We start from the raw sequence: 56369 nt of genomic DNA on the forward strand, positions 1-56369 counted from the left end.
CGAAGCATCCATGGGGATAGTGGTAAGCCCATCCCCTGCCTGTGTCATCCGCGGTCTGGGCGGATCGACCCCGCCGGATCAGTTCGCGTTGGGGCGGCCGTCATCCGTGGTGACGTCATCCCAGAACTGTTTGACCTTGTTGAAGAAGCCGGCGCTGTCGGGATTGCAGCCCTCGCCGGAGAGGTCGCAGAATTCCTTCAGCAGCTCTTTCTGGCGGTCGCACAGATTGCGCGGGGTTTCCACAAAGAGCTCGACCACCATGTCGCCGCGCGGTCCGCCGCGCAGACGGGGCATGCCCTTGCCGCGCAGACGCATGCGGCGGCCGGTCTGGGCGCCTTCGGGGATTTTCATCTCGGCCTTGCCGCCTTCGATCGTCGGCACCTGCATGGAACAGCCCAGCGCGGCCTGCACCATGGAGGCCGGGGCCCGGCAATAGAGATTGGGGCCGTCGCGCTCGAAAATCTCGTGCGGTTTGACGGAAATGAAGATGTAGAGATCGCCGCGCGGCCCGCCACGGGCCCCGGCTTCGCCCTCACCGGCCAGGCGGATACGGGTTCCGTCTTCGACACCGGCCGGCACGGTGACATTCAGGGTGCGGTTCTTGCGCACGCGGCCGACGCCGTCACAGTCCTGGCAGGGGGTTTTGACATACTGGCCCCGGCCGCCGCATTGCGGACAGGTCTGTTCCATCGTGAAAAAGCCCTGGGAGCGGCGGATCCGGCCGGCACCATGGCAGGTGCCGCAGGTTTCCAGCTCGGTGCCCGGCTCATTGCCCTGACCATCGCAGCGCTCGCAATGCATGGCCGTCGGCACGGTGATCGTCGCTTCCTTGCCGTTGAAGGCATCTTCCAGCGCGATTTCCATGTCATAGCGCAGATCGGCACCGCGGGCCGGTCCGGAGCGGGCACGGCCACCGCCGCGGCGTCCGCCGCCCATATTGAAGGCTTCGCCGAAGACCTGTTCGAAAATATCGGCAAATTCGGCTGCGCCAGCCCCGCCGCCGAACGGGCCCTGACCGCCGCCCATTCCGCCCTGTTCGAAGGCAGCATGACCCATCCGGTCATAGGCAGCGCGCTTGTCAGCGTCCGACAGCACGGCATAGGCCTCGCCGACTTCCTTGAACTTGGCTTCGGCTTCTTCATCACCCGGATTGCGGTCCGGATGGTATTGCATGGCGAGCTTGCGGTAGGCGCTTTTCAGCGCCTTTTCGTCGACACCGCGTTCGACACCCAGGACTTCGTAGAAATCACGCTTGCTCATCACACTTCACCGTCTTGCAGAACCAGAACCGCGTTCTGCCGCATTTGTTTGGCCACGCTGTAACCGTGCTTCAGGCACAGTCCGGCGGCACTGTCCTCGATCGCGGCATCGTGCCGCGTCTCGATCAAAATCATGCCCGGCCACAGGTTTCGCGGAGAGTCCGCGAAGAACGCGTTAAGCACGGGCGTCTCATAGCCTTCGATGTCGATTTTCATCACATCGACCCGGTCGATACCGTTCTCTGTCAGTACCTGTCCCAGCGGGCGCAGGGGAACGGTCACGCCGTCTCCACCTTCCTCGACATGGACCTCACCGCGATTGCGGCCGCTGACAGAGAGATGGACTTCACCCACTTCCGCGCCAAGGGCGACAGGTGCAACTGTCACATCATCCGCCGTCGAGGCTGTCAGATTGAATTCCAGCCGCCGCCGATTTTCCGGATCCGGCTCGACCGCGATCACCTTCACCGGCTTGCCCAGATTGCGGGCATCGGCCAGCACGGACAGGGTATAAAGCCCGGCATTGGCGCCGGCATCGACAAACACGAAGGGCCTGTCGCCGGAATGAGCGGCCATGCGCTGGCGGATTTCGGCCCGCTCCGCATCATCCCAGGTCCGCGAGCCTGCAAACACGCGTTTCTCGCAACGATTATCGCGCAGATGGAGGCGGGCAAACTGTCCGGGGAAGACCTCGATATCGGCGATCTCGCGTCCGCCCGACATGAGCGCACGCCGCACCACGGTCTCCGCCGCGCGGCGCAGCCCGTTCAGCGGCAGGGACATCGGAAGGCGCCGCATCCGCTCCGAAAAAGCGGGAAGGGCGAAAGCTCCAAACGGAGCAGAGATCGGATCGGGACGGTCCATTTGGACACCTCAAGGCCGGACAAGGGGCGGCTGCGCTGCAACCGCCCCGAACATCCGGACCTTAGCTGTCCTTTTTGGCTTCGTCGTCGACTTCGGAGAATTCCGCGTCGACCACGTCGTCATCGCCTTCGGCATCCGCCTTGGCGTCGGCCTCGGCCGCTTCGGTCTGCTGGGCCGCATACATGGCCTCGCCGAGCTTCATGGCCGCCTGGACCAGTGCTTGCGTCTTCTGCTGGATGGCTTCCAGATCCTCGCCATCCTTGACCTCTTTCAGCTCGTTCAGCGCGGTCTCGATGGCTTCCTTGTCGGCAGCCGGGACCTTGTCGCCGAATTCCTCGAGCTGTTTTTCGGTCTGGTGGACCATGGCTTCGGCACCATTGCGGGCCTCGACCAGTTCCTTGCGCTTCTTGTCCGCGTCGGCATTCGCCTCGGCGTCCTTGACCATGTTGTCGATCTCGTCATCCGACAGACCACCGGAGGCCTGGATGCGGATCGCCTGTTCCTTGCCGGTCGCTTTGTCCTTGGCGGACACGTTGACGATACCGTTGGCGTCGATGTCGAAGGTCACTTCGATCTGCGGCAGGCCGCGCGGGGCCGGCGGGATGCCGACCAGGTCGAACTGACCCAGCAGCTTGTTGTCGGCTGCCATTTCGCGCTCACCCTGGGAAACCCGGATGGTCACGGCGGTCTGGTTGTCGTCCGCGGTCGAGAAAGTCTGCGACTTCTTGGTCGGGATCGTGGTGTTGCGCTCGATCAGGCGGGTGAAGACACCGCCCAGCGTTTCGATACCCAGCGAGAGCGGGGTCACGTCGAGCAGCAGGACGTCTTTCACATCACCCTGCAGAACGCCGGCCTGGATGGCGGCACCCATGGCCACCACTTCGTCCGGGTTCACACCCTTGTGCGGATCTTTGCCGAAGAAGCCTTTCACGGCTTCCTGCACCTTGGGCATGCGGGTCATGCCGCCGACCAGGACGATATCGTCAATGTCGGATGCGCTCAGGCCCGCATCCTTCAGGGCCTTCTTGCACGGCTCCAGCGTCCGCTTGACCAGGTCTTCGACCAGGGCTTCCAGCTTGGCGCGGGAGAGTTTGATGTTCAGGTGTTTGGGACCCGAGGCATCGGCCGTGATGAAGGGCAGGTTCACTTCATAGGAGGTGGCCGAGGAGAGTTCCTTCTTGGCCTTCTCGGCTTCTTCCTTCAGGCGCTGGAGAGCCAGCTTGTCGGCCTTCAGGTCAATGCCGTTTTCCTTTTTGAACTCGTCCGCGAGGTATTCGACGATACGCATGTCGAAGTCTTCACCGCCGAGGAAGGTGTCACCATTGGTGGCCTTCACCTCGAACACGCCATCACCGATTTCCAGGATGGAGACGTCGAACGTACCACCGCCGAGGTCGAACACGGCGATCGTCTTGTTCTCGCCCTTGTCCAGGCCATAGGCCAGGGCTGCAGCGGTCGGTTCATTGATGATGCGCAGGACTTCCAGACCGGCAATCTTGCCGGCGTCCTTGGTGGCCTGACGCTGGGCGTCGTCGAAATAGGCCGGAACCGTGATAACGGCTTTCTCGACCGTTTCGCCCAGATAGGATTCCGCGGTTTCCTTCATCTTCTGGAGGGTGAAGGCGGAAATTTCCGACGGGGCGTATTTCTTGTCGCGGCCCTTGACCCAGGCAGCATTGTTTTCCGACGGCACGATCGAATAGGGCACCATGTCGATGTCCTTCTTGACCGTCGGGTCGTCCATATTGCGGCCGATCAGGCGCTTGATGGCAAAAAACGTGTAGTCGGGGTTGGTGACGGCCTGGCGTTTCGCCGGCTGGCCGATCAGGCGCTCGCCGTCTTCCGTGAATGCGACGACGGACGGGGTGGTCCGGGCGCCTTCAGAGTTCTCGATGACCTTGGGCTGGCCGTTTTCCATCACAGCCACACACGAGTTGGTGGTACCCAGGTCGATGCCGATAACCTTGCTCATTGATCGTCTCTCCGTTTTTCCAAGCGGGACCGGATCTGCACAGACGGGCCTTTTGACAAAGCACCGCGTCTGCCGCCTTCCGTCCCCTTCGGGATCGTCATTGATAAAACCGGCGATGCCGCCGCCGGCGTGGTTCAGTGTTTGCAGGGAATAACCCCGCGCTTGGTAGGCGATTTAGGGAGGGGTGAGGGGCAACGCAAGGGCGGGTGCATATAACATGCAGATTCAGCTGCATCAGACCCGGTTTGAACCGGTTTTGGTGCCATGGAGCACCCGTTTTGCACATATTCCGGGTGGAAGCTGATGCCGGCCTGACCCATTCTTGATGCCATGCCAGCCCCTGTTTCACCCCCGTCCGGTTTCCGTTTCCTGCCCGGCTTTTTCGATCGCGCGGCCCAGATGTCCCTGATCGAAGCTGTCATGGCGACGACGCAAAGCGCGCCCTTCTGGCGTCCCTCCATGCCCCGGACCGGCCAGCCGCTATCGGTGAAGATGACGAATTTCGGCCCGCTGGGCTGGGTCACCGACAAGGCGAAGGGTTATCGCTATGAGCCCGCCCATCCGGAAACCGGAGCGGCCTGGCCGGACATGCCGCCCGCCTTGCTGGATTTGTGGCACAAGGTGTCGGATTACCCTGCCCCGCCGGAAGCCTGTCTGGTCAATTGGTACGGGCCGGACAGCAAGATGGGCTTGCACATCGACTGGGACGAGGAAGCCACGGATGCCGCAGTGGTCTCGATCTCGCTGGGCGACAAGGCCCGCTTCCGCATCGGTGGTCCGGAACGCAAGGGGCGGACCTCATCGCTGGTCCTGTCGTCCGGCGATGTCGTGGTTCTGGGGGGCGACGCAAGGCGTTGTTATCATGGCGTTGACCGGATCTATCCCTGCACTTCCACCCTCCTGCCACCGGAGGCCTTTCCCGGCGGTGGCCGCATCAATCTGACACTGCGGCGGGTGACGATTCCGGCAATGGGCACCTAGTCATTGGCTGTGGGAAGAACCGCCTCGAAAATGGCATTCATGTCAAAGCGATGTGAGAGATAGAGCTCGCGCCAGGCTGGGTCCGTCTGGTCGAGGATTTCCGCGTCCGCAGCGCCCATCCCGTAGAATACTTCACGCTGCCAGGCGGTCATGTTCATGCTTTCCAGACTGGCGATGAGCCGGTCTTCCTGGCCCTCGGCCAGATGAGCCAGTTCCGGCTGGCCGGCGGCCACCATCCGGGCCAGTTCCAGCTCCACCCAACGGGCCACGCCCTCCTTCCAGATCTGGAAGTCATAATAGCGCGCCTCTGCCGGGCTCAGACCGGCCCGAAAAGCCTGGCGGGCCTCGGCATAGGCGCGGGCCTCGGCGGCGAAATCCGCACTTCCGCGGGCTGCGAGGGTGCGCAAGGCCTGGTCCGCCAGGGCGCGGGCGGCCGGGGCGGCTGTCTCATAGGGGAAGGGATAGTTCAGCATCCACATGCCGGACGTGTCGCCCCCATCCAGGTCAAGGGCGAGGGTGGCGTCCCACTGCCCCGGCAGGCTGTCCTGGAACTGGTGCAGATGCTCGTGCAGCAGGGTCAGCATCCAGGCGTCCGGCGAGCGGCCCGTGGCTTCCGGTGTTCCGACCACCATGGTTGGTGTGCCTTCCACAGCTGGGAAGCTGGCCAGGAAGGCCGGATTGAACTGGCGTGCGCGGGTCTGCATCCGGCAGCCGGAAACCGGTGCGTCCTGGGGGTCGGAAAATCCGCCTGCCTGACGGTGATGGCACAGGAGAAATTCCTGCTCGTCCTTGATCAGAAGGATGGTGCCAGGTGCCGTGTCATAGCCCGGCCACAGCGCCGCACCCTGGTCTGCGATGATCTGGCGAGCCTGTTCGATCAGCGCGGCTTCCGCCGCAATATCCCCGGCCGGCTCTGCCGTTTGCAGGCTGGTCGCAACCATCAGCATGGGCAACATGGTGAAATCCCTCCTCTGTCCCGGTCCCGGTGTAGCGGGGCAGAGGCATTGCTGTGTTTACAGCGGCATGAAGCTTTGGACAGGCGGTTCAGCCCCAGAACCAGCGCGCCAGGGCGGCGAAGACACCCAGCGTGAAAACCGGGACCGTGACGGGGATGACTTTCAGCGCCCAGCTTTCCGGCAGGAAGAAAACATCACGCTCCCAGCCCTCCGTGCGCCCGGTCATGCGGCAGGCCAGGGTTTGCAGGATGCAGGTGCCCTTGTTGAGCAGAATGCCGATCAGCACAGCCATCGGCGCCACCATGGCCAGGGCCGCCCACAGGCCGCCATTTCCGGTCAGGGCATAGTGATAGAGCGGGATCAGCATGCCGACACACAGGATGACGATCAGCGTGTGGACCAGGCGCAGGGTGAAGAGAGCGGCGGCCATCTCAGACACGCGCCTCTGGATTATTGGCCGGGCGCGGCGGAATGGCGGGCAGGCTGGCCATGGGTACGGACCGTCCGTCACCCAGCACGATGCGAACATGATGCGGGCGCAATTCGCGCGGCTCGGCGACTCCGCAGGAATGCGCAATCATTTCCACATGCTGGCGGATCGTGCGGGCATATTCCGCGACCTTCTCCGCCTTGTCCCGGACCACCAGGCCGCGCTGCAGCCGCTTGTCATGCGTCGTGATCCCGGTCGGGCAAGTATTGCGATGACATTTGAGCGCCTGGATACAGCCCAGCGAGAACATGAAACCGCGGGCACACTGAATGAAGTCGGCACCGGCGGCGATGGCCCAGGCCGCATGACCGGGTATCAGGAGTTTGCCAGAGGCGATGATCCGGATCCGGTCCTTCAGCCCGTATTGGTCCCGCAGGGCAACCAGCATGGGCAGGGCTTCGCGCAGGGGCAGGCCGACATTGTCCATCAGCGCCATCGGTGCCGCCCCGGTGCCGCCATCCCCGCCATCGACGGTGATGAAATCGGGCGCGCAGTCGATACCCCGGCGAGTAACGGCCTCGAACAGATCGTCCAGGAAGGCCGGATCGCTGATCACACCTTTGAAGCCACAGGGTTTTCCGGTGATCTCCCGGATATGAACGATCATGTCCAGCAAGCCGTCTACAGTGTCGAATTCGGGATGCCGGTTGGGGGAAATGGAATCCCTTCCCGGCTCGATCCCGCGAATGGCGGCAATTTCCGGCGTTACCTTGGCACCCGGCAGGATGCCACCCTTGCCGGGTTTGGCGCCCTGGGCGAGCTTGAGCTCGAACATGCGAACCTGATCATGCTTGGCGATGGCGCGGAGTTTTTCGTCACTCAGTCCGCCGCTCTCATCGCGGACGCCGTATTTGGCGGTGCCGATCTGGAAAACGATGTCGCAGCCGCCTTCCAGATGCATGGGTGACAGACCACCCTCGCCCGTATTCATCCAGATGCCCGCCTTCGCGGCCCCGCGGGACAGCGCACGCACAGCCGGCTTGGACAGGGCGCCATAGCTCATGCCGGAAATGTTGAAGAAGGACGGCGCATCAAAAGGTTGCCGCGCACCGGCACCGATGCGCAGGGGCTGTGTCTCGGCGGCATGATCATCCAGGGGCGGGAAGGGATGGTTGAGGAAGATCGCCGTTCCGGGCTTGTCCATTGGCTTGGTGGAGCCGAAGGGAATAGTCCCGCCTTCGCCACGGGCTGCGCGGTAGACCCATTCCCGCTCAGCGCGGTTGAAAGGGAGTTCCTCGCGATCAAGCGCAAAAAAGTACTGGCGGAAGAATTCGCCCAGATGGCTGAACAGGTTCCGGAACCGGCCGACCAGCGGATAGTTGCGCCGGACCGTGTCCCGCGTCTGGCTGATATCGATGATGTAGAAAACCAGCGCGACCAGGGCGAGCGCCCCCAGTACCAGGATAAAGCCCTGGGTCAGGACGTTCATGGCTTGCATCGCCCAGTTCGGCAGCATGTGGTGTCTCCCCCGAATAAGGGGCCATCATGTCCGAGCTTGGCCGCTCTGGCGAGCCGGCTTTGCGGATCAGGCCTTCAGGTCGACATTGCCGCCCGCATCACCGGTCGGGCTGCCACCGGGTTGGCCAGCGGAGACAGCGACCATGGCGGCGCGAAGCGTGCGATCGCCGATCACGAAACCGGTTTGCATGACATTGGCGATCTTGCCGGAAGGCTGGTCGGACGGGATCTGGGCGACGGCCTGGTGACGGTTCGGGTCGAACACATCTCCGGGCGCCGGATCGATCATTTTCACGCCATGCCGCTCCATCTTGGAGAGCAGCGATTTCTCGGTCATGGCGATGCCCTCGACCAGGTTTCTCAAACCTTCGGAGGCAGTTTCCAGCTGTTCCGGATCCAGGGCAGCCAGGGCGCGGGAGAGGTTGTCCGCCACATCCAGCATGTCTTTGGCGAAATTCGACACGGAATAGACCCGGGCGTCCGAGATTTCCTTTTCGGCACGGCGGCGCGTGTTCTGGGCGTCGGCCAGGGCGCGCAGCTTGTCGTCGCGCAGCGTGTCGATCTCGGCGGTCAGCTCGGCGATCACCGCTTCGGGCGACGTGGCGTCTGCCTCGGTGGTGGCCTCTTCGGCTTCGGTTTCCGGCGTGATGTTTTCGTTCTCGCTCATGGTCTTCTTCACTCTCGTCGCGTGCCGTCCAGGATCTGGCCGACGACACGGGCTGTGTAATCGACCAGCGGAATAACACGGGCATAGTTCAAACGCGTGGGGCCAATTACACCCAGCGCGCCGATGATTTCCTGTTCCGAATTCATATAGGGAGCCACGATCACGCTTGAACCCGACAGGCTGAACAAGGGATTTTCCGCACCAATGAAGAGGCGGACGCCATCCCCGTCGCGCGCCTTGTCCAGAAGGGTGATCAGCTCTTCCTTGCGCTCGATATCCTCGAACAGCATGCGGATGCGTTCCAGATCACTCGCCGCATCCACGCTTTCCAGCAGACGGGCCTGGCCGCGCACGATCAGGGCGCGGTCATCCTTGCGGCCGGTCCAGTCGGCCAGCCCCTGCTTCACCAGGGTTTCTGCCGCTGTGTCGAGTTGGGCCCGGCGCTCGTCGATCTCCTGGGCGATGGCCTTTCGGGCCTCGTCCAGGCTGCGGCCCTTCAGGCGCGCGGAGAGGTAATTGCCCGCTTCCACCAGCGTGGCCGGGAACATGCCTTCCGGTGTCCGCATCAGCCGGTTTTCAACCGATCCATCCTCGAAGACGAGAATGCCGAGCACTTCCTGCGCTGAGAGCGGGACAAATTCGACATGGCGCAGCGGCGCTTCCCGCTTGGGCGTCACCACAAGCCCGGCTCCGCCCGCCAGCCCGCTAAGCAGGGAAGAGGCCTCCGACAGAAGGTCCTGTGTCGTGCGGCCGGAGCGCACCACCTTGCCCTCGATCGCCTTGCGTTCATCCGCACTCAGCTCGCCGACCTGCAACAGACCGTCCACGAAGAGGCGCAGACCGGCATGGGTCGGCATGCGTCCGGCGCTGGAATGGGGCGCGGTCAACAGGCCCAGCTGGGCCAGATCGGCCATCGTGTTCCGGATCGAGGCCGGGGACAGGGTGAGATTGCCGGCCTGGGACAGGGTTCGCGACCCGACCGGTTCGCCCGAGCGCAGATAGGCTTCCACGATCTCTCGGAAGATCGTGCGCATGCGGTCATCGAGGGCGGCCAGTGCCGATGCGTGCGGGGTCGGGCTCATATCCCTGAATTAGTCGTGCCCGGCACAAGGTTCAATTCCTATTGGCGCAGGCGTGTTTGTCGCCGGCGCTTGAAGCGGGCGGCGCATCCGTCTACCAGCCTAGACCAACAACAATCCGGAGAGACGATATGAGACCGATGGGACGGGCACGCGATGCGATGCGGGCTGTAACGCTGGAAGCGGGCGCTTCCCTGTATGCGGAAGGTTCCTGCCTGGCCCGGTTCGGCGGGACACATGTCCTGTGTACGGCCTCGATCGAGGAAAGCGTCCCGCCCTGGCTGCGCGGTGGCGGCAAGGGCTGGGTGACGGCGGAATACGGCATGCTGCCGCGCTCCACCCATACGCGTTCGCGCCGGGAGGCGGCGGCCGGCAAACAGTCCGGCCGCACCCAGGAAATCCAGCGCCTGATCGGCCGCTCCCTGCGCGCCGTGGTCGATCTGAAAGCCCTCGGTGAGCGCCAGATCACGATCGATTGTGACGTGCTGCAGGCTGATGGCGGCACGCGTACGGCCGCGATCACCGGCGCCTGGGTGGCGCTGAAACAGGCGACCAATTACCTCATCGAGGAAGGCGTGCTGAAAACCGATCCGGTCTATGGCCAGCTGGCCGCGATTTCCTGCGGCGTGATCGACGGGGAAACCCGGCTGGATCTGGAATATGAGGAAGATCGCCGCGCCGAAGCGGATGCGAATTTTGTGCTGACGGATAATGGCGGTATCGTTGAAATTCAGGCGACGGCCGAAGACAAGCCGATCCCGGAGAGCGATTTCACCGAATTGTTCTCGCTGGCCAAGGCCGGTGTTGCGGATCTGTGTGCCATGCAGATGGCGGCTCTGAAGGCCTGAGCCACGGACTGCGCCGGGCAACCGGCGAAGAAACAGACGGCGGGAGCGCGCTGGGGGGCTGAAAACGGCCCGCAAGGCTACTCTTGGGAAGGGGCGACCTTGCAGGCCCGCCCCCGCCGTCTGACCCGTCCGGTTTGACCCGGCCGGATTTCCTTTGGATCACCGCGCCTATTCGGCAGCGTCGCGATCCTCCTCATCCTCTTCATCGTCGAAACTCAGCAGATCGCCAGGTTGGCAGCCGAGTTCGCGGCAGAGCGCCTCCAGGGTGGAGAAGCGGACCGCTTTGGCCTTGCCCGTCTTGAGGATGGACAGATTGGCCATGGTGATGCCGACTCGGTCGCAGAGTTCCGTCAGCGACATGCGGCGCTCGAGGAGCATTCGGTCAAGGGTGACGCGGATGGGCATGGTCAGCGTCTCCCTAAATCGTCAGTTTTTGTTCTTGGCGCATTTTCGCACCTTCGCGGAAGACTTCCGCGAGTACCAGCAGGGCTGCCACCGCAAACCAGGCGCCCAGGTCGATATTCGCCGTCGCCGTCAGCTCCAGACCACCGATCACCGGCTGGTCGAGCATGGTCAATAGCATGGCCACAGCGCCCTGCGTGACGTGGCGCAGGATCTGATAGCCACCGATCGCCAGGGCGATCACCCGCAAATGCCCTGCATTTTCAGGCACAAAGGGGTCACCCGTAATCAGGGTGGCAAAAATCCGGCGCAGGCGGTCGATCACGATCATGAAGGCAATGATCTCCGCCACGAGGATGGGGAAGATCCAGCCATGATTGCGGATCAGCTGCAGCAATTCCGATATCGGGCCGGGCGAATAACCCAGCAAATCCATCACCAGCGTCGCTCCGGCCGCGAGAATGACCAGCGCCGCAAAGGCGAGTAACGCCCAGGCGATATACCAGACGATGTCGAGCACCACCTTGATGATGGAGGCTAGTGAGCCTTGGCCCAGTGTTTTCATGCCCGCCCCTTCCCGTTTCGCAGATGAGGCCTGTGAACGGCACTCCGTTCGTCAGGCCTCACCCGTCCTTAGCAATCATGCAGCAACCGGGGCAATTGCGTAGAACGCACCGGCGGCAACCGAAACCAGCAGCATCACATTGACCGCAATCGAAGCGACCGTGCGAAAGCTGGAATTGTTGGACCTGACCATTTCCTGTTTCCTTTCTCTTGTATCTGACCAATTCACGTTATCTGTCTTGCGTGTGGGACGGTGTCTCCCGTCCTTGTTGTTTATCGATAAACGGAATGATCCGGGGGCGCAAGCAAAAAATATCGTTTTTCGATATGAATTTTTCGAAAGGCGATAAGAAACCGGAGCGGATGAGGTCTATGAGCGAGCGCGAAACCTGGGTGTTGGCAAGCCATAATGCGGGTAAAATCAAAGAGTTGACGGCAATTCTGGCGCCTTTCGGCATTGCTCTGAAAAGCGCGGCTGAACTCGATTTGCCCGAGCCGGAGGAGACGGAATCCAGCTTTGAAGGCAATGCGGCGCTCAAGGCGAAGGCGGCCTGCGAGGCCACCGGCCTGGTCTGTCTGGCCGATGATTCCGGCCTCGCCGTGGATGCGCTGGACGGTGCGCCGGGCATTTATTCCGCGCGCTGGGCGGGTGAACCGCGCGATTTCCAGCGGGCCATGCAGCGCGTGCAGGACGAGCTGGGGGACAGCGCGGACCGGACGGCCCGTTTTGTCTGTGTGATTGCTCTCGCCCGGCCTGACGGTTCTGTGGCGCACTATCGGGGAGAGGTCGTGGGCGAGATCGTCTGGCCACCCCGGGGCGATGGCGGGTTCGGCTATGATCCGGTCTTCCAGCCGCAAGGCGAGACGCGGAGCTTCTCCCAGATGACCCCCGAAGAGAAACGGGCGCTCAGCCATCGCGGCCGGGCGCTGGACGCCATGATCCGGGCCGAGTTCAAGGCGTGACGGCCAGTCCTTCGGATACGGCACCGGCCGGTGGTGATCTCAGTGGGGCGCTGGGGCTCTATGTCCATTGGCCCTATTGCGCACGGATCTGTCCCTATTGCGATTTCAACGTCTACCGGCCGCGCAATGATGGTGAAGCCCTGCTGGAGGCCATTCTGCAGGACATGGCCGTCTGGCGGGAGCGCACTGGTCCGCGCCCGCTCGTGAGCCTGCATTTCGGCGGTGGCACGCCCTCCCTGATGACCCAGGCGAAGCTGTCCCGGGTGATCGAAACGGCGGACCGGCTCTGGGGCCTGGCGTCCGGCGCGGAGATCGGCCTGGAAGCCAATCCCAAGGACCAGGCGGGCTTTGCCGACATGGCCGCGGCCGGGATCAACCGTCTGTCCCTGGGCGTGCAGAGCTTTGATGATGAGGCCCTGGTCTCGCTGGGCCGGGATCATGATGCGAAAATGGGGCAGGCGTCCATTGATGCGGCCCAGTCCGCCTTTGCGCGGGTGTCTCTCGACCTGATCTATGCCCGGGCCGGGCAGTCCGCGACTGACTGGGAAGGTGAGCTGAGCATCGCCCTGGCCAGTGGTGTCGGCCATCTCTCCCCCTACCAGTTGACCATCGAACCCGCGACAGCCTTTGGCAAACGCGTGGAGCGCGGTGAGACGCTGGCGGTCAATGATGATGCAGGCGCTGATCTGTATGAACTGACCCAAAGCCTGTGCGAGGCGGCCGGATTTCCCGCCTATGAGATTTCCAATCATGCCCGCTCCGTGGCGGACCAGTCCGTCCATAACCGTCTCTACTGGGCGGGCGGTGACTGGATCGGCGTGGGACCGGGCGCGCATGGCCGGCTGGGCCGGGCCTCGGCCGGTGGCCGGATCAGCAGCGAGGCTTTGCGACGGCCGGACGCCTATGCAACCGGCCCCCAGCGGCATGAAGAGACAGGCTTGTCGGCGCATGAGGAAGCCGCCGAGCGCGTTCTCATGGGCCTGCGCGTGAGCGAAGGGCTCGATCGTCGTGTGCTGCGGGCGGCCACCGGGCTGGATGTGGACCTGTCAGGCCTCGAGCGCATGCAGGCCCAGGGCCTTGTCCGCACGCAGGGTGACCATGTGGCGCTGTCCGGCGATGGCCGGCTCCTGGCGGATGGTGTGTCCGGTGAACTGGTGCCCGATGAAGAGGCCTAGAAGGCTTCCGGCTCGAAGCTGAGCGGCGCCGGTTCGATCTCGCGCAGGCCGCGGGAGCGGATCTCATAGATCGCCAGACCGCGCTCGATCATTCCGTCCGCATGGAAGCGGAACAGCCCGTCTGCGCCCAGAAAACCCTGCTCTTCCTCTATGGCTTCGGTGGAAAAGCCCAGCTCGCCCCCGTCCAGATGCGCGGCCAGGGCCATGGCATCATAGGCCAGGCTGGCAATGCGGGAGGGTTCGGACCCGTAGGCGCTTTCATAGGCGGCCTCGAAATCGAGGCGTGCCGACTGGTCCGGGGCTGCGAACCAGCCGCCATGCAGGGCGGGCTCGCGCAGCAGGTCTGGATCATTCCACAGGCCCGTGCCCAGGAAACGCACGACCAGCGGGTCGACATTCTGCGAGATCAGCAGCGGACCCAGGGCGCGCAGACGCGTGCCGCCTTCCGGCAGGATCACGGCCTGGAAAGGCGCTTCCGGATCAGGAATCCATTCTGTCAGGCGCAGCTCGTCCGCCTCTTCCGGGGTCAGCGGTTCAAACACGCCTTCGGCCAGACGGGCCGAAGCACGGGCCATGGCTTCCACATCACCGGTATAGAAGGACTCCGCGGTGACGGTGCCCAGCGACAGGGCGGTCGTGTTCTGCAGCGCATTGTAGACGGCTTGGCCGTAACGGTCCTGCGGGCCCAGATAGGCGAAGCGTTCCACGCCCTGACGGGCGGTGTAATCGACAATGCGGGCGACTTCGATTTCCGGCGGGAAACTCATCAGATAAACGCCATCGCCGGCCACGCTGGTATCCGTAGTGAAAGCAATGACCGGGATGTCCGCCTGGCGGGCGACACCAGCAGCGGCCTGCACGGAGCCGGCAAAGAGCGGGCCGATGATGATATCCGCACCGTCTTCCGCCGCGGCCTGGGCGGCCGCGCGGGCGCCTTCCGGCGTGCCCTGCGTGTCTTTCGGGATCATCAGCAGATTGCCGCCAGCCCGTTCGAACAGGGCGAGTTCGGCGGCGCGCAGCAGGCGCAGCGCTTCACCGCGGGCACCAGAGTTTTCCGCGGAGAAGGGCAGGAGGACGGCCACGCGGGCAATGTCCCGGCCTTCCATGTGCGGCGGGATCAGGCCGGTTTCCAGCGACGGGGCCGGTTCTTCCGGTTCAGGTTCCGGCTCGGGCTGGGGCTCGATGACGGGTTGGGGAATGGGTTGTTGGGGTGGCGGCGGCGCGGGTGTGCTGCAGGCGGCGACGACCAGGCCGGTTGTGGCGATGACGGCGAGGAGGCGCGGGCGCGAGCTTTGTGCCATGGTGGCAAGACAAGCGGCGAAACGCGACGGAATGACAGACAGCATGACCGGAACACCCAGTGAAATTCAGGGCGAAGCTAGCCGCCACCGCGCTGCGGGGCAAGCACTCGCCCCCGGTCTTTATCTCGTTGCCACGCCAATCGGGAATTTGCGCGATATCACTCTGCGTGCCCTGGACGTGCTGGCTGCGGCTGACCGCGTGCTGGCCGAGGATACGCGGGTCACACGCCGCCTGCTGGATGCGCATGGCATCCGCGCGGAATTGCAGCCCTATCACGACCACAATGGCGAAAAGGTCCGGCCGGGCATTCTCGATGACCTCGCCGCCGGTGGGGTTATCGCCCTGGTGTCGGATGCGGGAACACCGCTGGTGTCCGATCCCGGATTCAAACTGGCGCGTGAAGCGATTGCCCGCGATGTAGACGTGATCGCCATTCCCGGCGCCTCCGCCGTGCTGACGGCGCTCTCCATTGCGGGTCTGCCGACGGATTGTTTCACCTTTGCGGGCTTTCCGCCGCAGAAGACCGGGGCGCGGGAAACCTGGCTGTCCGGCTTCGCCGACGTGCCCGGATCCCTGGTGATCTATGAGGGCAATTCCCGCCTGCCCGCCTCTCTCGCGTCCATGCTGAAAGTCCTCGGTGACCGGCCGGCGGCCGTTTGCCGGGAACTGACCAAGCTGCATGAGGAGGCCCGGCGCGGCACCCTGTCAGAGCTTGCCGCCCATTATGAGGAGGCCGGCTCGCCGCGCGGTGAAATCGTGATCGTGGTGGGACCCAAACAGGATCAGGGCTGGGATGAGGCGCGTATTGATGCCGCGCTCGGCGAGGCCATGACGCGCCTGCGGGTGAAGGATGCGGCCAGCGAAATTGCCGCCGAGTCCGGCTGGTCCCGGCGCGACGTCTATGCCCGCGCCCAAGCCCTCAAGGATGCGGCGGGGTGAGGGCGCGGCGCCAGGCTGCCGAGGCGTGGGGCCGGTGGGCCGAGCGTATCGTGATGGCGGTTCTGGTGCTCAAGGGATATCGCCTGCTTGATCATCGCGCCCGGACACCGGCTGGCGAGATCGATCTGGTGGCCCGGCGTGGCGAATATCTGGTCTTCATCGAGGTGAAGGCGCGCGCCGACCTCAAGGACGCGGAAGAAGCGCTGGGTTGGCAACAGCGGGAACGGATCATCCGGGCTGCCGGGCTTTGGCGGGCCCGCCATCGGGGTTTTTCCGATCTTCACATGCGTTATGACCTGTTTCTGGTCGCGCCCTGGCGCTGGCCGGTGCATCATCGCGCAGCCTGGGTCCCGGATGATCGCGCGATCAATCTGCTCTAGGGTGCGCAAGGTCGATTCGACAGGAGAGAGTTATGCTTCGTTGGCTACTGGTCCCGCTGGTGCTTGGACTGCTGGGCGCGTGTTCCACCGTGCTCGAGGAGCGCTCCATCGGACGGTCCTTCGATGACACGAACGCCTCGGTCGCGATCAAGTCGAACATGTTGCGCGCTGAGGGCTTTGCCCTCGATGGCGTGGATGTCGAGGTTACAGAAGGCATTGCCCTCCTGACCGGCCGGGTCCCGCGCGAGGATGATCGACGCATGGCGGAATGCCTGGCCTGGTCGTCCGTCGCTGTCCGCAATGTCGCCAATGATCTGGAAGTGGGCCCCGGCCAGGGTTTCCGGGACCGCACGCGGGATACCCAGATCACCACGCGCGTGAATGCGCGCCTGATCTCCGACCGCAATGTCCGCTCGATCAATTTCAACGTCGAGACCCGCAATGGTGTGGTCTATCTGCTCGGCGTCGCCCGCAATCGCGGTGAGCTGGACCGGGCCACCACCCATGCCTCCCTGGTGGATGGTGTGGAAGAAGTGATCTCCTATGTCCGGGTTGCCGGTGCAGACCCGAACCTGCCTGCCCGCGGTGAGCGCCGGGCGGCGGCATGTGCGGGTGAAGCCCTGCCAAGCCTTGATCCGGGCAATTCAGCCCCTAACTCCGGTCCGCAATTGCTGGGTGGTTCGGAGACAAATCAATGAGCTTGCGTGTAGCGGTCCAGATGGACCCGATCGAAACGGTCAATGTCGACGCCGACACGACCTTTGCCCTGATGGAAGAAGCGCAGGCTCGCGGTGCGGAACTCTTCGTCTACCAGCCCGATACGCTGGCCTGGCTGGAAGGCCGGGTTCTGGCGCGGGCACGCCCGGTCCGGGTGCGCCACGAGCAGGGCAATCATGCCGATCTGGGTGATCCGGTCATCCTGGACCTGGCGGAAGACGTCGATGTCGTCCTGATGCGTCAGGATCCGCCCTTCGACATGGCCTATCAGACGGCGGCCCACATCTTGGAATTCCTCAAGGGCAAGACCCTGGTGCTCAATGACCCGGCCTGGGTCCGGTCCAGCCCGGAAAAGATCATGCCGCTGCTTTTCCCGGACCTGATCCCGCCGACCCTGATCACACGGGATGTCGGTGCGCTGAAAGCCTTCCGGGACACGCATTCCGACATCATCATCAAACCGCTCTACGGCAATGGCGGGGCGGGCGTTTTCCGGCTCAAACCGGGTGACGGGAATTTTGCGTCCCTGCTGGAAATGTTCTTCGCCCAGTCGCGTGAACCGGTTGTGGCGCAGGCCTTCCTGCCGGCCGTCTCCAAGGGCGACAAGCGCGTCCTGATCATTGATGGCGAACCGGTCGGAGCGATCAATCGCGTGCCCCAGAAGGGTGAAACCCGTTCCAACATGCATGTCGGCGGCGTCGCCGAACCGTCCGAGCTGGATGAGGCCGATCTGGCCATCTGCAAGGCGATAGGGCCGATCCTGAAAGAGCGGGATCTCGTCCTGGTCGGGATTGATGTCATCGGCGGACGCATGACGGAGATCAATGTCACTTCGCCGACCGGGGTGCAGGAGCTCAAGCGCTTCTCCGGCGTCGATACGTGCGCGATCTTCTGGGACTGCGTCGAGGCCCGTCTCGCGGCCTGAAGCGAATACACGCTTGACGTGTTGTTCTAATTCGTTCCATATTTGTTCCCGATTTGGACTTCGGGATGGTTAAGCCTGTGGAAAACCTAATGTTGATGGAAGGTTAGCGATTTCTTAATGAGATCGCGCCCGCCATTTGGCAGACGGTCGTTTCCTGCCACAACAGACCCGGAGCATGTTTGCAATATCCGGTATGGCAGGGAAATCCATGGCCGCACGCACAACCTCCGTCGCCTTTGAAGGGGCAGAAGCCCGCCGTGTGGACGTACAAGTCCAGATTGCAGGGGGTGCCAATCCGATATTTTCCGTCGTCGGTCTGGGCGACAAGGCGGTCAATGAAAGCCGGGAACGGGTGCGCGCGGCCTTCTCGGCCATCGGTCTCTCCCTGCCGTCCAAACGCCTGATCGTGAACCTCGCCCCGGCCGACCGGCCCAAGGAGGGCGCACATTTCGACCTGCCGATCGCGATCGGTGTCCTGGCCGAGCTGGGCGTGCTGCCCAAGGATGCCGCGGAGGAACATCTTGTCTTCGGGGAATTGGGGGCCGATGCGCGGATCCGTCCGGCCCCCGGCGCTTTGCCGGCGGCGGTTGCCGCCAATGCGGCTGGCCTGTCCCTGATCTGCCCGGAAGCCAGCGGGCCGGAAGCGGCCTGGGCGGGGGGTGATCTGCCCATTCTGGCACCGGCGACCCTGATCCAGCTGATCAATCACTTCAAGGGTAGCCAGGTCCTGGCCCGGCCGGCGCCCGGTGAACTCGTGGAGCCGGAAGGTCAGCCGGATTTGCGACAGGTGAAAGGCCAGGAGAGCGCCAAGCGGGCCGTCGAGATCGCGGCGGCGGGCCATCATAATCTTTTGATGGTCGGGCCGCCCGGTTCCGGCAAATCCATGCTGGCCGAGCGCCTGCCCGGCCTTCTGCCGCCCCTGGCTCCGGCGGAGCTCCTCGACGTCTCCATGATCCATTCGGTAGCGGGCCTGCTGGAGCGCGGCTGTCTGACCCGCACGCGCCCCTTCCGGTCACCGCACCATTCCGCCTCCATGGCGGCCATGGTGGGTGGCGGGACACGGGCCCGTCCGGGCGAGGCGTCCCTGGCCCATCACGGTGTTCTGTTTCTGGATGAATTGCCCGAATTCCATCCGCAAGTGCTCGACAGTCTGCGCCAACCGCTGGAGACGGGTTCGATCACCGTCGCCCGTGCCAACGCCCATGTCAGCTATCCGGCTCGTTTCCAGCTGATCGCCGCGATGAATCCCTGCCGCTGCGGGGGTGGCGGCATGGACGGCCAGACCTGCCGTCGCGGTCCGCGCTGTGCCTCGGACTATCAGGCGCGCATTTCCGGACCGATGCTCGACCGGATCGATCTGCAAATCCACGTACCGCCGGTCACCCCCGCCGATCTGGCCCTGCCGCCGCCGGTCGAGGGCACGGCTGAGGTCGCTTCGCGCGTTGCGGCAGCCCGCGAGGAACAGGTCCGGCGCGGCTATCTCAACGCCCACTTGCCCACCGATCTGCTCGACCATGTCGCAGCGCCCGACCGGGCCGGAGACGCTCTGCTCAATGAGGCGGCCCTCTCCCATAATCTCACCGCCCGCTCCTATCACCGCATATTGCGGGTCGCCCGCACGATTGCAGACCTGGAGGGGCAGGATGCGGTGCGCCGCATCCATATCGCGGAAGCCCTCGCCAGCCGCCGCGGACTCGCCATCGCCAACCAGCAATCTGCAAGCGCGGTGTCTGCGGGTTGAGACGCACCGGCCATCCGGATGAAATCCGTGTGGGGTCAGGCGCTTGAGTGGCTTGGACAGGGTTGTGCCCACCCGAGCGAAAACGACGCTTCGTTAACAGCTCTCTGCTAGACAAATCCCTGACATGTCACGCGATGATCAGGATAACCGCCCGAAGGGCGATGGCGACCGGCCACAGACCGCATCCGCTTCGGACCGAGCGGGGCCCGTCTTCCTGCATCCGCGCGGCGAGGCGCCCCAGCGTCTGGACGATATCCTGCTGACAGCCCTGGATGCCACGGGCGAGCTTATCCTAGTGCGCGGTTTCGGTGGCCGCGTCCTCTACGTCAATGCCGCCTTCCTGAAAGCCTTTGGCGGTGAACGCGGCGACTGGATCGGGCGCTGGTTCTCGGTGGCCCCGCCGGTCAGTGACGCGGAGTCCCGGCGCTATGAAATGCTGATGCGGACCCGGTCCGGCCCGCTCTGGATTGAATGGGATGAGCGTCTCCTGCCCGATGAGGCCGGCGTGATCTCGGTTGGCCGGGACGTGACCCATCGCCGCGAGGCCCATGAGGACATGGAAGCTTCCCAGAAAGCCAAATCGCTGTTCTTCGCCGCTGTGACGCATGAATTGCGCACGCCCCTGGCCGGAACGCTGGGTGTGGCCCGCCTCCTGGATGCGACCCCGCTCCGCCCGGACCAGGCGGATTATGTCCGCTCGATTGCCCTCTCGGCCGAGCACGCCCTGGCCATGGTGGATGATATTCTCGACCTCTCCCGCCTCGAGGCCGGCAAGCTGGATTTGCGCCCCGAGGAGCTGGATGTGACCGAGCTCGTCCGCGACACGGTGGAGCTCGCTGCGCCCCGGGCCCAGGAAAAGGGTCTCGAGATCGGCGTGGTCTGTGCCGAAGGCGCACCGCAGCGCATTTTGGGCGATGCGGCCCGGATCAAGCAGATCCTGTTCAACCTGATCGGCAATGCCGTGAAATTCACGGCCTCCGGCGGGGTGCGCGTCGACATCGCGAATGCGCCCGATGCCGAAGGAAAGCCTCGCCTGGCCCTGTCGGTCAGCGATACCGGGCCGGGCATTTCCGAGGCAGACCAGGAAAACCTGTTCGAACATTTCGAGCGCGGTGCGGCCGAGCGCAATGGATCGGAAAGCGGGGCCGGGCTGGGTCTGGCCATGGTTCGGCGTCTGGTTGAAGCCATGGATTCCCAGATGGGCGTGGAAAGCCGCCTCGGCGAAGGCGCCAAATTCTGGGTCGTGTTCGAACTGCCGGTGCTGGAGCAGGTCGCCGACCGCCCGCTCGAGGGGCGCGCGCTCGCGATTGCCGCGCATTCCCGCGTGCTGCAGATCAGTCTGCGCGACCAGCTGCAGGCGCTGGGGGCGAGCATCCACCTGGTCACGCCGGAAACCCCGGCCGATGACCTCAAGGGCTGTGACCTTCTGCTTGATGCCAGCTGGACCGGGCCGGATCTCGCGGCTTCAGCCCGGCGCGTCTGGCATCTTGTGACCCCGGCCGAAAAGAACCAGGTCCTGACCGACCGGGCCGGCGCAGACGATGGCTGGTTCGTCAAACCGGTCCGCGCCGCCACCCTGGCCCAGCATCTCGCCCCGGCCGGATCGCCGGTGGACAAGAAAGCTCCGGCGCCCGTGCGTCGCCCGGCCTTCCAGCCGGACGTGTCCGATCTGTGCCTCCTGGTCGCCGAGGATGACCCGGTCAATGCGCTGATCGCCCGCAAATCCCTGGAAAATCTGGGCATCACGGTCACGCTCGTCACCGATGGCGAAAGCGCCCTGGAAGCGCTCGCCGTGCAGGAATTCGATGCCGCCCTGCTGGATCAGCGCATGCCCGGCCTGGACGGCCCCGATGTGGCCCGCGAAGCCCGCCGCCGCGGTCAGCGCCTGCCGCTCATCGCACTGACGGCCAATGCATCGGAAGCTGACCGCAAGCTTTGCCTGGAGGCGGGCATGGATGAATTCCTCTCCAAACCCCTCGACCCGGACCGGCTAACCCAAATTCTCCTTAACTTGTGCCGCACCGAAAACCGCGCCAGCATGGGCTGATCCGTCAGTCTTCTGACATCACACAGGAAATCCCCTATGGCAGACGCAACGGCTCAGGCGCCGAGAAGCTGGGGCCAGACCCTGGCCATGTACCGCAAGCCCATCATGCTGGCGATGCTGGTGCTGGGCTTCGCGTCAGGCCTGCCCCTGATGATGGTGTTTTCCAAGCTGAGCTTTTGGCTGCGGGACGCCGGAATTGATCGCACGACGATCGGCTTCTTCTATTGGGTGACGCTGTCTTATACGTTGAAACCGCTTTGGGCGCCTGTCGTGGATCGAGTGCCCATTCCATTCCTCACCTCGGCGCTTGGCAAGCGGCGCTCCTGGATGATCCTTGCGATTGTCGGCACGATGGCCGGTCTGGCACTGATCGCCTTCACCGACCCGGCCGAAGGCCTGCTGCTGACCGCGTTCGGCGCTTTCATCCTGTCCTACTCCGGCGCCACGCTGGATATTTCCATTGATGCCTGGCGGATTGAATCCGCTCCGCGGGACAAGCAGGCCAACATGGCGGCAGCCTATGTGCTGGGCTATCGCGGCGCGATCATGTTTTCCGGTTTCGGCCTGGCCATATCCGAATGGACCAATTGGACCGTGTCCTTCTTGGCCATGGCGGCGACGATGGGCATCTGCGCCATTCTGATCCTGTTCATGAAGGAGCCGCATCACGCCTATCGCGAGCCGGATACGCAGAGTTTCGGTAAGCGGGTGGCAGACTCGGTCATTGAGCCTTTCAAGCAGTTCTGGGACCGACTAGGTCACTGGATCGTGCCGGTCTTCCTTCTGGTTGCCTTCTATCGCTTGTCAGATTTCACAATGGGGGTAATGGCTAGCCCTCTCTATTCCGACATGGGGTTTGACCGCGCTATCGTGGGCGGAATCCAGAGTGGTCCTGGCGTGATTTCTACGATCGCTGGTGGCTTTCTCGGCGGGTTGGTCGCCTATCGTTACGGCGTGCTGCGGGCCATGGTTCTGGGGGCGCTGATCACCTTCCTGACCAATGCGGCTTTCGCCTATTTGGCAGCGACCGGCGACAGCGAAAGCGTCGGGCTCCTAGCGGTGGTCATTTCAGCGGACAATGTAGCGGCCGGTTTCGTCGGCACGGCATTCATCGCCTATCTGTCATCCCTGACGGATCCGCTGAATGCCGCGACCCAATACGCGCTTCTGTCTTCGCTTTACGCCCTGATCTGCAAGTTCATTGCGGGCTTTTCGGGCGCCATGACAGATGTCATCGGCTATACGAGCTTCTTCCTCGTCACCGCGAGTTATGCCCTGCCCATGGCAGGACTCATCATGTTCATCATGATGCGCGGTTCTGATGCGGCCCGTGGCGTTCGGGACTTGGAGAAACAGGAAACGTCCTGACCCCTACTCCGCCACCATCGGTGTCTCGACCTCGTGTTTTTCCGGGTCGTAGGCGGCGAGGGCGGCCAGGGTGGTGATCTCGCTGACCGAAGCGCCCAGCCGGGCGATCTGGACCGGTTTTTCCACGCCGACCAGCATCGGACCGATCACGGTCGCCCCACCCGCCACGCGCAGCAGCTTGGTGGCGATGGAGGCGGCATGGATGGCCGGCATGACCAGGACATTGGCCGGGCCTTTCAGGCGCGAGAAGGGGTAGAGGAAGCGGTGTGACGGATCGAGCGCCACGTCGACATTCATCTCGCCCTCGTATTCGAAATCCACACCGCGCTCGTCCAGCAGGCGAACCGCCTCCTGGAGCTTTTCCGAGCGCTGGCCGGACGGATTGCCGAAAGTGGAATAGGACAGGAAGGCCACGCGCGGGGTGAAGCCGAAACCCTTGGCCGTGGCCGCGGTTTCCTCGGCAATGTCGGCGAGGGCCTCGCTGTCCGGGAATTCCGCGATATTCGTGTCGGCGATGAAGAGCGTCCGGTTCTTGGCGAGCGCGATGGACATGCCCATCACGCGCTGGCCCTCGGCCGGATCCAGCACCAGCGAGACATCGGACAGGGCAGCTGCATAGGAGCGCGTCGTACCTGTCACCATGCCGTCGGCATCGCCCAGCTTCACCATGCAGGCGGAGAAGACATTCCGGTCATTATTGACCAGGCGCTGCACATCGCGGCGCAGATAACCCTGACGCTGCAAGCGTTCATAGAGGAAGTCCGCATAGTCCGAATTGCGGTCGGACAGGCGCGCATTGACCACTTCGATCGCATCTTCCGGCACGCCGACCAGGCGCATGTTGGCCTTGGTGATCTCTTCACGGCCGACCAGCACAGCCTTGCCCAATTCCTGGTTCTGGAAGGCATAGGCGGCGCGGATCACCGAGGGTTCCTCGCCTTCGGCAAACACGATACGGCGGCCGTGGCCCATCACTGCGCCCTGGATCCGCTGCAGCAGCGCAGCGGTCGGGTCGAGGCGGCGGGCCAGCGAGGCGCGATAGGCCGACATGTCGGCAATCGGCTTGCGGGCGACACCCGTATCCATGGCGGCCTGGGCCACATAGGGCGGCACGTAATGGATCAGGCGCGGATCAAAGGGCGAGGGAATGATGTATTCGCGGCCGAATGTCGGACGATGGCCGTGATAGGCGGCGGCCACTTCGTCCGGCACATCTTCCTTGGCCAGGGCGGCCAGAGCGCGCGCGGCAGCGATCTTCATCTCTTCATTGATGGTGCGGGCTCGCACATCCAGCGCGCCGCGGAAGATGTAGGGGAAGCCGAGGACGTTATTGACCTGGTTGGGATAGTCCGACCGGCCCGTGGCGATGATGGCATCCTCGCGTACGGCTCGGGCATCTTCCGGCGAGATTTCCGGGTCCGGATTGGCCATGGCGAAGATGATCGGGTCCTTGCCCATCGTCTTGACCATGTCCTGGGTCAGCGCACCGGCGACCGAGAGGCCCAGGAAGCAGTCCGCCCCGTCCACGGCCTCGGCCAGGGTGCGGCGGTCGGTTTCCACGGCATGGGCCGCCTTCCACTGGTTCAGCCCGTCGCGTCCGGGATGGATCACGCCCTTGCTGTCGCACAACAGGGCATTCTCATGCTTCACGCCCATTGCCTTGAGCAGTTCAAGCACGGCGATACCCGCGGCACCGGCGCCGTTCACGACGACGCGCAAGTCTTCCATCTTCCGATTGGTCAGGTGACAGGCATTGATGATGCCGGCCGCGGAGATGATGGCGGTGCCGTGCTGGTCATCATGGAAGACCGGGACATCGAGCAGTTCGCGCAGGCGCTGTTCGACGATGAAGCTTTCCGGCGCCTTGATGTCTTCCAGATTGATGCCGCCGAACGTATTGCCGATGCGCTTGACGCATTCGATGAAGGCTTCGGCGTCTTCTTCTTCCACCTCGATGTCCACGGCATCGAGGTCGGCAAAGCGTTTGAACAGGACCGCCTTGCCTTCCATCACCGGTTTGGAGGCGGGCGCGCCCAGATTGCCCAGGCCCAGAATGGCAGTGCCATTGGAGATCACGGCGACCATATTGCCCTTGGACGTGTAGTCGTAGACCGCGTCCGGGTTTTCCGCGATGGCCTTCACCGGTGCGGCCACGCCCGGGCTGTAGGCCAGGGAGAGATCGCGCTGGGTCGCCATGGGTTTGGTCGGCGTCAGGCCGAGCTTGCCGGGAACCGGTTCCTTGTGAAAGGCAAGCGCTTCTTGATCGTCGACTGGGCTGGTTCTGTCGTTCATCCCCGAAATGTCCCGTTTTTCGTGAAGGAAAGTGTTGTGTAGGGCCTTAGCCGCTTCCTACCCTTGCACGCAACACGAAACCTCGCCACCGTCCGCGCCATGAACGCCCATACCACGCTCCCGATTCCAGCAGATCGCACCTTCCCCACCGCGGAGGGGGCGACGCCCATGATGGAGCAATTCCTCGATCTGCGGGGCCAGGCCCCGGCCGATGCGCTCCTGTTTTACCGGATGGGCGATTTCTACGAGCTCTTCTTTGATGATGCCGTGCGCGCGGCCGCGGCTTTGGACATTGCCCTGACCAAGCGGGGCGAGCATCAGGGCGAACCCATCCCGATGTGTGGTGTCCCGGCGGCGACGGCAGAGGCCTATCTGGCCCGCCTGATCAAGGCCGGTTTCAAGGTTGCGGTCGGCGAGCAGACTGAAGATCCCAAGGCGGCCAAGGCGCGCGGCGGGTCCAAGGCCGTGGTGCGGCGCGAGATCACCCGGATCGTCACGCCCGGCACGCTGACCGAGGACAGCCTGCTTGATCCGCGGTCATCCAACCGCATCGCCGCCCTGGCGCGGCTGGCCAGCGGCGAAGCGGCGATTGCCTGGGCGGAAGTGTCGACTGGTGAGTTCATGGTCTCCGCCGTGTCCGCGGCCACAATGGCTGCCGAACTGGCTGCCATGAGCCCGGCGGAACTCCTGGTCGAGGAAAGCCTGTTCGGTGAAGCCGCTGCGATGGCGGGTCGCGCTACGCTGACGCCCCTGCCGCGCGCCAAGTTCGATGTGGCCTCTGCGGAACGGCAATTGAAGGCCCAGTTCGGCGTCCAGGAACTGACGGCCTTTGGTGATTTCTCCAAGGCGGAACGCTCCGCGCTGGGGGCTCTGCTGGACTATCTGGCCCTGTCCCAGGCCGGCGCTCCGGCCAAGCTGGCACCACCCCGCCAGGCCCGTGAGGGTAGTGTTCTGGCCATTGATCCGGCAACCCGGGCCAGCCTGGAAATTGACAGGACGATGTCAGGAGAGCGGAAAGGCTCCCTGCTCGATGCGATCGACCGCACGGTCACGGCTCCCGGCGCGCGTGCGCTGGCGGAACGCCTGGCCCGTCCGCTCACCGATGTCGCCCACATCGAGGCGCGCCTGGATGCCATCGCCTGGTTCGAACGCGAGGCTTCGGCGCGGCGGGAATTGCGCGATCGCCTGAAAAAGGCCGGCGATGCCGAGCGCGGCTTGTCCCGTCTTCTGCTGGGCCGTGGCGGTCCGCGGGATCTGAAATCCCTCTCCAGTGCCCTGCTTGAGGGGGAGGCGATGGCGTCGCGGCTTCTGGGTGAAAAGCTGGACACGCCACCGCCCCTGATCGCTGACGCACTCGACGCTCTGACCCTCGCCGACAAGCCGTCCCTGGCCGGTCTGGTCCATGATCTGGAACGTGCTGTGGTCGACGAGCCGCCGCTCATGGCGCGCGATGGTGGCTTCATCGCCGAAGCCTGGCTCCCCGCCCTGGATGAGACGCGTCAATTGCGCGACGCCTCCCGCCGGATCGTGGCCGGTCTGCAGCAGACCTATGCCGAGGCGACCGGCGTGTCCGGTCTGAAGGTGAAGCACAACAATGTACTGGGTTATTTTGTCGAGGTGACGGCCAAGCATGCCGACACGTTGATGGGGAATGACACCTTCATCCACCGGCAGACCATGGCCAATGCCGTCCGCTTCAGCACGACCGAGCTTGCCGAGCTGGAATCCAGGATTGCCAGCGCGGCAGACCGGGCCCTGGCGATGGAAATCGAGGCCTTCAACGAATTGCGCGACCGGGTGGAGGCTGAAACCGGTCTGATCCGTGCGGCCACGCGGGCTTTGGCAGAATTTGATGTCACTGCTGCGCTTGCTGAATGGGCCGAGGAGTCCCAGGCCTGCCGACCCCAAGTTAACGATTCGTTTACGTTTTCTGTTACGGCCGGCCGCCATCCCGTGGTCGAACGCTCGCTCGAGCGCAGTGGCGAGGGGCGGTTCACCCCCAATTCCTGCCAACTGGATGGATCGGGGGAAAATGCGCCCCGTTTGACCTTTATTACGGGTCCCAACATGGCGGGTAAGTCGACCTATCTGCGCCAGAACGCCCTCATTCTCATGCTGGCCCAGTCAGGATGCTATGTGCCCGCCGAAGCGGCGGAAATCGGCATAGCGGACCGGCTCTATTCACGCGTCGGTGCCGCCGATGACCTGGCCCGCGGCCGCTCTACCTTCATGGCGGAAATGATCGAGACAGCGGCCATCCTGAACCAGGCCACACCGCGCAGCTTCGTGATCCTGGACGAGATCGGCCGGGGCACGGCGACCTTTGACGGCCTGTCCATTGCCTGGGCCGCTGCGGAACATCTGCACGAGATCAATCAGTGCCGCGCCCTCTTCGCCACGCATTATCACGAACTGACCCGTTTGTCGGAGGACCTCGACGCGGCCGGCAATGCCTCGCTCAAGGCCAAGGAATGGAAGGGCGAGCTGGTCTTCCTCCACGAGGTGGGCCCCGGGGCGGCCGACCGTTCCTACGGGATCGAGGTTGCCCGCCGGGCCGGTCTTCCCCGCAAGGCGGTCAGCCGGGCCCAGTCCATTCTCAAACGCCTGGAATCGGACAATGCGCCCTCGGCTGCGTTGGACACGCTTCCGCTGTTCGCGGTCGCCGAGCCTGACGCTGCACCGGAACCGCTCGTCTCTGCCGTGGAGGAAAGACTGGGACCGGTCGATGTCGATGGTCTGTCGCCGCGCGAGGCGCTCGACCTCGTTTACGAGCTCAAGGGACTGGTCAAGAAGACGTGACGCGTTAACCCGTGCCCTCTAGATTGGCCCCGACATGACCCGCTCCGTTCTGCCTGCCTCTCTCGACGCCCTGAAATTGCGGGCGGAACTGGCCGCTGCCCTGGCCCAGGATGGCTGGGATTCGCCAGCGGCCCGCCAGGCCGGACTGGGTCAGGTGAAAGCGGCGCTGGACCGCTTCCGGGAACAGGCCTTCGCGCGTCTGTCCGGCCAGGGCGGTGGCGCTGCGGCCGCCCAGACGCTGGCTGACGGGGTCAGTGTCTGCCTCCACGCTCTGTTCGACTCCATGGCCTCGGCGGATCCGGAGGGTTCGACCGGTGTCGCCCTGTGTGCCCTGGGCGGTTTCGGGGCGGGCGAATTGGCGCCGGCGTCCGATGTCGACCTGCTTCTGATCAAACCGGATGGTGAGAGCGAGACGACCGATCGCTTCCTGCAGCAGGTGCTCTATGCCCTGTGGGATCTCAAGATCGATGTCGGCGGCGGGGCCTGCCGCTCGATTGACGAGACGCTGGACCTGGCCCGGGAGGACGCCTCCGAACGCACGGCGCTGCTCAGCCTGCGCCATCTGGCCGGCGACGAAACCCAGACCCAGTCCCTCGCCCAGCGTTTCCGCGAGGAAGTCGTGGCGGGTGACCTGCAGGGCTTTGTGGAAGCCAAGCTGCGCGAGCGCGATGCCCGGATCGAAAAGGCCGGCCGCTCCCGCTACACGGTCGAGCCGCATCTGAAATCCGGCAAGGGTGGTCTGCGCGATCTCCAGCTCATGCGCTGGCTGGCGCAATTCCTGTACGGCGCCGACGCGTTCGAGCGCTGGGTCGGCACGCGCCTGCTCTCGGTCGAGGATGTCGACCGCTATGTCGCCGCCGATGACTTCTTCTGGACCGTCCGCTTCCATTTGCACGAACTGGCCGGCGGCAAGGATGAGAAACTCGCTTTCGACCTGCAGCCGGAAATCGCGGCCCGCATGGGCTTTGAGGATGGCGAGGATGAAAGCGGTGTCGAACGTTTCATGCGCCGCTATTTCCGCACCGCCATGGATGTCGGCTCCCTGACCCGCCTGGTCTGCGCCAAGCTGGAAGCCGATGCCTGGAAGTCCAAGCCGAAAGGCCTGGCCCGCTTCCTGCCGCCCAGCATGGAAGCGGACGAGAATGCCGATGTCGCCGAATTCATCGTGCGCGATGGCCGGCTGGACTTTGCCCATGCCACCCAGATCCGCGAGGAACCGGTGCGGATCATGCGCTTCTTCCATGTCGCCGCCTCACGCCGGCTGGACATGCATCCGGAAGCCGTGGCGCGGATCGGCCGCACCCTGCATTTCATCGATGATGATTTCCGCCGTGACCCCCGCGCGGCCCGCGCCTTCTTCGCGGTCCTCCTCGACGCACCGGCCCCGATGGCCGTGCTGCGCATGATGACCGAGGCGGGCGTGCTGGGCCGCTATATCCCCGAATTCGGCGATATCGTCGCGCGCACCCAATTCAACATGTATCACCGCTACACGGTGGATGAGCACACGCTGCAGGCGCTCGGATTCCTGCGCGAGATCGAGGACGGGCTGCACCCGGAAGAACACCCGCTGGCAACCCGGATCACCCCGCTGATCCAGAACCGCCGCGCCCTGCACCTGGCTGTGCTTCTGCACGATACCGGCAAGGGGTCGGGCGATCAGTGCGTGGAGGGTGCCCTGCGCGCGCTGACGGCCTGTGAACGTCTCGGCCTGGGTCATCAGGAGAGCGAGCTGGTCGCCTGGCTGATCCGCTCCCACCTCCTGCTCAGTGATACCGCCCAGCGCCGCGATCTGTCGGATCCGCGCACCGTGGCCGACTTTGCCGCGGCGATGGGCTCGCTGGAACGGCTGCGCCTGCTCACCGTGCTGACCGTGGTGGATATCCGCGCCGTCGGACCGGGCGTGTGGAATGGCTGGAAGGCCCAGCTGATCCGCGACTTGTACGCGGCCACGGAAACCGTACTGGCCAGCGATGGCGACGCACTGGAAGCGGCGCGCCAGGGCCTGGCAGACAATGCCCAGACCGAGCGCGACCGGATCCGCCCGCGACTGGAGCGGATGAATCCGGATTTCGCTGCCTGGTGGGTGGCTGAATTGCCGGACCCCTACTGGGTCTCCTTCGGTCAGGAAGACCGCTTCCGCCATGCGGCCTTCGTGCGCAATGCCTGGGAAAAGGGTGAGCACACCTCGGCCGGCGTGCGCGTCGACCGCCGCCGTTCGGCGACGGAAGTGATGATCTGGTCGCCGGACCGCAACCGGGTTTTTGCCGATCTCGTCGCGGCCTTTGCCGAAATGGGCGCTGATGTCGTCGGCGCGACCATCAACACCACTGTGTCCGGCCAGGTCTTCGACGTGTTCTACATCCAGGATGCGGCCGGTCAGCCCTATGGCCAGCAGGATGAGCGCCAGCGCCAGGCCCTGGTGGCCTATCTGCGCGAAGTGGCGACCGGCGAGCTGACCGTGCGCCGCCGTCAGGGCGGCCCGTTGGCGCGCCGCGATGCGGCCTTCCGCGTGACCCCGGCCGTGACCCTGTCCAATGAGATCGCCGAGAATGCCACCGTGATCGAGGCGTCGGGCCGCGACCGGCCAGGCCTGCTGGCTGATCTGGCGGACGTGTTGGCCGATGAAAACCTGGCGCTCACCTCAGCCCAGATTGACGGGTATGGCGAACGGGCGACAGACGTGTTCTACGTCACACATGAGGGCGGCAAGCTGGAAGATGAGGCCGTCACGGAACGTGTCCGCGAAGGCCTGATGGCCGTGTTCAGCGAGAATGAGACCGCTTTCGACAAGAAGGCGGCCCAGCGCGGCATTGCCCGGGCCAAGGCCAGTGTTCTGAGGTAGGACCGCATGCGTCTTTTGAGATCTTCGGCCGTTGTCGGCGTCATGACCTTGGGCAGCCGGCTTCTTGGCCTTGTGCGCGAGATCCTGCTGGCCCGCGCGCTGGGGGCGGGAGCCGTCACGGACGCCTTTCTCACAGCCTTCCAATTCCCCAACCTGTTCCGCCGGATCTTCGCCGAAGGCGCTTTCAATTCGGCCTTTGTGCCGCTCTATGCCGGCAAGCTGGAAGGTGAGGGTCTGACCGACGCCCAAAAGTTTGCCCGCGATGTCGCAGCCATGCTGATGGCGGCCATGCTGGTTCTGGTCGTCGGGGCCCAGATCATCATGCCCTGGCTGATGTATCTGCTCGGACCGGGCTTTGTCGGTGATCCGGATATTTTCGGCCTGGCGGTCCTGCTGACCCAGATCACCATGCCCTATCTCTTCATGATGTCGCTCAGCGCCATGTTGAGCGGCGTGCTCAATTCCCACGGCAAGTTTGCTGTGGCGGCTGCGGCCCCCATGCTGCTGAATGTGACCCTAGTGGGCATTCTCTGGTTTTCGCCGGCAAGCGGTCAGGACCTCACCCTGCATCTGTCGATCGGGATCACCGTGTCCGGCCTGGCCCAGCTGGTCTGGCTCTATGCCGCCTGCCGCGCCACGGGCATCCGCCTGCGCTTCCAGCTGCCGCGCATGACCCCGGACGTGATGCGTCTCATCCTGCTGGGCGTACCCGGCGCGCTGGCCGCTGGCGTGACCCAGATCAACATCCTGGTCACCTCCTCGATCGCCACCATGCAGGAGGGCGCGCGCTCCTGGCTCTATTATGCCGACCGCCTCTATCAGCTGCCCCTCGGCGTGGTGGGGATCGCGATGGGCGTGGTGCTGTTGCCGACCCTGACCGGACGCCTCAAGGCCGGCGATATGCAGGCCGCCGGCAATGCGATGAACCGGGCGCTGGAAATTTCCATGGCGCTGACCCTGCCGGCTGCGGTCGCGCTGGGCGTGATCCCGGTCTTCATTGCCGAGGGCATTTATGAGCGCGATGCCTTCACGCCCCAGGATGCCATCATGGTGGGCCAGGCCCTGACAGCCTTTGCCGTCGGACTGCCGGCCTTTGTCCTGATCAAGGTCCTGTCGCCTGGCTTCTTCGCCCGGGAAGACACGGTCACGCCCATGAAATTCGCCACGATCGGCGTGGCCATCAATCTGGCGCTGGGGCTCAGCCTCTTCTTCGGGCCGCTGGGCTTTGCCGGTCTGGCGATTGCCACTTCGGTCGCGGGTTGGGTCAACACACTCCTGCTCGCTGTCACCTTGCGGCGGCGCGGCCTGCTGGATCCTGACAAGCGCCTGCTCAATCGTTTGCCGCGCATCGGTGCTGCGAGTGTGGTGATGGGGGTCTTCCTGTTTTATGCCGACCGGCATTCCGGCCTGGTCCTGCCCTATGTCCTCAATTCACCGATCCTGGCCCTGCTCGCGATCTGTTTCGCCGGGCTTGGTGTGTTCGGTCTGGCGTCGCTTTTGACTGGCGCCCTGCGGCTTTCCGAGGTGCGCGGCGCGCTCAAGCGCTCTTGAAGCCAAGCGCCGGGCTGGGTAACACGCCTTTCCACATTTATTCAGCAAGGCCCATCCCATGAGTGAAACGCCCACCGACTACAAAGGTCCGCAACGCGTCCTGTCCGGCATGCAGCCGACCGGCCGCCTGCATCTCGGCAATTATCTCGGGGCGCTGAAGAACTGGGTGTCCTTGCAGGAAGATGGCAGTCAGGACTGCTTCTACTGCGTGGTCGACATGCATGCGATCACCATGCCGCACGACCCGGCGACCCTGCCGGACGCCGTCCGTGCTGCCGCTGCGGCCTATATCGCGGCCGGTGTCGATCCGGAAAAGAGCACGATTTTCGCCCAGTCTGCCGTCCCGGCCCATGCCGAACTGGCCTGGATCTTCAATTGCGTGGCGCGTCTGGGCTGGCTCGAGCGCATGACCCAGTTCAAGGACAAGGCGGGCAAGGACAAAGAGCGGGCTTCGGTCGGCTTGTTCACCTATCCGGTCCTGCAGGCGGCGGACATCCTGGTCTACAAGGCCACCCATGTGCCGGTCGGTGAAGACCAGAAACAGCATCTGGAACTGTGCCGGGACATCGCGGCCCGTTTCAATCGTGACCACGGCAAGGGCGAGGCCATCTTCCCGCTCACCGATCCGGTGATCCAGGGGCCGGGCGCCCGCATCATGAGCCTGCGCGATGGCACGTCGAAAATGTCCAAATCGGACGTGTCCGACAATTCGCGCATCAATCTGGAAGATGATGCCGACATGATCGCCCGCAAGATCAAGAAGGCCAAGACCGATCCGGAACCGCTTCCCTCCGAGGAAGCCGGCCTGGCGGACCGGCCGGAAGCCAACAATCTGGTCGGCATTTATGCCGCCCTGGCCAACAAGACCAAGGCGGACGTCCTGGCTGAATTCGGTGGTCAGGGTTTTGGTGCCTTCAAACCGGCCCTGGCAGATGTCGCCGTGGAGTATCTGGCGCCGATTTCCGACGAATTCCGCCGTCTGATCTCTGACAAGGCCGAGATTGACCGCATCCTGGCCAAGGGTGGCGAACAGGCCCGCGCTGTCGCGGACCCGATTGTCGAGGAAACCAAGAAGATCATCGGTTTCTGGCACGCATGACCCCATGTCGCATGGCCCGGCGCGCGCCGCCGGGCTATGCCCTTGGGTGCAACCCCGGAGACTGACATGCGTTTTGCCCTCATCCTGACTTCTGCCCTCATGCTCACCGCCTGCGGTGGCCATGACGATCACGCTGCGATGGAGGGCGAGCATGCCGCCATGGATCATGGCGCGATGGCGCATGATGCGGGGCATGACGGCGGTGAGGCTGAGCTGGCCCCGCTGCCGGATGATGGCGTGATGCCGGTCGTTGATGTCACCGCCGCCTGGATGCGTCCGCACCCGCAGGGCCGGGATGTCACGGCCGCCTATTTCACGGCCCGTCTGGCCGGGGGTTCGGCGGATCGCCTCGTGGCCGCACGGATCGAGGGCGCAGCCTCCGTCGAGCTGCACGGCCATACGATGAATGATCAGGGCATGATGCAGATGCGGGCCGTCGGTCCGCAAACGCTGGAAGCCGGCGATACGCTGGTCTTCGCGCCGGGTGGTCTGCATCTCATGGTGTTCGGCCTCGCACCCGTGGTGGATGGCGACACGGTCGAAGGCGTGCTGGTTTTCGAGCGTTCCGGCGAGATTCCCGTCCGCTTTGCCGTTGGCCTGTCGGGCCCGTCGGCCGACTAGCCGGCTTCCGGCTCGGCCCGGTAGATCCCCGGATTGTACCGGGCGGGCGGTTTGGGCAGGAACACCCACATCAGCCAGGCCCCGGCACCGATCCCCCCGATCAGGGCCAGGCCGATCGGGTTTTCCTGGAAACCGGCAATGATGATCAGGCCGGCCACGCTGATCGCGGCCAGGATCAGTCCCAGTGCAAACATGATGATGGTGAAGGTCAGGGACGGGCCTTCCAGATAATCGACCTGGTCGTCATGCGGGGCGAGGGCCGTGTGAAGTGCGGTCAGGAAGGGGCGGAATGTGTCGGCCGTTGAGGTCCAGGCGCCCGGCCCGGTCCACTGCATTGAGCCGAACACAGCTTCCTGGCCCTCGGCATCGGTGACACGGCAGACGACCTGGCTGGACTGGCCCGCCATCTCGACCGCCAGCCGGACGCGGCGGATCTGGTCCAGCGGCATGTCACCGCCCCATTCGCCAGTCTCGGTCCGCCAGACAAGGGCGGTTTCCGTGATCGAGAACTGCAATGTTTGCGACCGGATATTGCGGCGATCGGTATGTGTGGCCATATCTGTGCCTCCCCCATGCGGGCGGCTTAACAGCATTTGCTGGACGAGTCGCCAGCAAGCCGCCAAACTCGGGTCGCATGCCGCAGAGTGATCGCAAATTCCTCGTCATTGCCGACGACAGCTCAGAGTGCCGCACGGCCCTCTATTTCGCTGCGCGCCGGGCCCAGGCCACGGGGGCGCATGTCTCCATCCTGGCCACGCACCAGCCCTCCGATTTCAATCACTGGATCGGCGTTGCCGAAACCGCCAAGCGCGAAGCAGAAAGTGCGGCGGAAACCCTGCTGGAATCCATGGCCGAGGATGCCGAGGCGGTGACGGGAGAACGTCCCGAACTCCTGCTGCGTGAGGGCGAGATCCGCGCCGTGATCAGCCAGATGCTGGAAGATGACCCGCTGATTTCCCTCCTCGTTCTGGCGGCGGCCAGGGCCAGCGAAGGACCGGGCCCGCTTGTCACGGCCCTGGCCCGGGGCAAGGGATTGTTTTCCAGCCGCGCTGTGCCGGTGACGGTGGTTCCCGGCGACATGACGCCGGAGGAGATCGACGCGCTCGTCTGATAACCCCACGCGGGAAATGGTTGATCTGGGCGCCGTCTCGCGCCACATCGCGGGTCAGGAGGCCCTGCCATGTTTATCCAGACCGAAGCGACGCCCAATCCGAACACGCTGAAATTCCTGCCCGGGCGGGAGATTTCACCCAATGCGCCGCGCGAGTTCGAGAGCGCCGAGGATGCCGACGCCTCGCCGCTGGCCGCCGACCTCTTCCTGATCGACGGTGTGAGCGGTGTGTTTTTCGGCGAGGATTTCATCGCCATCACCAAGACGGATGATTTCGACTGGGATCACATCAAACCCTTCCTCCTGGGTGCGATCATGGACGGGCTCCAGTCCGGCCGGCCGATCGTGGAGGACGGGCCGTCAGAAACCGGTCATGCCGGCTACGAGGATGACGGCGCCAATGCCGAGGTGATCCGCGAGATCATTGATCTCATCGATACGCGGGTCCGTCCGGCCGTCGCCAATGATGGCGGCGATATCCTCTTCCACTCCTATCTGGCTGATAGCGGTGTGGTGCGGCTGAAAATGCGCGGTGCCTGTGCCGGCTGCCCGTCCTCGACGATGACGCTGAAGGCCGGGATCGAGAACCTGCTGAAACACTACATCCCGGAAATCCAGTCGGTGGAAGCGGTCGAATAGACGCGGGCTGTCGGCTGAAGTCTTTTTCCAAATCAGAAATTCTAATTCGAATGCCGAGGCATTATGTCTTGCTGCAACGAAAATCACACTGACGGAGTCTGTGATGTCCACCGAGCTGACCGAAAAGCCCACCCATAATGATCCGATCCCGGCGGATGCGCTGAAGCAAATCCTGACCGAGGCGCGGACCTATAATGATTTCTCCGACCGCCCGGTCTCTGAAGAGACGCTGAAAACGCTCTACAATACGCTGCGCATGGGCCCGACCAGCGCCAATTCCAGTCCGGCCCGCTTCCTCTTCATCAGCTCTGCGGACGCCAAGGCCCGTCTGGAGCCGAGTCTGAGTGAAGGCAATCGCGCCAAGACCATGGCCGCCCCGGTAACGGTCGTGCTGGCCTGGGATACCGAGTTCTACGAGAAAGTCCCCCAGCTCATGCCGCACAATCCGGGCGCCCGGGAATGGTTCACGGCGCCGGAATCCACGCTGGCCAATGGCAAGCGCAATTCCGTGCTGCAGGCCGCCTATCTGATCATCGCGGCTCGCGCCCTGGGCCTGGATACCGGTGCGATGACCGGCTTCGACCCGGCCAAGCTGGATGCGGAATTCTTCGCCAATGATCAGGACATGAAGACCTGGAAGTCCGACATCCTGATCAATCTGGGTTATGGCACCACGAAAAACCTCTTCCCGCGCCTGCCGCGTCTGGACTTCGACGAGGCCGCCAAAATCCTCTAAAGGGCAGACATGATCCTGCTCGCCATCGACACCACCGGTCCGGACTGTTCCGTCGCCCTGCGCCAGCCGGGCCAGGCGGACGTCCTGGTCTGCGAGACGATCGGGCGGGGCCATGCCGAGCGCCTGGCCCCCATGGTTCAGTCCCTGCTCGCTGAAGCCGGGCTCCAGCCGCAACAGCTCGACCGGATCGCTGTGGCGACCGGCCCGGGGAGTTTTGCCGGCACGCGTGTGGCGACCGCCTTTGCGCGGGGTCTGGCCCTGGCCTGCGAGGCACAGGCCGTCGGCATCTCCAATCTGGCCGTGATGGCGCACCAGGCGGGCATGGAGACACCGCTCGTCGTGGCCCATGACGCCAAGCGCGGTGAAGTCGTGTTCCAGGTCTGGCCGGGCGGCGGCGATGCGCCGTCCGAACCGGTCCGGTTCAGCCTGCCGGAGGCGCGCGAAACCCTTGCCGATCTCGCGACGGGCGGTGGCCGCTTGGCCGGATCCGCCTCCGGCCTGCTGGCGGAGACGGGCCTGACCGAAACCGGGATCGAGACGCTCGACCTGGTCGCCCTGCTCGATTGCGGTGCTCTGGCCAGCGCCGACAGGGACAAGCCCTCGCCCTTCTATGCCCGTCCGCCGGATGCCAAGCTTCCCGGCGGGTTGGAGACGGCATGAGCTTGCGCATCGAGCAGGTCGGGCCCGCTTCCTCGGCGCGGCTGGCCGCGATCCATGCCACCGGTTTCGACCGGCCCTGGCCGGCCAACGAGATCGCTTCTCTGCTCCACATGCCGGCCTCGCTGGCGCTGGCGGCCTATGACGGTGATGAGATGGGCGGCTTTGTCCTCGTGCGCTCGGCGGTCGATGAGGCGGAAATCCTGACCATTGCCGTGCATCCGGACCTGCGCCGTAGCGGGGCCGGGCGGGCCTTGCTGGATGCCATGGCCGATGTCCTGGTCCGGACCGGTGTCACACGCGTCTTTCTGGAAGTCTCCACAGCCAATACGGCGGCCCGGGCGCTCTATGACCGGGCCGGTTTTCGCCAGATCGGACAGCGCCATGGCTATTATGCCGACGGAACCGACGCGCTGGTGCTGGAAAAAACGCTGCAGGGAAGTGGACAGGACGGGGCGTGACCGCCTATCTGTGAACGCAGAGACAAGGAAGACGCCCATGCCGGACCGTATCGAGAAACTCTGCGTTGCCAAAGGCCTTCGGATGACCGACCAGCGTCGCGTCATTGCCCGGGTCCTGTCTGCGTCGGATGACCATCCCGATGCCGAGGAATTGCACCGCCGTGCGGCCGCTGAGGACTCCCGGATTTCCCTCGCCACGGTCTACCGCACTGTCCGCCTGTTCGAGGAAGCCGGCATAATCGAGCGTCACGACTTCCGCGACGGAAGGTCGCGCTATGAGGAAGTGGGCGACGAGCACCACGACCATCTGATCGACCTGAAATCAGGCGAAGTCGTCGAATTCGTCAATGAAGAGATCGAAGCGCTCCAGGAAGCGATCGCCCGCAAGCTGGGATACAAGCTTGTCGATCACCGCCTCGAGCTTTACGGCGTGCCCCTAAAGAGCGCCGAGGACTAAGCGTCCCGGCCTCCCCGAGGAGCCGCCATGTCTGCCCGCCAGCCCGGCAAGCACGCCTTTATCTTCATTTTTGTCACCGTGTTGATCGACATGATCGGCTTCGGCCTGATCATTCCGGTCATGCCGGACCTGATCGGTGAGCTGACCGGGCTGGAATCGAACCAGGCCGTGGTTCTGGGCGCCTGGCTGATGTCCAGCTATGCGGCGATGCAATTCTTCTTCGCGCCGATCGTCGGCGGTCTGTCGGACCGGTTCGGCCGCAAGCGCGTGCTGCTGGCGGCGCTGGCCGGCTTCACGATCGACTACATGATCATGGGCTTTGCGCCGCATTTCTGGCTGCTGCTGGTCGGGCGCATCCTGGCGGGCATTTTCGGGGCCAGCTATTCCACGGCCAATGCCTATATCGCCGACATCACCCCGCCGGCTGAACGGGCCGGGCGTTTCGGCATGATCGGGGCCGCCTTCGGGATCGGCTTCATCCTGGGACCGGCGATTGGCGGCTTCCTGGGTGATGCCTTCGGTCCGCGCGCGCCCTTCTTCGCGGCGGCCGCCCTGGCCGGGGTGAATTTCGTCTATGGCCTCTTCGTCCTGCCGGAATCCCTGAAGCCGGAAAACCGCCGCAAGTTCGATATCCGCCGCGCCAATCCTTTCGGCTCGCTCTGGCATATGCGCAAGCATCCCGCCGTGCTCATCATGATGGGCTCGGTCTTCCTCATGCTGCTGGGCCACGCCGTCTACCCGGCCATCTGGACCTATTATTCCGAGTTCAAATTCGGCTGGGATGCGGCAGAGCGCGGCCTCTCCCTGATGGCGGTCGGGATATCCTCCGCCGTGGTCCAGGGCGGGCTGACACGCATCCTCGTCCCCAAGCTGGGCGAATGGCGCGCCATCACCCTCTCCCTCATCCTGGGCAGTATCGGCTATCTCGGCTTTGGCTTGGCGACAGAAGGCTGGATGGTCTACGCGGTCATCGCGTTCGGGGCGCTTGGCGGGATCGGACAGCCGGCCCTGCAGGGCGTGATGTCCCGCATCGTGCCGCCCAATGCCCAGGGCGAACTCCAGGGCGCAATGACCGCCTTGCAGAGCCTGTCCATGATCATCGGCCCGCTCACCATGTCGCGTGTCTTTGCCCATTTCTCCGAAGAAGGCAGCGCGGTGACTTTCGCCGGTGCACCTTTCGCCATGGCTTCCATCCTGACGCTGATCGCGCTCGCGATTGCCCTGGGTGCGCGCAAGCATGATCCGGGTCCGGAAGCCGGCGATGATCCGGACCACGTCATGGACACCGCCACGCCGCCGGGTATCGCCAAGGCTGACTAGTCTTGCGGGCCTTGCGCGAAAGCCCCATTTCCATCATAACGCCCGGCTTCCCGGGCAATGACCGGAGAAGGCTGCAAGGACATGCCGCGACTGCGGTTTGGAAGGTTTCATGAGTTCGACGCGCAAACGCCTGTTTATCAAGACCTATGGCTGCCAGATGAATGTCTACGATTCCGAACGGATGCGGGATGTTCTGGCGCCGCTGGGCTATGAGCCGGCGGAAGAGCCGGATGGCGCGGATCTGGTCATTCTCAATACCTGCCACATCCGCGAGAAAGCGGCCGAGAAAGTCTATTCCGAACTGGGCCGCCTGCGCCCGCTGAAGGAAGAGAAGGCGGCCTCCGGCGGCATGACGATTGCGGTGGCTGGCTGTGTGGCCCAGGCCGAGGGCGCGGAAATCATGAAGCGCGCCCCGGTCGTCGATCTCGTCGTCGGTCCGCAGACCTATCACAAGCTCCCCGAACTGATCGCCCAGACCCACCGCGCCCGCGGTGAAGCGCTCGACACGGAATTCGAGGTCGAGGACAAGTTCGACAAGCTGGGCAATGACCGCCAGGTAGACGGCTATACGGCCTTCGTCACGGTCCAGGAAGGCTGCGACAAGTTCTGCACCTTCTGTGTCGTGCCCTATACGCGGGGTGCCGAATGGTCCCGCCCGGTCGACCAGGTCGTCGCGGAAGTCCGTGCCCTGGCCGCCAAGGGCGTGCGCGAAGTGACCCTGCTGGGTCAGAACGTCAACGCCTATCACGGCGAGGCTCCGTCGGGCCGTGAGGCTGACGGTCCCTGGGGGCTGGGCCAGCTGGTCCGTCATCTCGCCCTGATCGGCGGGATCGAGCGCATCCGCTTCACCACCTCGCATCCGCGCGACATGGAGGAGGACCTGATCCAGGCCTTCGCCGACACGCCCAAACTGATGCCCTATTTCCACCTGCCGGTTCAGTCGGGCTCGGACAAGATCCTGAAAGCCATGAACCGCCAGCATACGGCCGAGGAATACCTCGCCATCATCGAACGCCTGCGCGCTGCGCGTCCGGACATCGCCATTTCCGGCGACATGATCGTCGGCTTCCCGGGCGAAACCGACAAGGATTTCGAGGACACGCTGAACCTGGTCCGCCAGGTCAATTACGCCTCCTGTTTCTCCTTCAAGTATTCGCGCCGTCCGGGCACGCCGGGCGCGGCGATGTTCAACCAGATCGACGAGGCGGTGAAAACCGAACGCCTGGCCGTTCTGCAGGACCTGCTGAACCAGCAGCAGATCGCCTTCAATGAAAGCCAGATCGGCCGCACCCTGCCCGTCCTGTTTGAAAAGGCCGGCCGCAAGGATGGCCAGCTGCATGGCCGCTCGCCCTATCTCCAATCCGTCCATGTTGACGGTCCGGCCAGCCTGATCGGCCAGATTGCCGATGTCCGCATCGAGGCGGCTTCGCGCAATGCCCTGACCGGCCAGCTTGTGGACGGGGAGAGGAGCGCCGCGTGACCGCCGCGAAAAACCCGTCCCGCTCCCGCGCGGCCAAGCCGAAACGCCAGGCCTCCGAAACCGTTTTCTTTGATGATGCCGAACGCTTGCGCGGTCTGGCCGGAGCGGGTGACCGTTTCCTGATCATGATCGAGCAGGAGCTGGATGTGCGCCTGTCCGCACCCGGCGGCGGCCAGATCGTGATTTCCGGTGAGGATGTGGCGTCCCGCCATGACGCCAAGCGGGTGATCCGCCGTCTCTATGACAGTCTGGAACACGGTCTGACCTGTGACGAGGCGGCCGTCCGGGCTGCGCTGCGCATGCTCGACCAGGACGAAACCGAGGCCGGACCGGATGATGGGGTGATCCGCGTGCCGCGCGGTTCCAGCCTGATTGCCCGCACGGATGGTCAGCGCGAATACGTGCGCAATCTGAAGAATGACAAGGCCTATGACCTGATCTTCGGTGTCGGTCCGGCCGGGACCGGCAAGACCCTGCTGGCTGTGGCCTATGGCGCCTCGCTTCTGGTCCAGCACAAGGTGGAAAAGCTCATCATCACGCGACCGGCGGTCGAGGCGGGCGAAAAGCTCGGCTTCCTGCCGGGTGATCTGAACGAGAAGGTCGATCCCTATCTCCTGCCGGTCTGGGACGCGCTGGCCGACACGCTGGGCCGCCACCAGCTGGAGAAAATGCGTGAGGATGGCCGGATCGAGGTCGCACCGATCGCCTTCATGCGCGGCCGGACCCTCAATCGCGCCTTTGTTGTTGTCGACGAGGCCCAGAATGCCTCGCGCGCCCAGATGCAGATGGTGCTCACCCGCCTGGGCGAAGGCTCGCGCATGGCCGTGACGGGCGATCCCAGCCAGGTCGATCTGGGTCCGCGCGATCCGTCCGGCCTGCCGCATGCGCTGGACCTGCTGAAGAACACCAAAGGTGTTGCCATCACACGCTTTTCGCGTGTTGATGTGGTCCGGCATGATCTGGTCGCCCGGATCGTGGAAGCCTATGAGGAAGATGCCCGCAGAGCTGCGGGCGGCGCTCGGGACCAATGAACGCAGTCGATCTGATCGTCGAGGATGACGCCTGGAACCAGCTGGACGGCAAGACCGTCCTGGCGGAAACCGCCATTGCGGCGGCCCAGTGCGAGATCGAGGACATTCATCCCGGTGTCGTGGCCGTGCTGCTGACCGGTGATGAGGCTGTCGCCCAGCTCAACAAGAGTTTCCGCAGCAAGGAGGGGCCGACCAATGTCCTCTCCTTTCCGGCCGGTGAGCATGCCGACAATCATCTCGGTGACATCGCCCTGGCCTGGGGTGTGGTTGCGCGCGAGGCTGCCGAGAAACAGATTTCCGTAGATGATCACTTGCGGCACCTGATCGTGCATGGATTCCTGCACCTGCAAGGGTATGATCACCAGGACGATGATGAAGCCGAACAGATGGAAGACCTTGAACGCCGGGCGCTGGCCCGGCTGGGTATCAGCGATCCCTATGCCGAATGACCGAATATGCCCGCACGGGGTGACCCATGGCTGACGCAAATCCCGCCAGTCCGGCCCCGCGCCGTTCCCTGATCGACCGCCTCTTGGGCCGTACCGAAGCCGAACCGGTGGCGGCTCCGGCTCCCGCTGCTCACCATCCCTCCATCGAGGCCGATGCCCTCGACCAATTGCGCGTGGCCGATGTCATGGTGCCGCGTGCGGATATTGTCGGCGTGGAAGTCTCCACACCGCTGGGGGAATTGGCCAAGATCTTCGCCGAAGCGGCCCATTCGCGTCTGCCCATCTACCGGGAAACGCTGGATGACCCGGTCGGTGTGGTGCACATCAAGGATGTGGTCGCCCATCTGGCGCCGCCGGCTTCGGGCCGTCGCCCCGCCGGTTGGCTGACCAAGGAAGTCCTGCCCTCGATCGCGCGCCCGCTCCTGTTCGCCCCGCCTTCCATGAAGGCGACGGATCTGCTGCGCCGCATGCAGGGCCGGCGCATGCACCTCGCTCTCGTCGTCGACGAATATGGTGGCACGGATGGTCTGGTGACGCTGGAAGACCTGATCGAGCCCATCGTCGGGGATATCGAGGACGAGCATGATGATGAGGATTCGCCCCTGATCCGCGCCCGCGGTCCGGGCGTGTGGGATGTCGATGCCCGTGCCGAGATCGATGTTTTCGAAGGCGTGGTGGGCGAGGAGATCGCCGCCGAGGATGAAGACGAGGATGTCGACAGCCTGGGCGGCCTGGTCTTCACCCTGATCGGCCGTGTGCCGGAACGCGGTGAAGTCATCGGCCATCCCACGGGCTATGAATTCGAAGTCCTGGAAGCGGATAGCCGCCGCATCAAGCGCATGCGGGTCCGGGCCCCGTCGAAAAAGCCCAAAGCGCCTGCGCCGGGTGAGGAGTCCGCTGAAGAAGGCGGAGCCGGACCGGCATCATGAATTGGCGCCGCCTTTCCGTCATGCGTCCGCGGGCCTGGCTCGCGGCGCGGCGCAGTTGGCGCCATCGGCTCTACCTGGTCCTGGCGGGTGCGGTTTCGGCCCTGTCCATGGCCCCGCTCCACTTCTGGCCGGCCCTCATGGCCGGTCTTTGCCTTCTCCTGTGGAGCTTCGACGGCGCCCGCCGCACAAACCGCCCGCTTCGCTCCGCCCTGATGCGCGGCTTCCTCTTCGGTTTCGGCTTCTTCCTGGCCGGGACGTTCTGGATCGCCTTTGCCTTTTTCACGCGCGGGCCGGGCTATGGTGCGCTGGTCCCCATTGCCCTGCCCGGTTTTGCCGCCCTGCTGGCAATCTTCTGGGGCCTGGCCGGCGTGCTCTATGTCTCGATCGCGCAGCGCTCGGAATGGCGGGTCCTGGTCTTTGCGGCCGTGATCACGCTGAGCGAGGGGCTGCGCGGCCATCTCTTCGGCGGCCTGCCCTGGAATCTGCCCGCCTATACTTGGTCGGCCGGCGGACTGGTCAGCCAGTCAGCAGCCTGGGCCGGGGTCTACGGGCTGACCTTCCTGACGGTGTACATGCTGGCCGCGCCGGCCGTCGCCTTCGGCTCGCGCTTTCGCGTTACCCGTTTCATGCCGCTCATGGCGGCCGGTGCGATGGCCCTGGTCCTGGTCTGTTTCGGGGCGCTGCGCCTGTCGGCCATGCCGGATGCGCTGCAGCCGGATGTCCGCATCCGTCTCGTGGAGGCCGGGCTCAGCCAGGCGGAGAAATGGGGGCCGGAAGGCGGCGAGATCGCCCGCGACCGCTATCTGGAACTGACCGGCGAACCGGGCCTGGACGCTGTGTCGCATGTCGTCTGGCCGGAAGGGGCCCTGCCGATTTTCATGCTGGAGGATGGCGACACGCTCGGCCGGATCGGCGAGGCGCTGGATGGCGGCCAGATCCTGATCGCCGGCGTCAATCGCCGGGCCCGTCTGGAATCCGGAGCGGCCTATTACAATTCCCTCGCCGTGATGCGTTTCGCTTCCGGTTCGCCCCGGGTGGAGGGCCTCTACGACAAGGTCCGGCTGACACCCTTCGGTGAAATGGTACCGATGTCCTGGTTCCTGAGCCTGATCGGGTTTGACGAGTTTACCCGCTATCAGTTCACGCCGGGACCGGCTGCGTCCGTGCTGGAGCTCACTGGCGCACCGCCGATGATGCCCCTGATCTGCTATGAGGCCATATTCCCGGGCTTTGTCCGGGACATGCCGGACCGTCCGGCCTGGCTGCTCAATGTCTCCAATGATGCCTGGTTCGGCGCGACGGCGGGGCCGCAACAGCATTTCAACCAGGCCCGCTACCGTTCCATTGAAACCGGTTTGCCCATGGTGCGATCGGCCTCGCGCGGCGTGTCCGGCGTGGTGGATGCGGCCGGGCGCGCCCGGGTGGAGGTGGCGCCGGACGTCACGGGTGTCACCGATGTGTCCCTGCCGGTGGCGGTCCAGGCCCCGCCCTACATGATCTGGGGGGATTGGCCGGCCTGGCTGGCCAGCCTGATCACGATCGCTGCCGTGCTGTTCCAGCGTCATATCGGCCGGCGCCGGGCCTGATATCGCACCCATGAAACGAATGTGATTATGGACCCACGCCATGGTTGTGGTAGTTTCGTCGGGCTAAGGTCCTTTTGCACAACTGGAATTCGAGGTGTTTCGATGGCCAGACCCAACCCCCGGGGACCCAATCCGATAGATATCCATGTCGGAGCCCGAATCCGCCTGCGGCGGCAATTGCTGAAAATGAGCCAGGAAAAGCTCGGGGACGAGCTGGGCGTGACGTTCCAGCAGGTCCAGAAATATGAGCGCGGTGCCAATCGCGTGGGGGCCAGCCGGCTCTACCGGCTCTCCTGTGTGCTCAATGTCCCGGTCCAGTTCTTCTTTGAAGGGTTGGGCGAGGAAATGGCGCAAACCGGTGTGGCCGAAAACGACCAGACCCCGCTGGTCTATGACTTCATCCAGAGTTCCGATGGCGTTTCCCTGGCCGAGGCCTTTTCGCGCATCCAGGACGCCAAGGTCCGGCGCCGGGTGCTGGAATTGGTGCGCACCCTGGCCAGTGAAGCCGATGAAATGGTGTCCGGCTGAGCCGTCACCGCCGCGCGGGGCTTTTCTTTGGCGGGCCAAACCGCTAGATCGCGCGCATGAATTTGCCGCCTGAAGACCGACCCGAATTCCGCCTCTATGGCCGCTCCCAGGGCAAACCCCTGTCGGCGCGCCAGCAGGGCCTTGTCGACAACCGCCTGCCGGGCATGACCCTGCCGGAGGACGGTCCGATCGATCCGGTCGCCCTGTTTCCGGACCGTTCGGCCCATATCCTGGAAATCGGTTTTGGCGGTGGCGAACATCTGGCCGCCCAGGCCGACCGTCACCGGGATCACGGCTATATCGGGATCGAACCCTTCCTCAATGGTGTCGCCAAGGCGATGACCTATGTCGAGGACAAGGATCTGGACAATGTTCGCCTGTGGCGCGGTGATGCCCGCGAGGCCCTGCCACGCTTCGCCGATGGCACGCTGGACCGGATCTTCCTGCTCTTCCCCGACCCCTGGCACAAGAAGCGCCACGCCAAGCGCCGTTTCGTCCAGCCGAACACGCGCGATGATTTCGCCCGCCTGCTCAAGCCGGGTGGCCAACTGCGGATCGCGACGGATGTGAAATCCTATGCCGACCATTGCATGGCCGAGTTCGAATTCGATGATCGTTTCGTTTGGCAGGCGTCAAAGGCCGATGACTGGCGCATCCCGCCGGCCGACCACATCACCACCCGCTATGAAACCAAGGGGCTGGGTGATTGTGCTCCGGTCTTCATGGACTGGGTGCGGGTCTAGTCACACTCCCCGAAATAGGCGGACCGGTAGTCGGCGTCGAAACAATCCAGCAACCGGTTCACCACAGGCAGATTGTCCGGCTCGGTGACAAAGCCGCGCGGCATGCGGATGCGCGGATTGTCCCGCAGGAATTGCCGCCGGGCGGCTTGTTCTTCCTCAGAGACAGGAATAACAGCCAGCCGGTCCCTTGCATCTTCCAGACCGGCCCGGTCCCGGTTCAGGAAGGCCAGCGTCGCCTCGACATAGAGATTCCAGGTCGGATCGGCGGTTTCGGCGGGTTGGTAGGTGGTTTCCAGCAGTGGGATCGCGGCGGAATAGTCCTCGGCAAAGCCCAGCGATTGACCGGCATGCCAGCGCATCAGGCGGACATGGCCGTCACTGAGGCTGTAATCCGTGTGCTCGATATAGGCCAGGATCAGACCGGCGGCGGCCTCATGGCATCCGCGATCCCCGATCGGCCGCCAGCCGCCGGAGAAATCCTGGTCAAAGGCACGCGGGTCGAGGGCCAGCAGGGTGTTGGTTTCATCCGCATCCACATCGCAGGCGATCAGCGCGGCCTGTGTCGGCTCGGGCAGGCTGTCGAACGGATCTTCGGCCACGGCAGTGGGCGCCATCACCAGAGCGGAGGCCAGCACGGCGGCAGTTGAGATCGGTTTCATTAAATTAAGTCCCCTTTTCACGCATCCTAGCGGGGGAATTGTGGGCGTCGACTTACGCTTTGGTAGGGGCTGGCTGCGTCCGGGGCTCACTGATCGCCGTCTTGCCTTGACGCCCAATCCGGCGTATAAGCGCCGCATTACATGTTCGATCGCATCGGATGATGCTTTCGAGCGGTCGCTTTCGGCGGCCGCTCTTTTTGTTGGAAAAACGGGCCCAGACGCTTTGAAAACCAAGACGCCTCAGGACGATCGCATTCTGGCACTCGCCGAACCCGTGGCCGAAGATCTCGGCCTGGAAATCGTGCGGGTCCGCGTGATGTCGGGCAAGAAGACGCGCCTGCAGATCATGACCGACCGTCTCGATGGTGTCGGCGTGGATGTGGATGATTGTGCTCGCCTTTCCCGCGCCTTGTCCGATGTGCTTGAAGTCGAGGACCCGATTTCCGGCGAGTATGATCTGGAAATTTCCTCCCCCGGTATCGACCGCCCGCTCACCGCGCTGGCGCATTTCGATCGCTGGGAAGGCTATGAAGTCCGGATCGAGCTGGACCGTCTCGCTGAGGGGCGTAAACGGTTCAAGGGAATTCTGGCCGGCACCGAGGACGGCAATGTCCTGCTCGACATGGAAGGCGAGGAAGACACCACGCTTATCCCGTTCGACTGGATCGCCGAAGCCAAACTGGTTTTGACAGACGCCTTGATCGAGGCGGATTTGAAAGCGCGAGGCGGTTCCGCCCCGACGCAGACTGAAGGAGACGAATGATGTCGCTCTATGCTTTTGAAGGAATTGCCCGATGAGCATCGGTGTAAGTGCCAACCGGCTCGAATTGCTGCAGATCGCCCGTGCGGTCGCCGCCGAGAAATCGATCGACGAAACCATCGTCATCGAGGCCATCGAAGAGGCGATCCAGAAGGCTGCGCGTTCGCGCTATGGTGCCGAAAACGACATCCGCGCCAAGATCGACCCGAAGACGGGCGAGCTGTCGCTGACCCGTAACATGACGGTCGTGGAAGAGGTCGAGAACGAGAGCCAGGAGCTCACGCTGGACCAGGCCAAGAAGATTGATCCGTCTGCCGAAATCGGCACGGTCTTCTCCGATGAACTGCCGCCGATCGAATTCGGTCGTGTCGCCTCGCAGACGGCCAAACAGGTCATCACGCAGAAGGTTCGCGAAGCCGAGCGCCAGCGCCAGTTCGACGAGTACAAGGATCGTGTTGGCGAGATCGTCAATGGCATCGTCAAGCGCGTCGAATACGGCAATGTGATCATCGATCTGGGCCGCGCCGAAGGCATTATCCGCCGCGCTGACGGCATTCCGCGGGAAAACCTGCAGAACAATGAGCGCGTCCGCGCCTACATCTATGATGTGCGTGAGGAAGTCCGCGGTCCGCAGATCTTCCTGTCCCGTGCCCATCCGGACTTCATGGCTGCCCTGTTCGCGCAGGAAGTGCCGGAAGTCTATGAAGGCATTATCGAGATCCCGTCCGTGGCCCGTGACCCGGGTTCGCGCGCCAAGATTGCCGTGATCTCCAATGACGGTTCCATCGACCCGGTCGGTGCCTGTGTCGGTATGCGCGGTTCGCGTGTGCAGGCCGTGGTGTCCGAACTGGCCGGTGAAAAGATCGACATCATTCCGTGGTCCGACGATCCGGCCACCTTCATCGTCAATGCGCTGCAGCCGGCGGAAGTCGCCAAGGTCGTGCTGGACGAGGAAGACCAGCGGATCGAAGTCGTGGTGCCGGACGAGCAGCTGTCGCTCGCCATCGGCCGTCGCGGCCAGAATGTCCGCCTCGCTTCGCAGCTCACGGGCTGGTCGATCGACATCCTGACCGAGGAAGAAGAGTCCGAGCGCCGTCAGAAAGAATTCGCCGAGCGCACCCAGCTCTTCATCGCGGCTCTTGATGTTGACGAGGTGATTGCCCAGCTCTTGGCTACCGAAGGCTTCACCGATGTTGAAGAGATCGCCTATGTCGATCTCGGCGAGATCGCTGTGATCGAAGGCTTCGACGAAGACACGGCCGAGGAAATCCAGGCGCGTGCGCGCGATTATCTGGAGCGCCTCGCCGCTGAACAGGACGCCAAGCGCAAGGAGCTCGGTGTCGAAGATGCCGTGCTTGAAGTCGAAGGTGTCGACCTCGCCATGGCCGTCAAGCTGGGTGAGAACGACGTCAAGACCGTCGACGATCTGGCCGGCCTGGTGACGGACGATTTGCGTGGCTGGTTCGAAACCAAGAATGGCGAGCGTGTGCGTGAGCCGGGCATTCTGGAAGAATTCAATCTTTCCGCAGAAGATGCCGAAATGATGATCATGCGGGCCCGGGTTTCGGCCGGCTGGATTTCCGAGGAAGACCTGCCGCAGCCGGAAGTCGAAGAGGTCGAAATGGAGGCCGAGGGCGAGGACGAGTTCGACGTGTCGAACATGGACCTGGCTGCCCTTGAAGCCGAAGCCGAAGCTCTGGGTCTGGACCTGGATGAAGCGGCCGAGGCGGAGAAGGAGGCCGACTGACGTCGGGCTCAGGATGAAAAAGGACCGCGAACGGCGCTGTGTCGCCACGGGTGAGGTCGGCGAGGAAGCTGATCTCATCCGGATCGCCCTGGGTCCGGACAATGCGATCGTGCCGGACCTGGCCGCTCGCTTGCCGGGCCGCGGGGCCTGGGTCGGCGCCCAACGGGCGCTGATCGACCAGGCGGTCAAGAAGAAGGCTTTCAACCGGGCTTTCGGAGGCCCGGTCGATGTGCCGGATGATTTTTCGGGGCAGATCGAAGCCCTGTTGGCCCAGCGCGCCCTGAACCTGATCGGTCTGGCGCGACGGGCCGGAGAGCTTGCCGCCGGCCAGGATGCCGTGCGGCTGGCGATGAAGGCGACGCGGCCGGCCTGGCGTATCGAGGCCAGCGACGCGGCGCCGGACGGCCGGTCGAAGCTCGACCGGTTGGCCAAGGCGGCCTGGGGCGACACTGTCCCGGTTGCTGGATGTTTTCTGGCCGAGGAAATCGGCCAGGCGCTCGGGCGCGGACCCACGGTCCACGCCAGCATGTCGGAGGGCTCGCAGGCGCGGGCTTTCTCGGTGGTGATGCGGAAACTCTCCGGTTTCCGTGTCCTCGATCCGGCCGGCATGGATGGGCGGCAAGATGCGGAATGAACCGCGCAAGCGGTTGCGTCCGGTGCGGAGCTGGCTAGTTTAGCGAGCCTTCGAACCGGGTGACAGGTTTGAACAGTGCGCCTTTCCGGCATTCGGCTACCGGGAAGAAGCGTGGAACGAAGCCGATTTTGGAAGGCTCGTATGAGCGACGCAGACGACAACAAGTCCGGCCGCCGGCCGCTGTCTTTGAAACGATCCGGTCCGGGCACCGTGCAGCAGAGTTTTGCGCGCGGCCGTTCCAAGGCCGTGGTGGTGGAGAAGAAGCGCAAGCGCGTGGCGACTCCGGGCAAGGACGGGACTCCGGCCGCCGGCAAGGCGGGTGCAGCGGGCGGCAAGGGCGGCGAAAGCGCCTTGGCGGCCAAGGCACGTCAGCTGGGTCTGTCCGAAGAGGAATTGGTTGCCCGTCAGCGCGCGATTGCCCGGGCCCGGGCAGAGGCGGCTGACCGCGAAGCCAAGCAAAAAGAAGAGGCCGAGGCCCGCGCCCAGCGCGCTGCGGATGAGCGCCGCCAGCTGGAAGAACAGCGCGAGCGCGAAGCCCGTGAGGCCGAGGACGAAAAACGCCGCAAGGCTGAAGACGAAGCGCGTCGCGTCGCTGAGGAAAATGCGGCACGTGCAGCGCAAGAGGCCGAAGTTGCTCGCCGCAGCGATGACGAGCCCCGCCGCAAGGCGCCGCCGGCCAAGGAAGAGCCGCGCCGCGAGAAAGCCAGTGATGCCGATGACGCCGCCTCTGCGCTGGAAGCCATGGGTGGCCGGGTCAAGCGCAAGGGTGGAGCCGGCGGTTCCGCTCCGGCCAAGGCCCAGCCGGCCCGTGCCAAGACGGACAATCGGCGCCGCGGCAAGCTGACCATCCAGAACATCCTGGACGGTGACGAGGAGCGTCAACGTTCGCTCGCCTCTGTGCGCCGCGCCCGCGAACGCGAAAAGCAGCGCCGCCAGGATACGACGGGCGGCCGTGACAAATTCCAGCGCGAAGTCGTTGTGCCGGAAGCCATTACCGTTTCCGACCTGGCCAACCGTATGGCGGAACGGGCTGTCGACGTCGTCAAATACCTCATGAAGCAGGGCCAGATGGTCCGCATGAATGATGTGCTCGATGCGGATACGGCTGAGCTCGTCGTCGAGGAATTCGGCCACATCATCAAGCGTGTGTCTGAGGCAGACGTCGAGGAAGGCTTCATCACGGATGATGATCCGGTTGAAAATCAGGTCTCCCGCGCGCCGGTCGTGGCCGTCATGGGCCATGTTGACCACGGCAAGACCTCGCTGCTCGACGCGCTGCGCTCGTCCGACGTGGCGTCGGGTGAAGCCGGTGGCATCACCCAGCATATTGGTGCCTACCAGATCCAGGTGAAGACCGGTGACAAGATCACCTTCCTGGATACGCCGGGCCACGCAGCCTTCTCGGCCATGCGTTCGCGTGGTGCCGAGGCGACCGATATCGTGATCCTGGTCGTTGCTGCGGATGACTCGGTCATGCCGCAGACGATTGAAGCCATCAATCATGCCAAGGCGGCCGGTACGCCGATCATCGTGGCTGTGAACAAGTGCGACAAGCCGGGTGCCGATCCGAACAAGGTGCTCACCGACCTTCTCCAGCATGAGATCGTCGTGGAAGCCATGTCCGGTGATGTTCAGTCCGTGAACGTTTCCGCCAAGAAGCGCGAAGGCCTGGACGAATTGCTCGAAGCCATCTCGCTGCAGGCCGAACTGCTTGACCTGAAAGCCAATCCGGACCGCGAAGCGGACGGCATCGTGATCGAGAGCCAGGTCGACAAGGGGCGCGGCCCGGTCGCCACCGTTCTGGTCCGTCGCGGTACGCTGAAGCGCGGTGACATTGTTGTCGCTGGCGCCCAGTGGGGCCGTGTCCGTGCGCTCGTCAATGAGCGCGGCCAGCAGCTCGACAAGGCCGAACCGTCGGTTCCGGCCGAGCTCCTGGGCCTGGATGGCGCACCGGAGCCGGGTGAAGTCTTCGCCGTGGTGGAGAATGAGGCCCGTGCCCGCGAGATCGCCGATTATCGTCAGCGCAAGGAGCGTGATGCCGGGGCCTTGGCCAGCGGCGGTGCGTCTCTGGAGCAGATGATGGCGCGCCTCAAGCAGGACGAGACCAAGGAATTGCCGCTGCTGATCAAGTCCGACGTTCAGGGCTCGGCCGAGGCGATCAAGCAGTCTCTGGAGCAGATCGGCAATGAGGAAGTGCGCGCTCGCGTCATTCATGCCGCTCCGGGCGGTATCAATGAAAGTGACGTCCTGCTGGCGAAGTCCTCGGGTGCCCCGATCTTTGCCTTCAACGTCCGCGCCAACAAGCAGGCCCGTGAAATGGCCGAGCGTGAAGGCGTCGAGATCCGCTACTACTCCGTGATCTATGATGTGATCGATGATGTGCGGAACACGATCGAGGGCATGCTCTCGCCGGAGAAGCGCGAAGATTTCATCGGCTACGCCGAAATCCTCGAAGTCTTCAACATCACCAAGGTCGGCAAGGTCGGCGGTTGCCGCGTGACCGAAGGCGTGGTGAAGCGCGGTTGTGGCGTGCGCCTGCTGCGCGACGACACGGTGATCCACGAGGGCAAGCTGAAGACGCTGAAGCGCTTCAAGGATGAGGTTTCGGAAGTGAAGTCCGGGACAGAATGCGGCATGGCCTTCGAGCGTTACGAAGACATCCAGCCTGGCGACATGATCGAATGTTTCGAGGTCGTCGAAGTGGCTCGCAAGTTGGAAGACTGATCCGGCAGGTCAAATGGACAAAGGGCGGCTCTCGGGCCGCCCTTTTTCATGAAGGTCAGGGTGCCGCGGTAACTTCGCGCATCCCGTCATAATCCGTGTAGTCCCGGTGTTCGGTCACCTCCCCGTCCTCGATGGTCACAATCGTGATGATCGGGAATTGGTAGACGCGCTCACCCTCCGGTGTGGCGTAGACCACATTGGACACGCCTTCATAAACGAAGCGGCCTGACGCATTGAAGCTGCGGTCCAGCGTGTAGGTCATGCGGGCCGTGCCCCAGCTGCGCAGACCGGCAATGATGGCGTCCGGGCCTTCCCAGTGGATGGGCGGTGTGATTGGCAGGACATCGCCAGAGGTCGGGTCCAGGAAGACCGCATCATCGGCATAGAGCGTTTGCAGCAGGTCCAGGTCCTGTTCCTGATACGCTTGCATATAGGTTTCGGCGATCTGGTGGGTCTCGCTTGATGTGTCCGTGATACCGGACTGGACCAGGGCCAGTGTGGTCAGAATGGCAATCATGGTGTTCTCCCCTCAATCAGGTCAGGATTAGGCGAAGGGCGCCGCCAAGGCACTTCACGCTTGCGAGAGCTAGGCCTTGCTATTGTCCGCTGGTCGGCGTACATCCCGCGCCCCGCTTTGAAGACCCAGAGAATGGAGGCCGTCATGGCCCGGCAGCATCGCAATGAATCCAAAGGCCCTTCCCAGCGCCAACTGCGCGCCGGCGAACTGGTACGCCATGCTCTGGTCGACATTCTCGCCCGCGAGGAGATGCGTGATCCCGACCTAGAAGGTGTGCTGATTTCTGTCACTGAAGTGCGGCCCAGCCCCGATTTGCGCCAGGCCAAGGTCTATGTCGCACCGCTCGGCAAGGGTGATCAGACCAAGGTCGCCGCAGCGCTCAACCGCGCCGCCAGCTTTTTGCGCGGGCGTCTGGGTCGCGAAATCGACATGAAGTTCACGCCCGAACTCCACTTCCATCCGGACAATAGTTTCGACACGGCCAGCCATGTCGATGCACTTCTTCGACGTCCCCAGGTCCAGCGTGATCTGGACCATGATGACGAGGAATAGGCCCAGCTAGTTCCCGGCTTCGGTTGGGAGCGGCGGGAGATCGGTTCGGTTCAGAACAAGCGGGCGGCTGTTATCATCCGTCACGCGTTCGCCTGTGATGCGATGGACCCGGCCTGCCATGTCCCGCTCCAGAACCAGCAAGGCACCGGTTCGGCGCCAGAAAAACCGGTCGGTGGCGACGGGCGTGAGATAGTCTTGCCGGCCGGATGCTGGCAGGTGGATGTCCAGCCCGCCTTCGACTTGAAGAATCTCGATTTCACCAAGGACCATACTGTTGTAGACGCCTGCCGCTTCAAGATGCTCAGGCGTGAGAGCTGCCGTGTCGGGCCGGACAGGGAGCGAGACTGCCTCATTGAAGATGAGGTCCGTCAGCACGCGCTCCAGGGATGCGGCGGGATAGGACTCGATATTGACCGCATAGGCGAGCACAAACTCGCCCGGTGAGATCGAAATGATGCCGGTCTGAAAGCCGGGCGTATGGGCTGCTACGGAATAGACGGCCTGGCTCTCGCGCAAGCCGACTTGCCATCCCGCTTCCATCTGCCCATCCGGCCGAAACAGGTCGATCCGCCGTTGCCGGACAGCCTGTCCAAGCCGCAGGAGATCCGGGGCGGTTGTGTAGAGACCGTCATGGCCTTTGAGAATGACCGGATCCGGCGTCCGGCGAAGGTCAAGCGGACGCGGCCCGGCTTCATAGCCCCGGGCCAGGTCGGGCAGGTCACGGTGCTGATTCAGGACAAGGCTGTCATCCAGACCCAGGGGTCCCAGCCATTGTGACGCGATCAGGGTTTCAAAACGGGCCCCGCGGGCCATTTCGATCAAGCGTGCAAGGACCGCCTGGTTAAGTCCCGCCTGATCCGCCTGTGCCGCTTCTGCGGGTAGCCAGCTCAGGTGCATCGCATCCCCAGGGGCAATCGCGCCGGTGCTGTGGATCAGATCGTTTACGGTCAGGCTGGCCGCACCTGGCAGTTCCGGCAGATAACGGGAAACCGGTGCATCGAGATCCAGCTGTCCCGTCTCGATCAGGCGCTCCGTCAGAGCGTGAAGGAAGGTTTGCGTGATGCCGCCTGCCGGAAAGCGGGTCCGGTCTGTGAAGCGCGCGCCCGTCTCCCAGTCGGCATAACCCAGCGCGACCTGCTGTATGGGGCCATCTCCGGTCCGGAAAACGATGATGCCCGACACGTCACGGGCTTCAGCCAGGCCGCCCAGGCTGGATTCAATCCTTGCCGCCAGTGTGGAGGGATCAATCTGGGCCGCGGCCGAAAGCGTTCCGAGGCACCAGAGAAGGATGAGAAGGGCACTGGAGCGCATGAAATGCATGGTTTGACCGGACGCAGGAGGAGATTTCCGGAGAGACTAGGACAATCCCCGGCCGGCTTCGAGGGGGTCGCATGGGGAAATCCCATGCCGCAGCTTGTTGCTTGCAGGTTGGGCAGAGCTGGTCTATCAGCCCGCGCTTTCACGACCGGGTCCGAACCCCGGCGAGAGAGAAGGAGATTTCCATGGGCCGTCGCAAGAAGGGCGAGGACATCCACGGTTGGGTGATCCTGGACAAGCCGCTCGACATGACATCGACACAGGCCGTCTCGGCCGTTCGCCGCATCTTCAATGCCCGCAAAGCCGGACATGCCGGCACGCTCGATCCGCTAGCATCCGGTATCCTGCCGATAGCGCTCGGAGAAGCGACCAAGACCGTCCCTTTCGCGATGGATGGCGACAAGGTCTACCGCTTTACCGTGAAGTGGGGTGAGCGCACGGACACGCTGGACGCAGAGGGTGAAATCATTGCGACGTCCGAGGTTCGCCCCGATCGCGCAGCCATCGAGGCCGTGCTCGGCGACTTCATTGGTGAAATCCAGCAAATTCCCCCGGCCTATTCCGCGATCAAGGTGGACGGGGAGCGGGCCTATGATCTGGCCCGGGACGGCGAGGAGTTCGAGCTGGACGCCCGTACCGTCCAGATTGATGCATTGCGTCTTCTTGATTGTCCGACCGCCGACATGGCGGTGTTGGAAATGCAATGCGGCAAGGGGACGTATGTGCGTTCCCTGGCGCGCGATCTCGCCCAAGCGCTTGGAACGGAAGGCCATGTTGCAGCCTTGCGGCGGATCCGCGTTGGCGGGTTCGCGGAAGCAGAATCCACAAGACTGGACGAGTTGAAAGAAATGGCCCATAAGGGCGCCGCTTCGGAAGCTCTGCTCCCGGTTCAGACCGCGCTGGACGACATCCCGGCACTGGCCGTGACTGAGGAGGAAGCCTTCCACTTGAAGCAAGGACGACCGATCGTCCTGCTCCCGCGTCAGGCGCAAGAGCTGAAATCGCAGCGACGTCCGCTTTTCATAGCG

The 56369-nt window shown here is 64.0% G+C and carries 53 protein-coding genes (2 of these 53 cut by a window edge); 36 read left to right on the forward strand and 17 right to left on the reverse strand.

Annotated features, from left to right (window positions below):
• The 4 genes from I0K07_RS02715 to dnaK form a co-directional block, all read right to left on the reverse strand.
• Positions 1 to 12: the start of a hypothetical protein gene (locus I0K07_RS02715; protein ID WP_203291128.1), read on the reverse strand. The gene continues 1104 nt to the left of window position 1, outside the view; only the first 12 of its 1116 coding nucleotides appear in the window; it begins with the start codon at positions 10 to 12; the stop codon falls past the left edge of the window.
• 66 nt (positions 13 to 78) lie between these two features.
• Positions 79 to 1260: a molecular chaperone DnaJ gene (gene dnaJ / locus I0K07_RS02720; RefSeq protein ID WP_203291129.1), complete on the reverse strand. Its 1182-nt coding sequence runs from the start codon at positions 1258 to 1260 to the stop codon at positions 79 to 81.
• Positions 1260 to 2057, reverse strand: a complete 798-nt coding sequence (locus I0K07_RS02725; RefSeq protein WP_203291130.1) for an FkbM family methyltransferase — start codon at positions 2055 to 2057, stop codon at positions 1260 to 1262. The genes dnaJ and I0K07_RS02725 overlap by 1 nt, the downstream gene beginning before the upstream one ends.
• 127 nt (positions 2058 to 2184) lie before the next feature.
• Positions 2185 to 4095 carry a molecular chaperone DnaK gene (dnaK, locus tag I0K07_RS02730; RefSeq protein WP_203291131.1) on the reverse strand — a complete coding sequence of 637 codons (1911 nt, stop codon included), beginning with the start codon at positions 4093 to 4095 and terminating at the stop codon, positions 2185 to 2187.
• A gap of 330 nt (positions 4096 to 4425) precedes the next feature.
• Between dnaK and I0K07_RS02735 the strand changes: the two genes are divergently transcribed.
• Positions 4426 to 5076: an alpha-ketoglutarate-dependent dioxygenase AlkB gene (locus tag I0K07_RS02735; RefSeq protein WP_203291132.1), complete on the forward strand. Its 651-nt coding sequence runs from the start codon at positions 4426 to 4428 to the stop codon at positions 5074 to 5076.
• On the opposite strand, the gene I0K07_RS02740 is transcribed toward I0K07_RS02735, so the two are convergent.
• The 5 genes from I0K07_RS02740 to hrcA form a co-directional block, all read right to left on the reverse strand.
• Positions 5073 to 6032 (reverse strand): hypothetical protein, encoded by a 960-nt coding sequence (locus I0K07_RS02740; protein WP_203291133.1) that lies wholly within the window; start codon positions 6030 to 6032, stop codon positions 5073 to 5075. The genes I0K07_RS02735 and I0K07_RS02740 overlap by 4 nt on opposite strands.
• A gap of 88 nt (positions 6033 to 6120) precedes the next feature.
• A complete protein-coding gene (locus tag I0K07_RS02745) occupies positions 6121 to 6462 on the reverse strand; it encodes a hypothetical protein (RefSeq protein WP_203291134.1) in 342 nt (113 codons plus the stop codon).
• Between the two features lies 1 nt (position 6463).
• Positions 6464 to 7978 carry an FMN-binding glutamate synthase family protein gene (locus I0K07_RS02750; protein ID WP_203291135.1) on the reverse strand — a complete coding sequence of 505 codons (1515 nt, stop codon included), beginning with the start codon at positions 7976 to 7978 and terminating at the stop codon, positions 6464 to 6466.
• A gap of 69 nt (positions 7979 to 8047) precedes the next feature.
• Positions 8048 to 8647, reverse strand: a complete 600-nt coding sequence (gene grpE / locus I0K07_RS02755) for a nucleotide exchange factor GrpE (RefSeq protein WP_203291136.1) — start codon at positions 8645 to 8647, stop codon at positions 8048 to 8050.
• Positions 8648 to 8655: 8 nt separating this feature from the next.
• Positions 8656 to 9729: a heat-inducible transcriptional repressor HrcA gene (gene hrcA / locus I0K07_RS02760; RefSeq protein WP_203291137.1), complete on the reverse strand. Its 1074-nt coding sequence runs from the start codon at positions 9727 to 9729 to the stop codon at positions 8656 to 8658.
• Between the two features lie 128 nt (positions 9730 to 9857).
• Here hrcA and rph point away from each other — a divergent pair, with 128 nt between their 5' ends.
• Complete coding sequence (rph, locus tag I0K07_RS02765) at positions 9858 to 10574, forward strand: ribonuclease PH (RefSeq protein WP_203291138.1); 717 nt, start codon at positions 9858 to 9860, stop codon at positions 10572 to 10574.
• Positions 10575 to 10742: 168 nt separating this feature from the next.
• Here rph and I0K07_RS02770 read toward each other — a convergent pair whose 3' ends face one another.
• Both I0K07_RS02770 and I0K07_RS02775 read right to left on the reverse strand, forming a co-directional pair.
• Positions 10743 to 10979 carry a helix-turn-helix domain-containing protein gene (locus I0K07_RS02770; RefSeq protein WP_203291139.1) on the reverse strand — a complete coding sequence of 79 codons (237 nt, stop codon included), beginning with the start codon at positions 10977 to 10979 and terminating at the stop codon, positions 10743 to 10745.
• 13 nt (positions 10980 to 10992) lie between these two features.
• Complete coding sequence (locus I0K07_RS02775) at positions 10993 to 11541, reverse strand: DUF2975 domain-containing protein (RefSeq protein WP_203291140.1); 549 nt, start codon at positions 11539 to 11541, stop codon at positions 10993 to 10995.
• Between the two features lie 362 nt (positions 11542 to 11903).
• Between I0K07_RS02775 and rdgB the strand changes: the two genes are divergently transcribed.
• Positions 11904 to 12503 carry an RdgB/HAM1 family non-canonical purine NTP pyrophosphatase gene (rdgB, locus tag I0K07_RS02780; protein ID WP_420828472.1) on the forward strand — a complete coding sequence of 200 codons (600 nt, stop codon included), beginning with the start codon at positions 11904 to 11906 and terminating at the stop codon, positions 12501 to 12503.
• Positions 12500 to 13678: a radical SAM family heme chaperone HemW gene (gene hemW / locus I0K07_RS02785; protein ID WP_203291142.1), complete on the forward strand. Its 1179-nt coding sequence runs from the start codon at positions 12500 to 12502 to the stop codon at positions 13676 to 13678. Before rdgB ends, hemW begins: the two co-directional genes overlap by 4 nt.
• Here the strand turns inward: hemW and I0K07_RS02790 are convergent.
• Positions 13675 to 15024 (reverse strand): penicillin-binding protein activator, encoded by a 1350-nt coding sequence (locus I0K07_RS02790; RefSeq protein WP_203291143.1) that lies wholly within the window; start codon positions 15022 to 15024, stop codon positions 13675 to 13677. The genes hemW and I0K07_RS02790 overlap by 4 nt on opposite strands.
• On the opposite strand from I0K07_RS02790, the gene rsmI reads away from it, so the two are divergent.
• From rsmI to I0K07_RS02825, 7 genes are all read left to right on the forward strand, one after another.
• Positions 15023 to 15919 (forward strand): 16S rRNA (cytidine(1402)-2'-O)-methyltransferase, encoded by an 897-nt coding sequence (gene rsmI, locus I0K07_RS02795; RefSeq protein ID WP_203291144.1) that lies wholly within the window; start codon positions 15023 to 15025, stop codon positions 15917 to 15919. The two genes, I0K07_RS02790 and rsmI, sit on opposite strands and share 2 nt — an antisense overlap.
• On the forward strand, positions 15916 to 16299 hold the full coding sequence (locus tag I0K07_RS02800; RefSeq protein ID WP_203291145.1) for a YraN family protein: 384 nt from the start codon (positions 15916 to 15918) through the stop codon (positions 16297 to 16299). The genes rsmI and I0K07_RS02800 overlap by 4 nt, the downstream gene beginning before the upstream one ends.
• A gap of 32 nt (positions 16300 to 16331) precedes the next feature.
• The gene (locus I0K07_RS02805) at positions 16332 to 16997 is read left to right on the forward strand and encodes a BON domain-containing protein (RefSeq protein ID WP_203291146.1); all 666 of its coding nucleotides are present in this window, start codon (positions 16332 to 16334) and stop codon (positions 16995 to 16997) included.
• Positions 16994 to 17941 carry a glutathione synthase gene (gene gshB, locus I0K07_RS02810; protein WP_203291147.1) on the forward strand — a complete coding sequence of 316 codons (948 nt, stop codon included), beginning with the start codon at positions 16994 to 16996 and terminating at the stop codon, positions 17939 to 17941. Before I0K07_RS02805 ends, gshB begins: the two co-directional genes overlap by 4 nt.
• 208 nt (positions 17942 to 18149) lie before the next feature.
• A complete protein-coding gene (locus I0K07_RS02815; protein ID WP_203291148.1) occupies positions 18150 to 19682 on the forward strand; it encodes a YifB family Mg chelatase-like AAA ATPase in 1533 nt (510 codons plus the stop codon).
• Between the two features lie 124 nt (positions 19683 to 19806).
• The gene (locus I0K07_RS02820) at positions 19807 to 21729 is read left to right on the forward strand and encodes an ATP-binding protein (protein WP_203291149.1); all 1923 of its coding nucleotides are present in this window, start codon (positions 19807 to 19809) and stop codon (positions 21727 to 21729) included.
• Between the two features lie 36 nt (positions 21730 to 21765).
• Complete coding sequence (locus I0K07_RS02825; RefSeq protein WP_203291150.1) at positions 21766 to 23097, forward strand: AmpG family muropeptide MFS transporter; 1332 nt, start codon at positions 21766 to 21768, stop codon at positions 23095 to 23097.
• A gap of 3 nt (positions 23098 to 23100) precedes the next feature.
• On the opposite strand, the gene I0K07_RS02830 is transcribed toward I0K07_RS02825, so the two are convergent.
• Positions 23101 to 25389 carry an NADP-dependent malic enzyme gene (locus I0K07_RS02830; protein WP_203291151.1) on the reverse strand — a complete coding sequence of 763 codons (2289 nt, stop codon included), beginning with the start codon at positions 25387 to 25389 and terminating at the stop codon, positions 23101 to 23103.
• Positions 25390 to 25488: 99 nt separating this feature from the next.
• Here I0K07_RS02830 and mutS point away from each other — a divergent pair, with 99 nt between their 5' ends.
• From mutS to I0K07_RS02855, 5 genes are all read left to right on the forward strand, one after another.
• Positions 25489 to 28188 carry a DNA mismatch repair protein MutS gene (gene mutS, locus I0K07_RS02835; RefSeq protein ID WP_203291152.1) on the forward strand — a complete coding sequence of 900 codons (2700 nt, stop codon included), beginning with the start codon at positions 25489 to 25491 and terminating at the stop codon, positions 28186 to 28188.
• 34 nt (positions 28189 to 28222) lie between these two features.
• On the forward strand, positions 28223 to 31033 hold the full coding sequence (locus tag I0K07_RS02840) for a [protein-PII] uridylyltransferase (protein ID WP_203291153.1): 2811 nt from the start codon (positions 28223 to 28225) through the stop codon (positions 31031 to 31033).
• Positions 31034 to 31039: 6 nt separating this feature from the next.
• Positions 31040 to 32584 carry a murein biosynthesis integral membrane protein MurJ gene (murJ, locus tag I0K07_RS02845; RefSeq protein ID WP_203291154.1) on the forward strand — a complete coding sequence of 515 codons (1545 nt, stop codon included), beginning with the start codon at positions 31040 to 31042 and terminating at the stop codon, positions 32582 to 32584.
• A gap of 58 nt (positions 32585 to 32642) precedes the next feature.
• Positions 32643 to 33683, forward strand: coding sequence for a tryptophan--tRNA ligase (gene trpS, locus I0K07_RS02850; RefSeq protein ID WP_203291155.1), 1041 nt, complete (start codon positions 32643 to 32645; stop codon positions 33681 to 33683).
• Between the two features lie 66 nt (positions 33684 to 33749).
• Positions 33750 to 34304, forward strand: coding sequence for a copper chaperone PCu(A)C (locus tag I0K07_RS02855; protein WP_203291156.1), 555 nt, complete (start codon positions 33750 to 33752; stop codon positions 34302 to 34304).
• On the opposite strand, the gene I0K07_RS02860 is transcribed toward I0K07_RS02855, so the two are convergent.
• Positions 34301 to 34861 carry a hypothetical protein gene (locus I0K07_RS02860; RefSeq protein WP_203291157.1) on the reverse strand — a complete coding sequence of 187 codons (561 nt, stop codon included), beginning with the start codon at positions 34859 to 34861 and terminating at the stop codon, positions 34301 to 34303. The genes I0K07_RS02855 and I0K07_RS02860 overlap by 4 nt on opposite strands.
• 77 nt (positions 34862 to 34938) lie before the next feature.
• On the opposite strand from I0K07_RS02860, the gene I0K07_RS02865 reads away from it, so the two are divergent.
• The 14 genes from I0K07_RS02865 to trmB all read left to right on the forward strand — a co-directional run bounded on the left by I0K07_RS02865 (position 34939) and on the right by trmB (position 46431).
• Positions 34939 to 35415 (forward strand): universal stress protein, encoded by a 477-nt coding sequence (locus I0K07_RS02865; protein ID WP_203291158.1) that lies wholly within the window; start codon positions 34939 to 34941, stop codon positions 35413 to 35415.
• Between the two features lie 69 nt (positions 35416 to 35484).
• On the forward strand, positions 35485 to 36054 hold the full coding sequence (locus tag I0K07_RS02870) for a NifU family protein (RefSeq protein WP_203291159.1): 570 nt from the start codon (positions 35485 to 35487) through the stop codon (positions 36052 to 36054).
• 103 nt (positions 36055 to 36157) lie between these two features.
• Positions 36158 to 36790, forward strand: a complete 633-nt coding sequence (locus tag I0K07_RS02875; protein ID WP_203291160.1) for a malonic semialdehyde reductase — start codon at positions 36158 to 36160, stop codon at positions 36788 to 36790.
• Between the two features lie 9 nt (positions 36791 to 36799).
• Positions 36800 to 37450 carry a tRNA (adenosine(37)-N6)-threonylcarbamoyltransferase complex dimerization subunit type 1 TsaB gene (gene tsaB / locus I0K07_RS02880; RefSeq protein ID WP_203291161.1) on the forward strand — a complete coding sequence of 217 codons (651 nt, stop codon included), beginning with the start codon at positions 36800 to 36802 and terminating at the stop codon, positions 37448 to 37450.
• Positions 37447 to 37908, forward strand: a complete 462-nt coding sequence (gene rimI / locus I0K07_RS02885) for a ribosomal protein S18-alanine N-acetyltransferase (RefSeq protein ID WP_203291162.1) — start codon at positions 37447 to 37449, stop codon at positions 37906 to 37908. Before tsaB ends, rimI begins: the two co-directional genes overlap by 4 nt.
• A gap of 37 nt (positions 37909 to 37945) precedes the next feature.
• Positions 37946 to 38365, forward strand: coding sequence for a Fur family transcriptional regulator (locus I0K07_RS02890; protein WP_138510921.1), 420 nt, complete (start codon positions 37946 to 37948; stop codon positions 38363 to 38365).
• 27 nt (positions 38366 to 38392) lie between these two features.
• Positions 38393 to 39685, forward strand: a complete 1293-nt coding sequence (locus tag I0K07_RS02895; protein WP_203291163.1) for a TCR/Tet family MFS transporter — start codon at positions 38393 to 38395, stop codon at positions 39683 to 39685.
• 109 nt (positions 39686 to 39794) lie between these two features.
• Positions 39795 to 41165, forward strand: coding sequence for a tRNA (N6-isopentenyl adenosine(37)-C2)-methylthiotransferase MiaB (gene miaB, locus I0K07_RS02900; RefSeq protein ID WP_203291164.1), 1371 nt, complete (start codon positions 39795 to 39797; stop codon positions 41163 to 41165).
• On the forward strand, positions 41162 to 42196 hold the full coding sequence (locus tag I0K07_RS02905) for a PhoH family protein (RefSeq protein WP_203291165.1): 1035 nt from the start codon (positions 41162 to 41164) through the stop codon (positions 42194 to 42196). The genes miaB and I0K07_RS02905 overlap by 4 nt, the downstream gene beginning before the upstream one ends.
• Complete coding sequence (gene ybeY / locus I0K07_RS02910) at positions 42193 to 42645, forward strand: rRNA maturation RNase YbeY (protein WP_203291166.1); 453 nt, start codon at positions 42193 to 42195, stop codon at positions 42643 to 42645. Before I0K07_RS02905 ends, ybeY begins: the two co-directional genes overlap by 4 nt.
• Before the next feature lie 26 nt (positions 42646 to 42671).
• Positions 42672 to 43574 carry a transporter associated domain-containing protein gene (locus I0K07_RS02915; RefSeq protein WP_203291167.1) on the forward strand — a complete coding sequence of 301 codons (903 nt, stop codon included), beginning with the start codon at positions 42672 to 42674 and terminating at the stop codon, positions 43572 to 43574.
• Positions 43571 to 45160, forward strand: a complete 1590-nt coding sequence (gene lnt / locus I0K07_RS02920; protein ID WP_203291168.1) for an apolipoprotein N-acyltransferase — start codon at positions 43571 to 43573, stop codon at positions 45158 to 45160. The genes I0K07_RS02915 and lnt overlap by 4 nt, the downstream gene beginning before the upstream one ends.
• Positions 45161 to 45262: 102 nt before the next feature.
• Positions 45263 to 45688, forward strand: coding sequence for a helix-turn-helix domain-containing protein (locus tag I0K07_RS02925; protein ID WP_203291169.1), 426 nt, complete (start codon positions 45263 to 45265; stop codon positions 45686 to 45688).
• 56 nt (positions 45689 to 45744) lie between these two features.
• The gene (trmB, locus tag I0K07_RS02930) at positions 45745 to 46431 is read left to right on the forward strand and encodes a tRNA (guanosine(46)-N7)-methyltransferase TrmB (RefSeq protein ID WP_203291170.1); all 687 of its coding nucleotides are present in this window, start codon (positions 45745 to 45747) and stop codon (positions 46429 to 46431) included.
• Here trmB and I0K07_RS02935 read toward each other — a convergent pair.
• Positions 46428 to 47090 carry a hypothetical protein gene (locus tag I0K07_RS02935; RefSeq protein WP_203291171.1) on the reverse strand — a complete coding sequence of 221 codons (663 nt, stop codon included), beginning with the start codon at positions 47088 to 47090 and terminating at the stop codon, positions 46428 to 46430. The genes trmB and I0K07_RS02935 overlap by 4 nt on opposite strands.
• Positions 47091 to 47313: 223 nt before the next feature.
• On the opposite strand from I0K07_RS02935, the gene rimP reads away from it, so the two are divergent.
• The 4 genes from rimP to infB all read left to right on the forward strand — a co-directional run bounded on the left by rimP (position 47314) and on the right by infB (position 52955).
• Positions 47314 to 47853 carry a ribosome maturation factor RimP gene (rimP, locus tag I0K07_RS02940; RefSeq protein WP_203291172.1) on the forward strand — a complete coding sequence of 180 codons (540 nt, stop codon included), beginning with the start codon at positions 47314 to 47316 and terminating at the stop codon, positions 47851 to 47853.
• A gap of 31 nt (positions 47854 to 47884) precedes the next feature.
• Complete coding sequence (gene nusA / locus I0K07_RS02945) at positions 47885 to 49597, forward strand: transcription termination factor NusA (protein WP_203291173.1); 1713 nt, start codon at positions 47885 to 47887, stop codon at positions 49595 to 49597.
• A 13-nt stretch (positions 49598 to 49610) separates the two neighbouring features.
• Positions 49611 to 50231 (forward strand): RNA-binding protein, encoded by a 621-nt coding sequence (locus I0K07_RS02950; RefSeq protein WP_203291174.1) that lies wholly within the window; start codon positions 49611 to 49613, stop codon positions 50229 to 50231.
• Between the two features lie 141 nt (positions 50232 to 50372).
• Entirely contained in the window at positions 50373 to 52955 is a 2583-nt protein-coding gene (gene infB / locus I0K07_RS02955; protein WP_203291175.1) for a translation initiation factor IF-2, read from the forward strand.
• Positions 52956 to 53010: 55 nt separating this feature from the next.
• Here the strand turns inward: infB and I0K07_RS02960 are convergent, their stop codons facing one another.
• Positions 53011 to 53472, reverse strand: coding sequence for a nuclear transport factor 2 family protein (locus I0K07_RS02960; protein WP_203291176.1), 462 nt, complete (start codon positions 53470 to 53472; stop codon positions 53011 to 53013).
• 144 nt (positions 53473 to 53616) lie between these two features.
• Here I0K07_RS02960 and rbfA point away from each other — a divergent pair, with 144 nt between their 5' ends.
• The gene (rbfA, locus tag I0K07_RS02965; RefSeq protein ID WP_203291177.1) at positions 53617 to 54024 is read left to right on the forward strand and encodes a 30S ribosome-binding factor RbfA; all 408 of its coding nucleotides are present in this window, start codon (positions 53617 to 53619) and stop codon (positions 54022 to 54024) included.
• A gap of 6 nt (positions 54025 to 54030) precedes the next feature.
• On the opposite strand, the gene I0K07_RS02970 is transcribed toward rbfA, so the two are convergent.
• Entirely contained in the window at positions 54031 to 55344 is a 1314-nt protein-coding gene (locus I0K07_RS02970) for a serine hydrolase domain-containing protein (protein WP_203291178.1), read from the reverse strand.
• A gap of 182 nt (positions 55345 to 55526) precedes the next feature.
• Between I0K07_RS02970 and truB the strand changes: the two genes are divergently transcribed.
• Positions 55527 to 56369, forward strand: partial view of a tRNA pseudouridine(55) synthase TruB gene (truB, locus tag I0K07_RS02975; RefSeq protein ID WP_203291179.1) — the 5' portion only. It continues 114 nt past the right edge of the window; the window shows 843 of its 957 coding nt (coding positions 1-843); its start codon is at positions 55527 to 55529; its stop codon lies off the right edge, out of view.

Origin of the sequence: Maricaulis parjimensis (assembly GCF_016817355.1) — a bacterium.
GTDB classification, from domain to species: Bacteria; Pseudomonadota; Alphaproteobacteria; order Caulobacterales; family Maricaulaceae; genus Maricaulis; species Maricaulis parjimensis.

Bases quoted from the DNA above. Each gene is read 5' to 3' on its own strand.
- dnaJ (WP_203291129.1), bottom strand. From the start codon at position 1,260: ATGAGCAAGCGTGATTTCTACGAAGTCCTGGGTGTCGAACGCGGTGTC.
- I0K07_RS02725 (WP_203291130.1), bottom strand. From the start codon at position 2,057: ATGCGGCGCCTTCCGATGTCCCTGCCGCTGAACGGGCTGCGCCGCGCG.
- dnaK (WP_203291131.1), bottom strand. From the start codon at position 4,095: ATGAGCAAGGTTATCGGCATCGACCTGGGTACCACCAACTCGTGTGTG.
- I0K07_RS02735 (WP_203291132.1), top strand. From the start codon at position 4,426: ATGCCAGCCCCTGTTTCACCCCCGTCCGGTTTCCGTTTCCTGCCCGGC.
- I0K07_RS02740 (WP_203291133.1), bottom strand. From the start codon at position 6,032: ATGTTGCCCATGCTGATGGTTGCGACCAGCCTGCAAACGGCAGAGCCG.
- I0K07_RS02745 (WP_203291134.1), bottom strand. From the start codon at position 6,462: ATGGCCGCCGCTCTCTTCACCCTGCGCCTGGTCCACACGCTGATCGTC.
- I0K07_RS02750 (WP_203291135.1), bottom strand. From the start codon at position 7,978: ATGCTGCCGAACTGGGCGATGCAAGCCATGAACGTCCTGACCCAGGGC.
- grpE (WP_203291136.1), bottom strand. From the start codon at position 8,647: ATGAGCGAGAACGAAAACATCACGCCGGAAACCGAAGCCGAAGAGGCC.
- hrcA (WP_203291137.1), bottom strand. From the start codon at position 9,729: ATGAGCCCGACCCCGCACGCATCGGCACTGGCCGCCCTCGATGACCGC.
- rph (WP_203291138.1), top strand. From the start codon at position 9,858: ATGAGACCGATGGGACGGGCACGCGATGCGATGCGGGCTGTAACGCTG.
- I0K07_RS02770 (WP_203291139.1), bottom strand. From the start codon at position 10,979: ATGCCCATCCGCGTCACCCTTGACCGAATGCTCCTCGAGCGCCGCATG.
- I0K07_RS02775 (WP_203291140.1), bottom strand. From the start codon at position 11,541: ATGAAAACACTGGGCCAAGGCTCACTAGCCTCCATCATCAAGGTGGTG.
- rdgB (WP_420828472.1), top strand. From the start codon at position 11,904: ATGAGGTCTATGAGCGAGCGCGAAACCTGGGTGTTGGCAAGCCATAAT.
- rsmI (WP_203291144.1), top strand. From the start codon at position 15,023: ATGACCGGAACACCCAGTGAAATTCAGGGCGAAGCTAGCCGCCACCGC.
- I0K07_RS02790 (WP_203291143.1), bottom strand. From the start codon at position 15,024: ATGCTGTCTGTCATTCCGTCGCGTTTCGCCGCTTGTCTTGCCACCATG.
- I0K07_RS02805 (WP_203291146.1), top strand. From the start codon at position 16,332: ATGCTTCGTTGGCTACTGGTCCCGCTGGTGCTTGGACTGCTGGGCGCG.
- gshB (WP_203291147.1), top strand. From the start codon at position 16,994: ATGAGCTTGCGTGTAGCGGTCCAGATGGACCCGATCGAAACGGTCAAT.
- I0K07_RS02815 (WP_203291148.1), top strand. From the start codon at position 18,150: ATGGCCGCACGCACAACCTCCGTCGCCTTTGAAGGGGCAGAAGCCCGC.
- I0K07_RS02820 (WP_203291149.1), top strand. From the start codon at position 19,807: ATGTCACGCGATGATCAGGATAACCGCCCGAAGGGCGATGGCGACCGG.
- I0K07_RS02825 (WP_203291150.1), top strand. From the start codon at position 21,766: ATGGCAGACGCAACGGCTCAGGCGCCGAGAAGCTGGGGCCAGACCCTG.
- I0K07_RS02830 (WP_203291151.1), bottom strand. From the start codon at position 25,389: ATGAACGACAGAACCAGCCCAGTCGACGATCAAGAAGCGCTTGCCTTT.
- mutS (WP_203291152.1), top strand. From the start codon at position 25,489: ATGAACGCCCATACCACGCTCCCGATTCCAGCAGATCGCACCTTCCCC.
- I0K07_RS02840 (WP_203291153.1), top strand. From the start codon at position 28,223: ATGACCCGCTCCGTTCTGCCTGCCTCTCTCGACGCCCTGAAATTGCGG.
- murJ (WP_203291154.1), top strand. From the start codon at position 31,040: ATGCGTCTTTTGAGATCTTCGGCCGTTGTCGGCGTCATGACCTTGGGC.
- trpS (WP_203291155.1), top strand. From the start codon at position 32,643: ATGAGTGAAACGCCCACCGACTACAAAGGTCCGCAACGCGTCCTGTCC.
- I0K07_RS02855 (WP_203291156.1), top strand. From the start codon at position 33,750: ATGCGTTTTGCCCTCATCCTGACTTCTGCCCTCATGCTCACCGCCTGC.
- I0K07_RS02860 (WP_203291157.1), bottom strand. From the start codon at position 34,861: ATGGCCACACATACCGATCGCCGCAATATCCGGTCGCAAACATTGCAG.
- I0K07_RS02865 (WP_203291158.1), top strand. From the start codon at position 34,939: ATGCCGCAGAGTGATCGCAAATTCCTCGTCATTGCCGACGACAGCTCA.
- I0K07_RS02870 (WP_203291159.1), top strand. From the start codon at position 35,485: ATGTTTATCCAGACCGAAGCGACGCCCAATCCGAACACGCTGAAATTC.
- I0K07_RS02875 (WP_203291160.1), top strand. From the start codon at position 36,158: ATGTCCACCGAGCTGACCGAAAAGCCCACCCATAATGATCCGATCCCG.
- tsaB (WP_203291161.1), top strand. From the start codon at position 36,800: ATGATCCTGCTCGCCATCGACACCACCGGTCCGGACTGTTCCGTCGCC.
- rimI (WP_203291162.1), top strand. From the start codon at position 37,447: ATGAGCTTGCGCATCGAGCAGGTCGGGCCCGCTTCCTCGGCGCGGCTG.
- I0K07_RS02890 (WP_138510921.1), top strand. From the start codon at position 37,946: ATGCCGGACCGTATCGAGAAACTCTGCGTTGCCAAAGGCCTTCGGATG.
- I0K07_RS02895 (WP_203291163.1), top strand. From the start codon at position 38,393: ATGTCTGCCCGCCAGCCCGGCAAGCACGCCTTTATCTTCATTTTTGTC.
- miaB (WP_203291164.1), top strand. From the start codon at position 39,795: ATGAGTTCGACGCGCAAACGCCTGTTTATCAAGACCTATGGCTGCCAG.
- ybeY (WP_203291166.1), top strand. From the start codon at position 42,193: ATGAACGCAGTCGATCTGATCGTCGAGGATGACGCCTGGAACCAGCTG.
- I0K07_RS02915 (WP_203291167.1), top strand. From the start codon at position 42,672: ATGGCTGACGCAAATCCCGCCAGTCCGGCCCCGCGCCGTTCCCTGATC.
- lnt (WP_203291168.1), top strand. From the start codon at position 43,571: ATGAATTGGCGCCGCCTTTCCGTCATGCGTCCGCGGGCCTGGCTCGCG.
- I0K07_RS02925 (WP_203291169.1), top strand. From the start codon at position 45,263: ATGGCCAGACCCAACCCCCGGGGACCCAATCCGATAGATATCCATGTC.
- trmB (WP_203291170.1), top strand. From the start codon at position 45,745: ATGAATTTGCCGCCTGAAGACCGACCCGAATTCCGCCTCTATGGCCGC.
- I0K07_RS02935 (WP_203291171.1), bottom strand. From the start codon at position 47,090: ATGAAACCGATCTCAACTGCCGCCGTGCTGGCCTCCGCTCTGGTGATG.
- nusA (WP_203291173.1), top strand. From the start codon at position 47,885: ATGAGCATCGGTGTAAGTGCCAACCGGCTCGAATTGCTGCAGATCGCC.
- I0K07_RS02950 (WP_203291174.1), top strand. From the start codon at position 49,611: ATGAAAAAGGACCGCGAACGGCGCTGTGTCGCCACGGGTGAGGTCGGC.
- infB (WP_203291175.1), top strand. From the start codon at position 50,373: ATGAGCGACGCAGACGACAACAAGTCCGGCCGCCGGCCGCTGTCTTTG.
- I0K07_RS02960 (WP_203291176.1), bottom strand. From the start codon at position 53,472: ATGATTGCCATTCTGACCACACTGGCCCTGGTCCAGTCCGGTATCACG.
- rbfA (WP_203291177.1), top strand. From the start codon at position 53,617: ATGGCCCGGCAGCATCGCAATGAATCCAAAGGCCCTTCCCAGCGCCAA.
- I0K07_RS02970 (WP_203291178.1), bottom strand. From the start codon at position 55,344: ATGCATTTCATGCGCTCCAGTGCCCTTCTCATCCTTCTCTGGTGCCTC.